Below are 57,047 nucleotides of genomic sequence, written 5' to 3'. Positions count from 1 at the left end.
GTCGCGCTCACGACCTCGTCGGTGAACGCGGCCGAGCAGCCGGAAGCCGATGCTGCCATCGGAGCCGCGGCCCGGGCCGCGGTGGAGGCGCTCGTCGACGACCGTTACTTGTCAGGACAATTTGACAAGCGCTAGCGTGGGCGGTCCGCTCAACGAGAGGCTTCGTTCATGACCGTGTTCCATGGTCGCGCTCCGCGCTCCGCGGTCCTGAACTCCGCAGCTTCTCGCTCGTTCATCGCGTTCCGGACGCCGGAAAAGAGTGCCGTCCGGAGACGCTCTTCCACTCACGAAAGGCTTCGTTCATGACCGTGCGCATCGGCGTCATCGGAACCGGCAACATGGGAGCGGACCACATCCGCAACCTGCAGCGCTTCGTGGCCGGGGCGGCGGTGACGGTGGTCGCCGACTACGACCGGGCGACGGCCGAGGCGGTCGCCGCCGCGTCCGGGGCCCGGGTGGCCTCCGACGGCGACGCCCTGATCGCTGACCCCGAGGTCGACGCGGTGATCATCGCCTCGCACGACTCCACCCACTACGCGTACGCACTGGCCGCCGTGGCCGCCGGGAAGCCCACGCTGTGTGAGAAGCCGCTGGCGCCGACGCTGGCCGAGTGCGAGGAGATCGTCGCCGCCGAGGCGGCGGCCGGCGGGAACCTGCTGTCGCTGGGCTTCATGCGGCGCTTCGACCCGGCACACACCGAGCTCAAGGCGGCCATCGACGCCGGCGTGATCGGCCCGGTGCTGCGGGTGACCGGCGCGAGCCGCAACGTGGTCAGCTATCCCGGCACCACCTCGGAGTCGATCATCACGAACTCCGTCATCCACGAGCTGGACTCGATACCGTGGCTGCTCGGCTCGCCGGTCAGCTCGGTGGCCTGGCTCGCCGGACGCGCGACCAGCACGGTGCCCGCCGGCCTGGCCGACCCCTCGCTCACGCTGCTGCGGACGGCCGACGGCGTGCTCACCTCGGTCGACATGTACGTGAACGCCGAGTACGGCTACGACCTCCGCACCGAGGTGCTGGGCGAAAAGGGCGCACTGTCGCTCACCGACCCGGCCCTGGTTGCGGTCGACCTGGGCCGGAACCGGTCCACCGGCTACCCGCTGGACTGGCGGCCCCGGTTCGCCGACGCCTACCGGCTCGAGCTGGGCGCCTGGGTCGCCTCGGTGGCCGCCGGCGCGCCGAGCCCGCTGGCCAGTGCGGCCGACGGCCTGGCCGCCAGCCGGGTGGCGGTCGCCGTGATCACGTCGATGCACGAGGGTGGCCGCTGGGTCGAGGTCGCCCGGTGACCAACGCGTCGACGCTCCCCGTCGCGTGGACGCCGGACACCGGACAGCGCCGACCCCGCGGTGGGGGACCGTCGGTACCGAGGCGACCCTGGTGATCGACGGACCGTTGTAGCAGCCCGGTGGCTTCACGTTGTCGCCCCGCGACGGAGGCCGGAGTCCGCGCTACGACCAGGAACCGGTCGCTCAGGAAGCCCAGCATCTTCAGGCGTCCGAGGTGGCCCGGCGAACGGCGAGGAAGGCCATGCCGACGGCGGTCAGTCCCCAGGCCACCAGATCGAGCACGGGTTGAGCGGTGATCACCGAGACCAGGTGCAAGGGCTGGGAGATGATCAAGGCGACGGCGACGACCGTGGGCATCAGCCGGGCCCGAAGGCACGCCACCCCGAGCAGCACGGTGCCGACGATGTGACCCACCACGAAGATCAACAGGGTGACCAGGCCGGGCCCCGCGCTCTCGGCCGCCAGTCCGAGGGCCTCGACCTGCGCCAGGGTGAGGCCGGCCGCCGGGGCCGCAGCCCACAGCGTGTCGAAGAAGCCGAGAGTCATCATGGCCAGGTAGCCCGGCAACAGGAAAGCGCCGGTCCACAGGTACAGCCGCGGCGTCGGGTGACGCAGCAGCCCCAGAGCTGCGTAGGCGCCCGGGATCAGGGTGAAGGTGGCGACGAAACCCAACCACAGCACCGCTTCCATGGTGGCGGGTTGGGTGATCGCGGTGGCCGCGTCCGGCGGGTAGATCAGGCGGATGACGGCGACGGCCGCCGGTCCGATCGGCATCAGGACGGCCGTCAGCAGACGGAGTCCGCCGGGCTTCGTGGTCGGCGCGTCGGTCGCGACCGCCGGGCTGGTGGACTGGGAGGTGGTCATGACCTCAGTGTTCGGCGCTCCGCCGGCCTGCGCCTGAGGTCAGCGACCCCTTCGCCTCGGGTCCGACCGGGAGGATCTCCCGACCCGGTACGGGGGCTGGCCCCCAGGCGCACCGCAGCCCTGCCGCCGATAATGACGCCATGTCCCCCATCGACCTCAAGGGATCCGTCGACCCGGAGCGATCCGTCGACGACCGCGTACGGGTGCTGGTCGCCGATGACCACCCCATCGTCCGGGGTGGGCTGATCGCCTTGTTGGACACCCTCGACGGGCTGGACGTCGTCGGGCAGGTCGGGACCGGCCGGGAAGCGGTCGAGGCCGCGGTCGCGCACCGACCGGACGTGGTCGTGATGGACCTGCGGATGCCGGATCTGGACGGTGTGGAAGCGACCCGGCAGATCCGGGAGCGGGCTCCCGGCGTGGCGGTCCTGGTGCTGACCATGTTCGACGAGGACGCCCTCGTCGAGGGCGCCCTGGCGGCCGGTGCGCGCGGCTACCTGTTGAAGGGGGCCGAGAGCAGCGAGATCGAGCGAGCCATCCGTACGGTCGCCTCCGGCGACACCGTGCTCAGCCGCTCGATCGCCGAGCACGTGCTGGGCCGCGTCACCTCGGTTCCGGTCGTCGCGTCACTGGGGCTCACCCCGCGGGAGCGGGAGGTGCTCGAGCTGATCGCTCGCGGGCTCGGCAACGCCACCATCGCCGCCCGGCTGCAGCTGTCGCCCAAGACGGTCGGCAACCACATCTCGGCGATCTTCACCAAGCTCGGGGTCGTCACGCGAGCGGAGGCCATCGTCCGGGCCCGCGAGGCCGGTCTGGGCGCCGGGGGAGCGCGGTGAGTGCGGCCCCCGGCGGCCGGGCGGTCAGTCTGACGATCGCGGCGGTCGGGCTGCTGCTGCTCGCCGTCGGGCTCTTCCTGACCGGGCTCGCCCACGCCACCGGGCTCCCGCTCACGGCGTACTCGTTGACGAACCCGGTGATCGGCATCGGCTTCCTGGCGCCGGCCGTGGTGATCGCCTGGCACCGACCGCGCAACCTGCTGGTGCTGCTCCTGGCCCTCGGTGGGGTGGGACACCTGCTCGCGGGGATCGGACTCGCCGGGTACACGTGGGGTCCGGTCGCGGGCTGGCCGGAGTGGGCGATCGCCCTGTGTCTGCAGCTGATGGGGCTCGCCTGGAAGCTGGGTCTGGGACCCCCGTTCGCCCTGCTCCTGCTGCTCTTCCCGGACGGCCGGTTGCCGTCGAGGCGCTGGTGGTGGCTGGTCTGGGCGGTCGGGGTGGCGCTGGCCCTGGCGGTGGCCGGCTGGTTCCTGGCTCCCGACTCCGTGGCTGCCAACGTGATCGTCCAGGTGGCCGATCTGATCGTGACCGTGGCGGCCGTCGTGTCACTGGTGCTGCGCTACCGCCGGGGGAGTGAGCAGGTTCGCGGCCAGATCCTCTGGCTGGTGCTGGCCGTGCTGGTGATCTTGGTGCTGAACCTGGAACGGGCGATCACCGGGCGCGGTCCGGAGCTGCTGCTGCTCAGCTTCGTCTGCGTGCCCGTCGCCATCGCCCTCGCGATCGTGCGCCACCAGCTGCTCGACATCCGGCTGGTCGTCTCCCGGGCTCTGCTCTACGGGCTGCTGATCGCCGCCGTCCTGCTGGCGTACGTGGGTCTGGTGGCGCTGGCGGCAGCCGTGCTGCCCGCGGACCTGGCGACCTGGGGACCGGTCACCTCGGCCATCGTCGTGGCGTTGGCCCTCAACCCTGTCCGGACGGGACTGCAGCGACTGATCACCCGGTTGTTCTACGGACGTCGAGCCGAGCCAGCCGCCGCCGCCGCTCTCATCGGCCGTGGTCTCGACCAGGTCGACGACCTCGATCAGGTCCTGGAGACGGCCCGGTCGGCGCTGCGTCTGCCGGCCCTCGCCGTCCATGACGTCGATGGCAGCCCGATCGCCCGGACCGGGTCGGTGACCGATGCCGACTGGCCGTCGTCGACCATCCCGCTGCGCAGCCGCGACCGGCTGCTGGGTCGACTCGACGTGGCGCTGCGGGCGGGCGAGTCCCGGCTGCACCGGGCCGACGCCGACGCGCTGGCGCTGTTGGTCGGACCCCTCGCCCTGCTGCTGCGGGAGCGGGGGCTGGTCCAGGCGCTGCGCGATTCCCGGACGCAGGTGGTGCAGGCCCGCGAGAGTGAGCGTTCCGTGCTGCACCGGGACCTGCATGACGGACTGGGACCCACACTGACCAACGCAGCCTTCCGGGCCGATGCGGCCGCCAACCGACTCGCTTCGGACCCGGTGGCGGCCGCCGAGCTGCTGGCCGAGGCGCGGGTCGGGATCCGGGATGCGCTGGCCGACGTGCGGCGAGTGGTCTACGGACTGCGCCCGCTCGCGCTGGAGGAGCTGGGACTCGTCGGGGCGGTCCGGGAGCAGGCAGCGCGAGCAGGTCGACTCCCGGTGAAGGTGACGACGTCCGACGAGCTCGGTCCGCTCAGCCCGGCCGTCGAGCTGGCCGTCTACCGGATCGCCACGGAGGCGATCACCAACGCGCAGCGACACTCGCTCGGCACGGGAGTCGCGGTCTGGCTGGCCTCAGACTCGGGCGAGTTCCACCTGGTGGTGCAGGACGACGGTGCCCCGCCGCCGACGTACCTCGCCGGGGTCGGGCTGCGGTCCATCCAGGAGCGGGCCGAGGAGCTCGGTGGCCGCACCGAGATCCATCCCGGTGCGGACGGCTGGCGGGTCAGCGCCTGGATCCCGGCGTCCTGACGGTCAGACCACCCGCCGTCACCGCCGTCGCAGACCCACCACCACCGGGTCGTGGTCGGAGGACCGGCGGGCGTCGGGGGCGTAGTAGTCGTCGGCCGTCGTCTTGTAGGTCGAGTACTCCAGGGCCGGCGACTCGCCCGCGTTGATGTTCCAGATGTCCGCCCGGGTGAGCCGGTCGCGCGCCGCGGGGTTGAGCAGCACGTGGTCCAGCGACCCGGCCAGACCGCTGAACGAGTAGGACCACTCGTCGGCGGGCGCGGCGTTGTCGTAGCCGGCCGCGTAAAGCACCTGCAGGGGGTCCTCGGCGCCGTAGGAGTTGAAGTCGCCGACCAGCGCCACCGACTGCACGTCCTCGGACCGCTGCACCTGCGGGACCCAGTCCCGCAGCGCCTGGGCCTGCCGGACCCGGTCGCCGTTGTAGGCGCCCTGACCGTCGCCGCTGTCGGCGTTGTCGCCGGTGGCGCCGTCGGCGCCCTTGGACTTCAGGTGGTTGACCACCACGAGCACCGGGTCGCCGCCGGACCACGGGGTGAAGGAGGCGGCGATCGGGGTCCGCGCGTTGGCGAAGGCCCCGTCGGCTCCGGCGGCGGCACCGAGCGCCCGGGCCGGACCGTCCAGGCGCACCCAGCGCGGCTGGTAGATCAGTGCGTTGGTGATCACGTCCTGGTCGGCCGTCGCCGGCAGCTCGGTCGACGACGGGACGTTGGCCCACTTCCGGAAGCCGGCCGCCCGGTTGAGGGCACCGACCAGGGAGGCCAGCGCCTCGTCCGGCTGCTCACCGAGGACCACCGAGTTCTCGATCTCCATCAGGCCGACCACGTCGGCGTCGAGGGTGTTCAGGGCGGTCACGATCTTGGTCTGCTGCCGCTGCAGGTCGGCCGGGTCCCAGGCCCCCCGGACGTCGCAGTCGAAGGTCACGTTGAAGGTGTCGTCGGTGGCCAGGTTGCCACCCGTGCAGCTGTTGCGGCCGGAGCCGGTGGTGGTGAAGTAGTTGAGCACGTTGAACGACGCCACTGACAGGGCACCGCCGACCCGGGGGGCGCGGTCGTCGGCCACGGCACGGATGCTGGCCGGCTCAGACCCCGGCGCCGTCGGCGTGGTCGGGTTGAACTTCCAGGCGCTGTTCCGGTAGTCCACGATGACCGGCTCGGTCAACCGCAGCCGGTCGCCGACGGCCACGTCGACGCCCACCGAGAGGTAGGGCAGTGGCCGGGCCGCCAGGGTCGCCGTCCGGGTGTAGCCGCGGTTGGAGCCGTCGTCCAGGTTGACCCGGACGGCCAGGTTGCGGGCCGCCTGGGCCGCGGCCTCGGGAGTTCCGGGGCGGGCCACCTCGGTCGGCTGCAGCGGCAGCTCGGCGCTGCTCAGGCCCAGCTCACCAAAGCGGAGCAGCGGGAAGGTGTCGCTGACCGTGAAGCGCTCGTCGCTGGCGTAGAGCATGGACTCGAGGTTCTCGCGCTGGGTGACCGTGGAGGCCCACGACAGCCCGGTCAACGGGCGGACGGCCGGGACGGTCCCGGTCAGCCGGGTGATGGTGACCGTGCCGGCGAGCTGGGTCAGCCCGGAGAACTCGCCGACTGTGCCGGTCACGCTGACCGCGTCGCCGACCTGGACCGAGAACGGCGTGTTGTTCATGAACACGAACACGGCGTCCGAGGCGCGGCTGAGGTCGCGGCCCGGACCGCCGGTGCCGGCGGTCTGGATGACGAAACCGCGAAGCTCCGCGGTCGATCCCTGACCATAGACCGCTGTCACCCTCGAGGGCGTCGTGGTGACGACCTGGCCGGCACGAGGCGTTGTTGCTCCCGTCCCCTGGATCTCCGCGATCGGGATCGGGTCGGCGGCGTGCGCCTGCTGCGGGACGGCCACCAGCCCCGCGATCAGCAGGCCGAACCCCACGGCGTACGCACTCAGGCGTCGAAGCGTCATCGCAGCAGCATCGCCGACGCCGCTGACATCAGGGAAGGGCTCAGGTGAAAAGCGGCTGAAGACCGAACGACTCCTCGAGGGACCGCATGGCCTGCTCGTCAGGCCGACCGGACACCTTGGCCGCCGCGGCCAGCACCGACGGCAGGATGGTCACGTCGCCGACGGTGTTCAGGAACAAGCCCTCGCGGCCGAGCACCCAGGCGACCGCGGTGTCGATCGCGTCGGAGTCGGTCAGCGGCTCGTACCAGGTGCTGGCCGTCTGCTCCCGGTCACCCCAGGGCGCGCGGGTGATCGACTTGATCGTCTGCACCGCGACCTGCCGCTCCGCGCACACCGCCACCAGCTGCTCGAAGTCGTCCAGGTAGGCGGTGTTGTTGGACATGGCGAAGTTGTAGGGCAACAGCACCGAGTCGAACGGGTACTGCTCGAGCGACCGCAGGTGCTGCGCGGCCACGGTCACCCCGTGACCGGTCACGCCGATGTGGGAGACCAGCCCCTGCTCCTTGGCCTCGACCACGGCCTCCAGAGCGCCGCCCGGGGCGAAGGCCGTCTCCCACTCGTCGGCCTCGACCAGGTTGTGCAGCTGGATCAGGTCGAGGTGATCGGTCCGGAGCCGCTCCAGCGACTCCCCGATCTCGCGGGTCGCCCCCTCCCGGGTCCGCTCCCCGGTCTTGGTGGCCAGGAAGAACTGGTCCCGGTGGGTCTCCATCCACGGTCCGAGCCGCAGCTCGGCGTCGCCGTAGGAACGGGCGGTGTCGATGTGGTTGATGCCGTAGGAGATGACCAGCTCCATCGTCTGGTCGGCCTGCTCCTGGGTCACGTCGCCCAGGGCGGCTGCGCCGAACAGGACACGGGTGCTCTCGTGGCCGGTGCGGCCGAAGGACAGGGTGGGGATGGCGGGGGTCATGCCGCCATTCTGCACCCAGGGCTGCACCACCTGCGGGCTGCCGTGATGAGCGCCGCCGGCGTGCGTCGTCCGACCACGGTCGGTGGTCGCGCGACTCCCTCACCAGGAGGAGGCCGCTATCGCACGGGGCTGCCGATGGTGATCATCGAAAGCGGGCCTTCACCCGGTGCTGTGTCGCTGTCGTAGGCGCAGCGGATCCCCTGGTTGCCGGACGAGCTGTCGGGGTCGTTGCGGGTACGGGCGGCGACGCGATAGCGGTTGCAGTAGGAGGCGTGGCACAGGTACGACCCGCCCCTCATCACCTTCGCCGTGCCTGCCTTCGGCCCGGCGGGGTTCGACGTCGGGTGGCCCTGATGGTCGGTGGACCACCAGTCCGCCGTCCATTCCCACACGTTCCCGGCGACTTCGTAGAGGCCGAACCCGTTGGCCGGGAAGCTGCGCACCGGCGCGGTGCCGTGGTGTCCGTCGTCGGCGGTGTTCTTGACCGGGAACTGCCCTTGCCAGATGTTGCACAGGTGCTGTCCGTCCGGGGTGAGGTCGTCACCCCACGGGTACCGCGCTCCGTCGATGCCGCCGCGAGCGGCGTACTCCCACTCGGCTTCGGTGGGCAGCCGACCGCCCGCCCAGGCGCAGTAGGCGGCTGCGTCGGACCAGGAGACGTGCACGACCGGATGGTCCTCGCGGTCGGCGAGGTCGGTGCCCGGTCCTTCGGGATGTCGCCACTCCGCCTGCTGCACGGCGCACCACCAGGGGGTGGTCGGCGGCCGGGGTGAGATCTTGCGGATGGCGGCCGGGAGGAACTTGGCGAAGACGTAGGACCATCCCCAGGCCTCCGCCTCGGTGCGGTAGCCGGTCGCCTCGACGAAGGCGCTGAAGCTGGAGTTGGTGACGGCGGTGGCGTCGATGGCGAAGGAACGCACGTCGACCTGACGGACGGGGCCCTCGCCGTCGTCGGGGAAGCCTTCTCGATCGTCGGTGCCCATCAGGAACGTTCCGCCCGGAAGGTGGATCCACTGAGGTGCAGGGGCCGCCGCCTGCGCCGCCGCCGGGACAGCCGTGGCCGAGTGGTCGGCGGCACCGCGGTTGCCTGCGGGTGCGCAGCAGGATGAGGTCGTTCCGTTGGGGCCGGTCATTGCTGTGAGGGTAGTGGCCACCGCTGCGAGAGCACCCTCCGCGGTCAGGTCAGAAGGCGGCTTCCGGCAGGTCCATCACGGCCAGGTCGGTGGCTTCGGCGATCTGCACCTCGGCGGCCAGCTTCGGCAGCACGGTCCGCGCGAACCAGCGGGCCGAGGCCACCTTGCCCTCGTAGAACGCCTGGTCTGCGGCTGACAGCTCGCCGCCCAGCCGGGTCAGCGCGACCTCGGCACCGCGCAGCAGCAGCCAGGCGCACACCACGTCACCGATCGCCATCAGCAACCTGGTCGTGTTCAGGCCCACCTTGTAGACGTTGCGCACATCGCCCTCGGGGGCGCCGGGGGCCGAGGACCGCAGCGTCATGATCATCGAGGCGACGATCTCGCCGACGTTCTCCAGACCTCGTTCCAGCAGGTCGCGCTCCTCCTTCAGCTGGCCGTTGCCGGCCTCCGCCTCGATCAGGGCGCTGATCTGGGTGGACAGGTCGGTCAGTGCCCGCCCCTGGTCCTTGACGATCTTGCGGAAGAACAGGTCCTGCCCCTGGATGGCGGTGGTGCCCTCGTACAGGGTGTCGATCTTGGCGTCGCGGACGTACTGCTCCAACGGGTAGTCGGTGAGGAAACCGGACCCACCGAAGGTCTGCAGGGACTCCGTGCCCAGCAGCACCCAGGAGCGTTCCGAGCCGTAGCCCTTGACCACGGGCAGCAGCAGGTCGTTCAGCCGCTCGGCGTCAGCGTCGGTGCGGCCCTCGGCGGCGGCCATCGCCACCCGGTCCTGCACGCTGGCCGTGTACAGGACCAGCGAGCGAAGGCCTTCGGCGTACGCCTTCTGCGTCATCAGGGAGCGCCGGACGTCGGGGTGGTGGGTGATCGTCACCCGGGGTGCGGTCCGGTCGCCGGCGGCGGCCAGGTCGGCGCCCTGCACCCGCGACTTCGCGTAGTCCAGCGCGTTCAGGTAGCCGGTGGACAGCATGGCGATCGCCTTGGTGCCGACCAGCATCCGGGCGTGCTCGATCACCTGGAACATCTGGGCGATGCCGTCGTGCACCTCGCCCAGCAGCCACCCCTGGGCAGGCGCACCGTCACCGAAGGTCAGCTCGCAGGTGGTGGACACCTTGATGCCCATCTTCTTCTCCACGTTGGTGGCGAAGACACCGTTGCGCTCGCCGGTCAGCTCGCCGGTCTCGTGGTCGAAGTGCCACTTCGGCACGATGAACAGCGACAGGCCCTTCGTGCCGGGACCGCCGGCGCCCTCCACCCCCACCGGGCGGGCGAGCACCAGGTGCACGATGTTCTCGGTCATGTCCTGCTCGCCGGAGGTGATGAACCGCTTGACGCCCTCCAGGTGCCAGGAGCCGTCGGGCTGGGGGATCGCCCGGGTCCGACCCGCGCCGACGTCGGAGCCGGCATCCGGCTCGGTCAGCACCATCGTGGCGCCCCACTGGCGGTCGATCATGATCTGCGCGATCCGCCGGTCCCGCTCGGTCCCGTTCTGCCACAGCACGGTGGCGAACTTCGGGCCCGCGGAGTACATGAACAGGGCGGGGTTGGCGCCGAGGTTCAGCTCGTTGACCGCCCACTGCAACGACGGCGGACTCGGCTGGCCGCCCAGCTCCGCGGGCAGCTCCAGGTTGTAGAAGCCCGCGTCCATCATCGTGGCGTACGACCTCTTGAACGACTCCGGCAGCGCGACGGACTTCGTCTCGGGGTCGTAGACGGGCGGGTGGCGGTCGCCGTCGGCGTAGGTGGTGGCCAGCTTGGTGGTCGCGAGGTGCTCGATCTCGGTCAGCACGGCCACGGCGGTGTCGTGGTCCATGTCCTCGTACGGGCCGTGGCCCAGCACCTCGTCACGGCCCAGGACCTCGAAGAGGTTGAAGAAGATGTCGCGCAGATTCGACTTGTAGTGGCTCATCGAGGCTCCCGGAGACGCAAGTTACTGGTCAGTAACTTGATTATGCTACTCGTCGGTAACGTCGACAAGCGATCGACGAATGTGACGCAAGTGACAACTGTGTCTCTCAGGGTCTTGTTTGAGTTCTCTCAGGAGGACATAATCCGGCGTGGACGGCCGCTTCCCCCATCGCCGCCCGAGGAGGCTCCGATGACGCGTCTCGACGTCAACCTGTTCGACTACGGCTTGCTCTTCGTCTACTTCGGCCTGGTGGTCACGATCGGCGTGCTGGCCCGCCGGGCCATCGCGACGTCGGAGGACTTCCTCCTCTCGGGACGGTCCCTACCGGCCTGGGTGACGGGCATCGCCTTCATCTCGGCCAACCTGGGCGCCATCGAGATCCTCGGCATGGCGGCCAACGGGGCGCAGTACGGCACCTCGACGGTGCACTTCTACTGGATCGGCGCCGTGCCGGCCATGGTGTTCCTCGGCCTGGTGATGATGCCGTTCTACTACGGCTCCAAGGTCCGCAGCGTGCCGGAGTACCTGCGCCGCCGTTTCAACCGGCCGACCCACCTGTGGAACGCCCTGAGCTTCGCCGCGGCGAGCGTCCTCACCGCCGGCGTCAACCTGTACGCCCTCTCGCTGGTCATCCAGGCCCTGCTCGGCTGGCCCCAGTGGCTGTCCATCCTGCTGTCCGCCGTGTTCGTGCTGGCCTACATCACCCTCGGTGGCCTGTCCGGCGCCATCTACAACGAGGTGCTGCAGTTCTTCGTGATCATCGCCGGCCTGATCCCGCTGGTGATCATCGGCCTCAAGGACGTCGGCGGCTGGTCGGGGCTGGAGGCCAAGGTCTCCGCCCAGGCCGGGACGGAGAACTTCTTCTCTCCGTGGGGCGGCTCCGGGGTGGGGAGCTGGACCAACCCGCTGGGTGACTGGATCGGCATCGTGATGGGCCTCGGCTTCGTCCTGTCCTTCGGCTACTGGACCACGAACTTCACCGAGGTCCAGCGGGCCCTGTCGGCCAAGAACCTGTCAGCCGCCGAGCGGACCCCGCTGATCGGCGCCTTCCCGAAGATCTTCATCCCGGCGCTGACCATCATCCCCGGCCTGATCGTGATCGCGATCTTCCCCGGCTTCGGCAAGGAGGGGTCGGGCACCACCTACAACGACGCGATCCCGGCCCTGATGAACCACTACCTGCCGAACGGCACCCTGGGCATCGCGGTGGCCGGTCTGCTGGCCGCCTTCATGGCCGGCATGGCGGCCAACGTCAGCTCGTTCAACACGGTCTTCACCTACGACATCTGGCAGACCTACGTCAAGAAGAACAAGCCGGACCACTACTACCTCAACGTCGGGCGGATCGTCACCGTCGTCGGCATCGTGGTGGGCATCGGCACCGCCTTCATCGCGTCGCAGTTCAGCAACATCATGAACTACATCCAGACGCTGTTCTCCTTCTTCAACGCCCCGGTCTTCGCCACCTTCATCATCGGCATGTTCTGGAAGCGCACGACCCCCTGGGCCGGCTTCTTCGGCCTGGTCTCGGGCTTCGTCGCCGCGGTCACCTTCCAGTACCTGATCGGTCCGAAGATCGCGTACTTCTACGCCGGCCAGTCCTTGGACGGCGAGATCAACGCCCAGATGCTCAACTTCTACGGCGCCATCGTCGCCTTCGTGGTGGACGCCGTGGTGACCGTGGTGGTCACCCTGTTCACCACCTCCAAGCCGGTCCACGAGCTCAGGGGCCTGGTCTGGGGTGTGCCCGATCCGGACGCGGGTGACCCGCACGAGGGCTACGTCCGCAAGTGGTACGAGTCGCCCAAGCTCCTCGGCTTCACCGCCCTGGGTATCGTCGCCGTCCTGTCGATCATCTTCATCTGAGGGAGGGAAAGCACATGGCCAAGCACGAACCGACCTCCGAAGAGCTCGCAGCCGACGACGCACCCAAGTCCGCGGCCTCGAAGCTGTTCGACCTGCGCATCCTGATCGGCGCGCTATTCACCTTCTACGGCGTGGCGCTGACCATCTACGGTCTGTTCACCTCGCCGGAGGAGATCGCCAAGTCCGCCGGCATCCACATCAACCTGCTGCTCGGCATCGGCATGCTGGTGCTCGGGCTGCTGTTCCTGCTCTGGGCCCGGCTGGCGCCGGTGGTGCACGACCCGACGGCCGTCGCCTCCGACCGTCCTCCCGCGCACTGATTCCGAGGCCCGCTCGCCACGCCCGAGGGCCCGGTGATCAGGCCGGCGCCACCGAGATGCCGAGGTGGGCGGCCAGGGCGCCGGACAGGTCGGTGAGCTGGTCGGGGCTGATGGTGCAGCCGCCCAGCCCCGCGAGCCCGCTGATCTCGCGCAGCTGGGTGGTGCGCAGGTCGACGTCGGTGCAGCGGGCTCCGGTCAGCTCGAGCGAGCGGACCTGACAGTCCTCGAACCGGACCCGGGTCAGCTTGGCGCCCACGAGGTCGAGCTCGTCGATCACGCAGCGTTGCAGCAGCACGTCCTTCCAGGTGCCCGACCGGGTGTTCAGGAAGGAGATCTCGGTGTCGGCGACCACCAGACCGTCCAGGCTGCCCTCGTAGGCCACCACGGCGCCGAGCCGCGAGCGCCGGATGGCGGTGTGCCGCCACAGGCTGCGCGGGGCGGTCAGGTGGGCGGCCTCCACCTCGGTCAGCTCGGACTCGACCAGGTGGGCACCGGTCAGGTCCGCGCCGGTCAGCACGGTGCCGGCGAAGCTGCACTCGGAGAACGTGGAGTGCCGGAGGTCGCGGTCGCTCAGGTCGACCCGGTCGTAGCGCTCGCCGGTGTAGCTGTCGCCGTCCAGCAGCGACGCACCGTCGCTGTCCGTACGCGCCGGCGGACGCCGGTTCGGGATCTTCGGCGGGCGGGGCGCTGTGGGGTTCGGCACCCGGACGACAGTAGACGTACGGTGACGGGAGTCGTCGTCGATGAAGGAGACAGCCGTGAGCAAGCGTGACCGCCGCGCGATCGGATCCGACGACGACCTGCGCGTGCGTCCGCCCGACGACCACGCCGCCGGGGTCAAGGCGGTGGCCGTCTCGATGCAGCGCTCCCTGACCCAGATGGGTCCGCGGCGGACCGCGGCCACCCTGCTCCGGCTCAACCAGGCCGAGGGCTTCGACTGCCCGAGCTGCGCCTGGCCGGATCCGGAGGTCGGTCACCGGCACACGGCTGAGTTCTGCGAGAACGGGGCCAAGGCGGTCTCGGAGGAGGCCACCACTGCGCGGGCCACGCCCGAGTTCTTCGCCCGGCACAGCATCGCCGAGCTCGACGCCCAGACCGAGCACTGGCTCGGACAGCAGGGCCGGATCACCGAGCCGATGGTCAAGCGGCCGGGGGCCGAGCACTACGCGCCGGTGTCCTGGGACGCCGCCTTCAGCCTCATCGCGGACCACCTGAACGCCCTTGGCAGCCCGGACGAGGCCGTCTTCTACACCTCCGGTCGCGCGTCGAACGAAGCGGCCTTCGCGTACCAGCTGTTCATCCGGGCGTACGGCACGAACAACCTGCCGGACTGCTCCAACATGTGCCACGAGTCGACCTCGGTCGCGCTGGCCGAGACGATCGGCATCGGCAAGGCCAGCGTCAGCCTGGAGGACGTGCACGCCGCCTCGCTGCTGGTGCTGGCCGGGCAGAACCCGGGCACCAACCACCCGCGGATGCTGTCGGCGCTGGAGGAGGCCAAGGACCGGGGCGCCAAGATCATCGCCATCAACCCGCTGCGGGAGGCGGGGCTGGTCAACTTCCGCAATCCGCAGCGCCCCCGCGGGATCGTCGGCAAGGGCACCGCGCTGGCCGACCTGCACCTGCCGGTCAAGATCAACGGCGACCTCGCCCTGTTCCAGGCGATCGGGTCGCTGCTGGTCGAGTGGGACGCCATCGACCACGACTTCGTCGCGGCGTACGCGCACGGTTACGAGGCCTGGCGCGACCACGTCGGCGCGTTGGACTGGGCTCAGGTCGAGGCGGCCACCGGTCTGTCCAAGGAGCTGATCACCCAGGCGGCCCGGATGATCGCCGACTCCCCGGCCACCGTCTACTGCTGGGCGATGGGGCTGACCCAGCACCGCAACTCGGTGGCCACCATCAAGGAGATCGCCAACCTCGCCTTCGCCCGCGGCGACATCGGCAAGCCGGGGGCGGGACTGCTGCCGGTGCGTGGGCACTCCAACGTGCAGGGCGACCGCACCATGGGCATCTGGGAACGCCCGCCCCAGCACTTCCTGGACCGGCTGCAGGCCGAGTTCGGGTTCGACCCCCCGCGCGAGCACGGCTACGACACCGTCGACTCGATCCGGGCCCTGCGGGACGGCAAGGCCCACGTCTTCGTCGGTCTGGGCGGCAACTTCGTCCAGGCGGCACCCGACACCGAGGTGACCGCCGACGCCCTCCGGCGGGCCCGGCTGACGGTGCACGTCTCGACCAAGATCAACCGGTCGCACCTGGTCTGCGGTGAGACCGCGCTGATCCTGCCGACGCTGGGCCGGACCGAGAAGGACGTCCAGGCGAGCGGGGAGCAGTTCGTCTCGGTGGAGGACTCGACCTGCTCGGTGCACGCGTCCCGCGGACCGCTGGCACCGGCCAGCCCGCACCTGCGTTCGGAGGTGGCCATCGTCACCGGCATCGCCGAGCGGACGCTGGGGGACCGCTACGGCCTCGACTGGGCCGGTATGCGGGACGACTACCGCCGGATCCGCACCCACATCTCCCGGGTGGTGCCCGGCTGCGAGACGTACGAGGTGTCGGTCGACCGCGCCGGCGGCTTCGTGCTGCCCCACCCGCCGCGGGACAGCCGGACGTTCCCGACGGCGTCGGGCCGGGCGGAGTTCACCGCGTCGCCGATCGAGCTGCTCCAGGTCGGCGAGGGTCAGCTGGTGCTCCAGACCCTGCGCAGCCATGATCAGTTCAACACCACGATCTACGGCCTGGACGACCGCTACCGCGGCATCCTGGGCGGGCGCCGCGTGGTCTTCGTGAACGCCGACGACCTGGCGATGCTCGGACTGGAGAACAACCAGCTGGTCGACCTGATCGGCCACTGGGACGACGACGACGTGGAACGTCGGGCGAACGGCTTCCGGGTCGTCGCCTACGACACGCCCCGGGGCTGCGCGGCGGCCTACTACCCGGAGACCAACCCGCTGGTGCCGCTGGACTCCACCGCCGAGGGCAGCAACACCCCGACCTCGAAGTCGGTGATCATCTCCCTGGTGCCGGCCGGCACTGCTGTGCCCGCCGGGACCGGCTCGTCGACCCGGTCGGACGCGATGGACGCCACCGGCGACGACGACGGCCACAAGAGCCGGCCCGAACCCACACACCTGTCCTAGTGGTGCTGATCGCCGAGGCCCGCGCGGTGGCGCGGGACTGGGTCCGCGGGCAGACCGGTCCGGATCTGGTGGGCGCGTTCCTGGCCGGGTCGTCCGCCGTGGGTCCGGGCGGCGACGAGCTGGCGACCACCTCCGACGTCGACCTGGTCCTGGTCACCTCCGGAGTCGCCCCGGCCAAGGTCGGCAAGCTCTGGCACGACGGGGTGCTGCTGGACGTGAGCAGCCTGTCGGCGGCCGAGCTCGAGCCCCGGACGATCGCCGGGACCTCCTACCTGGCGCCGTTCTTCACCGACGCCATGATCATCCACGATCCCGCCGGGGCGCTCGCCGCGTTGCACGACCAGGTCCGGGGGCTGGTCGACCAGCCGGTCTGGGTGCGACGGCGGGTGACCGAGGTGCGGACCAAGATCACCACCGGTCTGGCCGCGGCCGACCCGACGGCGCCGCTGGCCCAGCAGGTGATCGGCTGGGTGTTCCCCGCCAGCCTGCCCACCGTGCAGCTGCTGGTGGCGGCGGGTCGGCCCCCGACCGTGCGGAAGCGCTACCTGCGCTGTCAGCAGCTGCTGGCCGGGACCCCCGACGCACCCCCCGACCTCTACGAGCGGCTGCTGGCGGCCCTCGGCTGTGCCGACGTGACGTCCGACCAGGTCCGGCGCCACCTGGACGGTCTGGCCGACACGCTGCGGGTCACCGCCACCCACGCGCGCACGCCGTTCCCGTTCTCCTCCGACCTGCGCCCCGACACCTGGCACATCGCGCTGGACGGCTCGGTGGAGCTGGTCGACGCCGGCTGGCCGCGGGAGGCGGTCTGGTGGCTGCTGGCCACGGCGGCGCGGTGCGCGACAGTGCTCGCCGCCGACGCCCCGGCCGGGGTGGCGGCCCGGCACGAGGAGCGACTGGCCGCCGCCGCGGCCGACCTCCTCGGCTTCGGTCCGGGCGACGGTCCGCGGAGGGCCGCCGACGTGCTGGACGTGCTGCCCGACGTGGACGCTCTGGTCGAGCGACTCGTCGTCGGCGCGGCCGAGTAGCCTCACCCCGGTGAGTGACATCGATGCCGCCAAGGGCCTGCTGGCCGACGGTTTCGGCCGGATCCGCGAGGGCGTGACCCAGCTGACCACCGGTCTGACCGACGAGACCGGAGGGTGGCGGCCCGATCCGGAAGCCAACTCCGTCACCTGGCTGCTGTGGCACCTGAGCCGGGTCCAGGACGACCACGTGGCCGGGCTGGCCGGGGTCGACCAGGTCTGGCCGCGCTACCGCGACGAAGCCGGTCTCCCGCTCGATCCCGACGACACCGGCTACGGGCACACCCCCGGGGACGTGGCCGCGGTGCGGGTGCCGGCCGCCCTGCTGGACCGCTACCAGGCGGAGGTGCACGCCGCGACGCTGACCTACCTGGACGGCCTCACCAGCGCCGAGCTGGCCCGGGTGGTCGACGAGCAGTGGGACCCACCGGTGACCGCCGCCGTGCGGTTGGTCAGCGTGATCGACGACTGCGCCAAGCACCTCGGCCAGGCCGACTACGTCCTGGGTCTGGCCGACCGCCGGGACACGACCGACGGCACGGAGGTGGCGAGCCGATGAGCAGCCCGGCCCAGCCCGAGTTCCACGCCGAGCACCGCTTCTACGGCGAGCTCGCGCCCTGGTGGCCGCTGATCTCGCCGCCGGAGGAGTACGCCGAGGAGGCGGCCTTCGCGGCCGGTCTGCTGGCCGCCGACGGCGCCACCACGACGGTGCTCGAGCTGGGCAGCGGTGGAGGGCACGTGGCCAGTCACCTGGCCGACCGGTTCCGGCTCACCCTGGTGGACCTGTCCGAGCCGATGCTGCAGGTGTCGCGCGCGCTCAACCCGACGGCCGACCACCACCAGGGCGACATGCGCACCGTCCGGTTGGACACGCAGTTCGATGCGGTCCTGATCCACGACGCGATCGACTACATGACCACCGAAGACGATCTGCGGGCCGCCATCGAGACCGCGTACGCCCACGTCCGGCCCGGCGGCATCGCCGTGCTGGTCCCCGACGACGTGACCGAGGGCTTCGAGCAGCGCACCGACCACGGGGGCTCGGACGCCACCGACGGCCGCGCCGCCCGGTATCTGGAGTGGTCCTGGGACCCGGATCCGGCTGACACCTGGACGATCACCAGCTACACCTTCGTGCTGCGCGACGCGAACGGGTCGGTCGAGACCGCCCACGAGACCCACCGGCTCGGCCTGTTCCCGCGGGACGTCTGGCTGCGGCTGCTCACCGAGGCGGGCTTCGCCGCCAGCGCCCACAACGAGCTGCCCACCGGCGACGACCACCCCCGGACCTGGTTCGTCGGTCGCCGGGCGGAGTAGCCACGCCTACGGTGCGTACGGCTGGTAGCGGAACGCGACCTTGACCAGGCCGTGGTCGGTGGTCCCCGAAGCCCGGTGGTCCTCGTCGTTGAGGTGGTCGTTGTAGATCGTCAGCCCGTCGAACAACCACACGCGGCGGAGGCTGTTGTCGTAGTGCTGTTCGCTGACCAGCACGTGGTCGAGGGACTCCCTCAGGTCGTTGTGCACGTGGGTGTAGTAGACGTCGCGGCTGTCGCGGTACTCCTGCAGCGTCTGGGCGGTGTAGAGCCCGTTGTCCGCTCCGCCGCGTGACTCGCCGACCAGATAGCGAGGCTGCTCGGTGAGGATGTTGACGGTGTTGCTGCTCTGACCGTCGTTGACGTCACCGAGCACGATCACCGGGGTGTCGCTGTCCTTCATGACCGAGGTGAGCAGCACCCGGAGACCGGTGGCCTCGGCCGTCCGCCGGATGGTGGAGAGGGCGGCCCCGAGTGCGGTGGTGTGGGGCTTGTACAGACCGGGATCGCGGCGGTACCAGCCCTCGTTGTAGACAGCCGTCGGCAGCTTCGACTTGAGATGGGTGACGAACACCTCCGTCGGGGGCCGGTCGTCGCGCAGCTCGACCTGGAAGTTCAGCACCGGGCGGGAGAACCCGGGGATCGTGATGGCGATGGCGGGCGCCTGCGGGTCCTCGCCCGAGGTCGACTCGAGGCGTACGCCGTCGGGGAACCGGTCCACCCAGCGCGGCGTCCCGTGCAGCAGGCCGCGCCGGACCAGGGCCGCGCAGACGATCCGGTCGCCGTTGGCCGGGTCGGCCAGCACGTCGTAGGTGTCGGTCAGGCCGGCGGCCTGCAGCACCGCGACGAGGGCGTCGCGGTGCCACAGCTCCTGCAGGCCGACGACGTCGGCGTCCAGCGTGCTCAGCTGAGCGGCCAGCCAGGCGATCTTGGCGTCGAACTCGGCCACGGTCCACGGCTGCTGGTTCGGGTTCAGCGCGGCGCCGGGCAGCTGCAGGTTGTAGAGGTTGATGGTGGCGACGCTGAACTGCCTGAGTCTCATGTCGGCCTCTCCGGGGTCTGGGCCGTCCGCACCGGAACACCGGGGGACCTCGGGTCCAGTGTGGTGCTGTGCGCTGTCGTCGGTCGAGCGCCCCGCTCAACCCGCCAGGACGTCGGCGAGGTCACGCACGGACAGCACCGCCGCGCCCTCGGAGCCGCTGACCAGGTAGAGCCGGGTGCCGACCAGCACGGCCGCCCGGACCACGCCGTCCGGGGCGGTGAACAGCCGCCAGCCGCCGTCGTGGCCGACCAGCAGGCGGCCCCGGCCGTCGGTGCTGACCGCGACGACGAGCCGGTCGGCCCGCCGGACGAGCACACCGACGTCGACGTCTGCCACCGTCACCGCAGGCAGGTCGGCCCGCCCGTCGCCGGTCCAGACCGCCACCGTGCCGTCGCGGGAGCCGACGGTCGCGCAGTCGGGTCCCTGACCTTCGCAGCTCGTCGACCAGGCCTCGCTCCGCCGGCCCGGATCGGGCAGCTCCGACAGCAGCCAGTCGCCCCCCGATCCCCGCCAGACCGCCGCCACCTGGTGCACGCCGTCACGCAGATCGATCACCGAGCCCTCGATCGCGACCGACCCGTCCGGCTGACCGGTCGCCGTGCGGGGGGCCATCTGGCGGTCGACGGAGTTGACCAGCGACGGCGGCGTCGGCTGCCGCACCCAGCGGTGGCCCTCCGCCCGCCAGATCGCCCCGTCGAGACCGTGAGCGCCCTGCCAGGTGCCGATGATGAGCGGCCCGCGACGGTCCTGCGCGACGGCCAGCAGCGTGCCGGCTTCCTGGCCGCCGAAGGTCTCGAAGGTCTGCGGGCGGTCCGCCACGCCGGTCGGGGTGCCGGTCCACACGGTCCACCGGAAGTTGGCGTGCGCCCCACCGTGGGCAGCGCCGAGAGCGGTCATCGAGCGGCCGGCACCGGCCAGCGACACCAGGGACGCGACCCTGCCGTACGGGGTGGACGGCTGCAGGGGCACCGGCACCCATTCGGGGGAGGCGTCGTCGGCCGACCCACGCGCCAGGGCGGGCGCGCGCACGTCACCGGAGTCGACGAACCCGCCGACCACGAGGTCGTTCCCGACGGCTGCCACGGTCGCCGGGATGAGGTCGCGCGGGAGATCGACGGTCACCCAGCCCGACAGCACCACCGGCTCGACGGACCGGGCGGGTCGCGGGGGAGCCGGGGTGCACGCCGCGAGAGCCAGCGCGAGGGTGGTGACGCTGGCGGCGACGAACCTGCCGGTGCCGAGCACTCCGCCACCGTAATCCGGCTCGTACGCCGTCTCGTACCCCCCGTGGAGACCTGCGGCATCCGGGCGGGCTTCGAACGATTGCCCGCCGGGCCGGGCTGCGGTCGCAACCACTAGCGTTGACCGGGTGAATGAGCGAGTCGAGAAGCCCGAGCCGTCGACCGACGCCGACGAGGCGACGACCCACGAACCGAGCGAGGTCAGCTACGACGAGCAGTTCTACCCGGCCCGTCCGCGCCGGCTCCGCCCCCGCGCCAGGCTGCGGCTGTTCGCCCGGCGACCCAAGGAGCAGATCGGCCGGCCGAGCGGGGACAACGAGCACTACGTGTCCTGGCTCGTCGACCAGTCGATGCTGGCCGACGCCACCGAGTTCGCCCGCAAGCTGTCCGGTCAGGGCAGCATGTGGCAGAACCCGTTCGCCAACCCGGACGCGCGGGCGGCCATCGACAAGACGTCGGTCTGGTTCACCGCCTACCCGATCTCGATGATCACCAAACCGGGCAGCTCGTTCCTGGGCACGCTCGGCGACCCGGACCTGTGGGAGGCGTTCCAGGCGATCGGCATCGACGGTCTGCACACCGGCCCGGTCAAGAAGGCCGGCGGGTTGGACGGCTGGGACGCCACCCCCAGCATCGACGGCCACTTCGACCGGATCAGCACCCAGATCGACGTCGAGTTCGGCACCGAGGACGAGTTCCGGGCCATGTGCGAGGTGGCCACCGCCCACGACGGCACCGTGATCGACGACATCGTCCCCGGCCACACCGGCAAGGGGGCCGACTTCCGCCTGGCCGAGATGAAGGTCGGCGACTACCCGGGCATCTTCCACATGATCGAGATCCCCGAGGACGACTGGCACCTGCTGCCGCGGGTCCCCCGCGGACGCGACTCCGTGAACCTGGACGCCGAGGCCGAGAACCAGCTGCAGAAGGCGGGCTACATCATCGGCCGGCTGCAGCGGGTCATCTTCTACGAGCCCGGTCTCAAGGACACCAACTGGAGCGCCACCGCTCCGGTGCTGGGGCCGGACGGTGTCGAACGGCGCTGGGTCTACCTGCACTACTTCAAGGAGGGTCAGCCCTCCATCAACTGGCTGGATCCGTCCTTCGCCGGCATGCGGTTGGTGATCGGCGACGCCCTCCACTCCCTGGGCGACCTGGGCAGCGGAGCACTGCGCTTGGACGCCAACGGCTTCCTCGGTGTCGAGCGCAACACCGACGACTCCCCGGCCTGGTCGGAGGGGCACCCGCTGTCCGAGGCCTCCAACCAGTTCATCGCCAGCATGGTGCGCAAGGTCGGCGGCTTCACCTTCCAGGAGCTCAACCTCTCCATCACCGACATCGCCCGCAGCTCGGCCCGCGGTGCCGACCTGTCGTACGACTTCGTCACCCGCCCCGCCTACCACCACGCCATGGCCACGGCGGACACCGAGTTCCTGCGGCTCACCCTGCACGTCGCCGCCGAGCTGGGGGTCGAACCGGTGCAGCTGGTGCACGCGCTGCAGAACCACGACGAGATGACGTACGAGCTGGTGCACTTCGCCGCCGTGCACAAGGACGAGGTCTTCGACTTCCGCGGCGAGCAGGTGCTCGGCGGCGACCTGGCCGTGCTGATCCGCGGGGAGCTGACGGACCGGCTCACCGGCGAGGCCGGTCCCTACAACTCGACCTTCACCCAGAACGGCATCGCCTCGACCACGGCGACGATCATCGCGGCCTCCCTCGGGTTCACCGACATCGACAACCTGTCGACCGACCAGGTCGACGAGATCCAGAACGCGCACCTGCTGCTGGCCATGTTCAACGCCTGGCAGCCTGGGGTGTTCGCGCTGTCCGGCTGGGACCTGGTCGGCGCCCTCACGCTGGAACGGAAGCAGGTGGCGGCGCTGGTCGCCTCCGGCGACACCCGCTGGATCCACCGCTCGGCGTACGACCTGATGGACTACCAGCCCGCCGCGACCGAGTCGACGTCCAAGATGCCCCGCGGTCGGAGCCTGTACGGCACCCTGCCCGACCAGCTGGTCGACCCGCGGTCGTTCGCCTCCCGCCTGGCCGCGATCCTCCGGGTCCGCAACCAGTTCGGGCTGGCCACCGGAACCCAGCTGGACGTCCCGCAGGTGTCCAACCGCGCGATGCTGGTCATGGTCCACCAGCTCGACATCGGTCGCCAGATCACGGTGCTCAACTTCGCCGCCCAGCCCATCTCCGGCACCGTACGGTCAGAGCACCTGCCGCCCCGCTCGGTGGTGGTGGACATGACCACCGGCATCCAGGTGGGCGAGGTGGACGACCTGCACAGCTTCGCCATCTCACTGGAGCCGCACGAGGGGCTCACCCTGCTCGTCGGTGAGCCGCAGGACGACTGAGCGCTGCCGACCAGACGCGCCCCACGGCCGGTCCCGGACTGCGCCGCCCGGGGACGCTGGTGCCCCGCTGACCTGGGCTCGTGGTTCACCGCACCAGGCAGGGTCGGCGGGGGTCGAACGTCCACCCGGGGACCAGGCCCTGCATGGCGGCGGCGTCGTCGCGACCGCCCAGTCCCTGCTCCAGGTACAGCTCGTGGGCAGCCTCGATCCGGTCGACGTCGAGCTCGACACCCAGACCCGGGCGGTCGGGCAGCCTGATCTCGCCGCCGACGATCGGCAGCGGCTCGGTGGTCAGCCGCTCGGTGCCCTCCTGCCAGATCCAGTGCGTGTCGAGCGGCGTGTACGCACCGACCGCCGCCGCGCCCACCTGGGTGATCATCGCGAGCGAGACGTCGAAGTGGTTGTTGGAGTGCGAGCCCCAGACGAGGCCACGGTCGGCGCACACCTGCGAGACCCGGACCGAGCCCTGCATCGTCCAGAAGTGCGGGTCGGCCAGCGGGATGTCCACGCTGTGCAGCGCGAGGGCGTGGCCCAGCTGCCGCCAGTCGGTGGCGACCATGTTGGTGGCCGTGGGCATCCCGGTCGCCCGCCGGAACTCGGCCAGGATCTCCCGACCGGAGAAGCCGTCCTCCGCTCCGCACGGGTCCTCGGCGTAGGTGAGCACGTCCCGCAGACCGTCAGCCACCTCGATCGCCTCGGCCAGCGACCAGGCCCCGTTGGGATCCAGGGTGATCCGTGCCTCGGGGAACCGGTGCTTCAGTGAGGTGACGGCCCTGGCTTCCTCGGCGCTCGCGAGCACGCCGCCCTTCAGCTTGAAGTCCTGGAAGCCGTACCGGTCGTGGGCTGCTTCGGCCAGTGCCACGATCTTCTCCGGGGTGAGCGCCTCCTCGTCCCGCAGCCGGTACCAGTCGTCGGCCGCCTCGGGGTCGGAGCGGTAGTCGAGATCGGTCCGGGTGCGGTCCCCGAGGTAGAACAGGTAGCCCAGCATCCTGACCGTGTCGCGCTGCTGTCCGGCGGGGCCGAGCACCGCGGCGACCGGCAGGTCGAGGTGCTGACCCAGCAGGTCGAGCAGGGCCGCCTCGATCGCGGTCACCGCGTGGATCGTGGTGCGCAGGTCGTAGGTCTGCCGACCTCGACCGCCGGCATCCCGGTCCGCGAACGTGGACGAGACCTGGTGCAGGGTCGCGCGGTAGTCCGGCACCCGGGAGCCGACCACCAGCGCCTCGCTGTCCCGCAGGGTCGTGGTGATGTTCTCCCCGCCCGGCACCTCACCGGCCCCGACCCGGCCCGCCGAGTCCTCGAGCACGAGCAGGTTGCGGGTGAAGTACGGCCCGTGCGCACCGCTCAGGTTGAGCTCCATGCTGTCGTGCCCGGCCACCGGGTAGACGGTCATCCTCACCACGCGGGGAACGGTCATGACCGGGTCAGGGCCGCCGGCCGAACTCCGCGGTGCCCACGGTCCAGGCGGCGGCCTGCTCGCTGAGGGTGAAGCCGAGTCCGGGGCGGTCGGACACCCACATCCGGCCGTCGCGGGTCTCCAGGTGCTCGTTGAACAACGGATCCAGCCAGTCGAAGTGCTCGACCCAGGGCTCGATCGGGTACGCGGCCGCGAGGTGGCAGTGGATCTCCATGGCGAAGTGCGGGGCGATCTCCAGCTGCTTGGACTCGGCCAGCGCGGCCAGCTTGAGGAACTGGGTGATGCCGCCGATGCGGGGGGCGTCGGGCTGCACGATGTCGGCCGCCCCCACCTCGATCAGCCGGGCGTGCTCGGCCACGCTGGCCAGCATCTCGCCGGTGGCGATGGAGGTGTCCAGCGAACGGGCCAGCTGGGCGTGGCCCTCGGCGTCGTACGCGTCCAGCGGCTCCTCGATCCAGACCAGACCGAACTCCTCGAAGATCCGGCCCATCCGCATCGCCGACGCCCGGTCCCACTGCTGGTTGGCGTCCACCATCAGGGGCACGTCGTCGTCCAGGTGCTCCCGCACCGCGGTCACCCGGGCCACATCCGTCCGCCAGTCCGGCTGACCGACCTTCAGCTTGATGCCGCCGATGCCGCTCTCCAACGCGGCTGCCGAGTTCTCGAGCACCTGCTCGATCGGGGTGTGCAGGAACCCGCCGGAGGTGTTGTAGGTCCGGACCGAGTCGCGGTAGCTGCCGAGCAGCTTGCTCAGCGGCAGCGAGGCCCGCTTTGCCTTGAGATCCCACAGGGCCACGTCGAACGCGGCGATGGCCTGGGTGGCCAGCCCGCTGCGACCGACCGAGGCGCCGGCCCAGCAGAGCTTGACCCACAGCTTGCCGATGTCGCTCGGGTCCTCACCGATCAGCACATCCGCGATCTCCTTGGCGTGCGCGAACTGCCCCGGGCCGCCGGCGCGCTTGGAGTAGGAGAAGCCGATCCCGCTGTGACCGTTCTGGGTGGTCACCTCCACGAACAGGAACGCCACCTCGGTCATCGGCTTCTGCCGTCCGGTGAGCACCTTGGCGTCGCTGATCGGAGTGGTCAGCGGCAGGGTGATCGAGGAGAGCTTCAGGTGGGCGATCCGGTCCACGGTCGAGATACCGGGGGCGGCGGCGAGCAGGGTGGCGTTCGGAGCCGACAGTGCACTTGCTGGGGAGGGGGCGCTGACCGGGGCGGGGGCGGCGGTCGTGATGGCGGTCATGATGAGGGGTTCCTCTCGGGACGTTCGCGGGCGGGGGAGGTGATCAGGACCGGCGGACGCCGTCGACCAGGGCGGGCACGTCCGCGGCGCGGTGCAGCTCGGGCGGCAGCAGGTCCTCGGGCACGTCCTGGTAGACGACCGGGCGCAGGAACCGCTCGATGGCCCGGGTGCCGACCGAGGTCGTCGCCGGCGCGGAGGTGGCCGGGAACGGTCCGCCGTGCACCATCGCGTGGCCGACCTCGACGCCGGTCGGCCACCCGTTCACCAGGATCCGGCCGGCGACGAGCTCGAGCTCGCCGATCAGCTCGGCGGCCAGGTCGTGGTCGGACTCGGCCAGGTGCACGGTGGCGGTCAGCTGACCCTCGAGACCGCCGACGATCTGCCGGAGCTGGTCGACGTCGCGCACCCGCACCACCAGGGAGGTGGGACCGAACACCTCGCCGGCCAGCGCGGGGGTGGTCAGGAACGTGTCGCCGTCGGTGACGAACAGCCGGGGCAGCCCGGGGAACGCGAGCTCCGGGTCGACCGTCCCCTGACCGACGGTGTCCACGCCGGCGGTGGCGGCCATGGCGTCGGCGCCGCGGTCGAGCGCCCCGGCGATGCCGGACGTCAGCATCGGGCCGGCGGTCACCTCGGCCACGGCTGCCGACGCGGCGGTCACGAAGGCGTCGGTGTCCGGGCCGTCCAGCGCGAAGACCAGACCGGGTTGGGTGCACAGCTGGCCGGCCGAGCCCGTCACCGAGGTGGCGTAGGTCGCTGCCGTCGCCGGCCCCCGGGCGGCCAGCGCCCCGGGCAGCAGGAAGACCGGGTTGACCGAGGACATCTCCGCGTAGACGGGGATGGGTGCGGGGCGTCGCTGTGCGGCCGCGACCAGGGCCAGCCCGCCACCACGCGAGCCGGTGAACCCGACCGCCTGGATCCGGGGGTCGGCGACCAGGGCGGTGCCCAGCTCGTGGGTGGTGCCGTGCAGCAGCGAGAAGGTGCCCTCGGGCAGGCCGTGGTCGACCACGGCCGCCCGGATGGCCCGACCGACCAGCTCCGACGTCCCCGGGTGCGCCGGGTGGCCTTTGACCACGACGGGGCAGCCCGCCGCCAGGGCCGAGGCGGTGTCGCCACCGGCCACCGAGAACGCGAGCGGGAAGTTGCTGGCCCCGAACACCGCCACCGGTCCCACCGGCACGGAACGCTGGCGCAGATCCGGGCGGGGGAGCGGACTGCGGTCGGGCAACGGGGTGTCGACGCGGACACCGTGCCAGCCGCCGTCGCGCAGCACGGTGGCGAAGAGTCGGAGCTGACCGACGGTGCGGGCCAGCTCGCCGGCCACCCGGGCCGCCGGCAGACCCGTCTCGGCGGTCACCCGCTCGGTGAGTGCGCTGCCGAGGGCCTCGACGTGGGCGGCCACGGACTCCAGGAACGCGGCCCGCTGGTCACCGGTGGTCCGGCGGTAGACGGGGAAGGCAGCGGCGGCCAGGACGGTCGCGCGCTCCACCTCGGCCGGCCCCGCCTCCCCGTACACCGGTTCGAGCTCGGTCCCGCTGACCGGGTCGACGGCGTGGAAGCCGACACCGGCCGGGAGCACGTCAGCGGCACCGATCAGCGAGCTGCCGGTAAGCGCCGGGGCGCCGGGAGCGGTGGACACGATCAGGAGATCCGGGCCACGAGGGCGGCCAGCTCGGCCACCTCGGCCTCGGTCAGGTCGGTCAACGGCGGTCGGACGGGTCCGGCGGGGCGCCCGATGACCCGCATGCCGGCCTTGACGATGCTCACGGCGTAGCCGGCGGTCCGGTTGCGCAGATCGCAGTAGGGGATGACGAAGTCGTTCAGGGCGGCGAACACGTGGGCGTCGTCACCACCGCGGACGGCGGCGTAGAAGTCCAGCGCCCACTGCGGCAGGAAGTTGAAGATCGCCGACGAGTAGGTGGTCAGACCGAGCTTCAGGTACGGCAGCGCGTACAGCTCGGCGGTGGGCAGCCCGCCGACGTAGAGCAGCCGGTCGCCCAGCCGGGAGTAGATCCGGGTCATCTGCTCGATGTCGCCGACGCCGTCCTTGAAGCCGATCAGGTTCGGGCAGTCGGCCGCCAGGCGCTCGACGGTGTCGGCGTCGTAGCGGGCGTTCGCGCGGTTGTAGATGATCACGCCCAGCTCGGTGGAGCGGCAGACCGCTCGCACGTGGTCCTCCAGACCGCGCTGACCGGCCTCGGAGAGGTAGTGCGGCAGCAGCAGGATCCCGTCCGCGCCGGAACGCTCGGCGGACCGGGCGAGCTCGACGGCCATCGCGGTGCCGTAGCCGGCCGGGGCGATCACGGGCAGCTCGGCCGGGGTCTCCTTGACCGCGGCCGTCACGACCTGCTCGACCTCGCCGAGCGTCAGCGAGAAGAACTCGCCGGTGCCGCCGGCGGCGAACAGCCCGGACGCGTCGTAGCCGGACAGCCAGCCGATGTTCTCCCGGTAGGCCGTCTCGTCGAACGCGAGCTCCGCGGTCAGGTGGGTGACCGGGAAGGACAGCAGGCCGGAGCCGAGCTGCTGGGCGACGTCGGTGGGGCTGAAGGCGGTCACGGTGCTCCTGAGAATCGTTCGGCGGATGACCTGAGCCTACGGAGACCGGTGATTCACGTCCAACACTTCTTCTGGATCGATTGATACCTTGAGAGCATCATGTTCACCCTTGATCAGCTCCGTGGGTTCGTCGCCGTCGCCGAGGAGCTGCACTTCGGCCGCGCCGCCGAGCGGTTGCGGATGACGCAGCCGCCACTCAGTCGCCAGATCCAGAAGCTGGAGCGGTCGGTGGGGGTCCAGCTGCTCGAACGGGACAACCGGACGGTCGAGCTCACCACGGCGGGGGCGGCGTTCCTGACCGAGGCGCGCCGGCTCCTCGGTCTCGCCGACGGGGCTCTCGACCACGTCCGACGGATCCACGCCGGCTCGGCCGGCACCGTGCGGATCGGGTTCACCGCCACGGCGGCGTTCGGGGTGCTGCCGTCGCTGCTCAACCGCGTGGGAGCGGCCCACCCGGAGATCGACCTGGACCTGCACGAGCTGGTCACCCGGGACCAGATCGACGGACTGCTCACCGGTGACCTGGATCTCGGGTTGGCTCGGCCGCCGTTCGACACCACGACGTTCGCCTCCCGGGTGCTGCAGCGCGAGGCCCTGCTGCTGGCCGTGCCGACGACGCACCGGCTGGCCACCTCGAGGTCGGTGAGCGCCGAGGACCTCGCCCACGAGCCGCTGATCATGCACGCGCCGACCCGGGCGCGCTACTTCTACGACCTGGTCGTGCGGCTGATCCCGATCGCCGAGCAGAACGTGGTGCACTCGGTCAGCCAGGTCCTCACCATGCTCTGGTTGGTGGCCGCCGGACGCGGGGTCGCATTCGTGCCGGAGTCCGCCGTCCGGCTCGGGATCGAGGGCGTGACCCACCGGCGGATCGCGGGGCTGCCGCCGGCGCCGGTCGAGCTCCACCTGCTCTGGCTGCGCGAGGCGAGCAATCCGGCGCTGCGGATGCTGCTGGACGACGTGTTGGTCGCCGACCGCTGAGTGCTCGTGGCAGGGTTGTCGGCATGCACACCTCGTGGGGCCTCACGATCGACGCGGCGGATCCCCCCAGACTCGCGGCGTTCTGGGCCGACGCCCTCGGCTACGTCGAGGCGGACCCGCCGGACGGGTTCGAGACCTGGAACGCCTGGCTCAAGGACATCGGGGTGCCGAAGAAGGAGTGGAACGACGCGGCCTACCTGTCCGACCCGGCCGGTCAGGGACCCACGCTGTCGTTCCTCAAGGTGCCCGAGGCCAAGACCGTGAAGAACCGGGTGCACCTCGACCTCAAGGTCGGCGGCGGCCGCCACCAGTCACCCAAGAAGCGCCGCTCCCGGATCGAGAAGGTGGTGGAGAAGCTCACCGTCGCCGGAGCGTCGGTGCAGCGGGAGGTCGAGCAGGACGGCGCCCTCGACCACGTGATCATGACCGATCCCGAGGGCAACGAGTTCTGCGTGGTCTAGCCGGCAGGCTCCGCTGAGCCGCTGACGGCGTCGAGCAGCCGGTGGCCGTCGGCGAGGAAGAACGGGTCGTCGGTGAACTCCGTGACCCGTTCCGCGGCGCGACCGCGGGCCAGATCGCCCGAGGCCGCGAGCCACTGCCGGGCCGCCAGCTCGACGAGGTGGTGGAGCACGGCGATCGGCATCGTGAAGTCACCGATCCCGGTCAGCCGCGCCGGCCCGCCGCCGTCGACGTAGGCGTCGTGGAGCTGTCGGGCCCGGGCCGTGGACGTGCCGAACTCGACCAGCACCATGGCCAGCTCCCCGGCCGCGGACGCCGGTCCGCAGTTGTCCCAGTCGATCACCACCGGGTCGGGGGTGGTTCTCCCGGGATCGCCGGGGGCCACGGCCCGGACGTTGTCCGCCCACAGGTCGCGGTGGCAGACGATGACGTCGCGGGGCGGCTGCATGATCGCCTCGCTCGCCGCCAGCTCGTCGGTGACCGCGGCCAGCGCCCCCGCGAACGGAGCCTCGGCCAGCGTCAGCTCGGCCAGCAGCTCCCGCCAGTGGTCCCGACCGACCGGGTCGACGAACCACGGGTCCACCGGGGCGCCCGCCGGTCCGCCCGCGCGGTGGAGGGCCGCCAGTGACCGGCCCAGGGCGCCCGGGTCCAGCTCCCGGTCCGGGGCGGCCAGCTCGACCCAGTCGAAGACCCGCAGGGTCTCCCCGTCGACGTACGCGGCCGGCTCACCGTCCCGCGTCAGCAGCTGCCGCGGGGCGCGGACCCCGGCCGCCTCGGCCCGCAGCTGCAACGCGTACGCCGCCCCGACCTGCGCGGGGTCGATGGGGACCAGCGCCTCCTTGACCGCGTACGCACGACCGCTGCAGGTCAGCCGCCACACCTGGCCCTGCAACCCGCGGTCGACCGGCCCCTCGAGCGTGGCCGGTCGCGGCAGCCCGAACCGGTCGGCGAACCAGTCGCCCGATCTCATCGGTCGCCGCCGGCGGCGGTCAGCATCGCCCACAGCTCGGCCTTGGCCTCGAACGAGTCCAGGTCCAGCCGGATCAGGGTGCCGGCCCGACGTACCTGGGCCTTGAGCGTGTGCCGGTGCATCCCCAGCTCCCGCGCCGCCGGGTCCCACGCCGCGTTCTGTCGCAACCAGGTCTCGAGCACGCGCCGCAGATCCGGCCCGTCCGGAGCGGCCAGCAGCGGGGCCAGACGCTCGCGGGCCAGGCTCTCGATGTCGTCGCGGGACAGCAGGCCGAGGATCGCGCTGGTCTCCAGCTCGATCACGCCGGCGCCCCGGGGAGCTGAGTCGAGCGCGTCCCTGGTCTCGTGCAGGGCGGACACGAGGTCGGCCCACCCCACCGGACGCGACAGGACCACCGGGGTCTGCCGGGCGGCGATCACGTCGGCGGCCGCCCGGGCGGCGCCGGTCCCGACCACGGCGGCGAAGCGGTGCTGCCAGCGGGTGGCCAGCACCCACTGCTGCGACCTCGCCGTCCGGACGGTCAACGCGTGCTCCAGCTCACCGGCGTCGCGGTCCCCGGAGAGCTCGGTCAGCAGCAGGCGGACCGGAGCCTCGGGCAGCTCCCGGCCGGCGGCCACCAGCACGTCCCGGACCGCGTCGACGTGCCCCACCAGGGCTAGCTGGAAGAGCTGGGCGTTCAGGGCCAGGGTGGACTCCTCCCGCCGGGCGGCGTCCTCGACGGCGAACTCGGCCAGCGCCACCGCGCTGGTGATCACCGCGGTGGCCGACGTGTCCGGCCGCTCGGCCACCGCGACCGCGAGCACCCCGCGGAGCTCGTCACGGCGACCGAGGGTCTGCATGGTGACCGTGCGACCGTGGCCGTCCGACCCGGCGCCGTCCTGCCCGACCCCGGCGAGATCGGGCAGCTCCAGGGCGGACCCGGACCGCAGCCGGCGGTGCAGCAGCCGGCGGGCCTCGGTCTGCACGGCGTCGAGCTGAGCCCGGTCGAGCGCCGGGCGACCGTGCTCGGACAGGACCTCCCCGTGGGCGTCGAGCAGCACCACGGTCGCCGCCAGCCGGCGGCTGAGCTCCTCGAGCACCCCGGCGATCCGTTCCGCTGACAGAGCGGCCAGGGACAGCGCCCGCTGGGCGTCCAGGGCCCACAGGTCGCGCGCGTGGTCCTGCGCGGCCCGGGCGTCGGCGATCCGTCGGGCCAGAGCCAGGAACGGGGTCCGGTAGGGGACCTCCAGCAGCGGCAGGCCCTGCGTGACGCAGGCGCCGACCAGCGGTTCGGGGGTGACCCGGACGACCTCGGTGCCGAAGCCGAGCGCCCCGACCCCGACGGCGACCAGACGGGCCACGTAGGCCTCGTACTCACCGGCGGGCGCGTCGGCGGCGAACTGCGTGCCGGTGGTGAGCAGCAGGTTGTCGAGCTCGAGGAAGGGTGTCGGGTCCAGCAGGTCGGAGCTGTGGGCCCAGCCGACCTCGGTGGCGTCGTCTCCCGCCAGCAGTCGCAGACCCAGCGGCCGATCGGCGATCAGGGTGGCGAGACGGGTGGTCACAGCGGCAGCCTAGCCCTCGCGGCCTGCCAAACTGGCAGTCGCTTGGTCTAACTGGCAATGCCTCGCGGGCATACCGTCGGGATCGAGCGACGAGACCCGAAGGAGCTGCTCATGACCGTCACACCCGAGATCCTCACCGGTGGACCCACCCTGCCCCAGGAGCGTCGGCTGGTGACCGCCCTGCCGGGCCCGCGGACCGCCGAGCTGCAGGCGCGCAAGTCCGCCGCCGTCGCCACGGGTGTCGGTGTGACCATGCCCGTCTACGCCGCCGCGGCCGGCGGCGGGGTCGTGGTCGACGTCGACGGCAACTCGTTGATCGATCTCGGGTCCGGCATCGCCGTCACCACGCTCGGCAACGCCGACCCGGCGGTGGCGGCCGCCGTGGCCGACCAGGTCGCCCGCTTCACCCACACCTGCTTCATGATCACCGGCTACGAGGGCTACGTGGAGGTCGCCGAGCGGCTCAACCGGCTGACCCCCGGTGAACACGACAAGCGCACCGCGCTGTTCAACTCCGGGGCCGAGGCCGTCGAGAACGCCATCAAGATCGCCCGGGTGGCCACCAAGAAGCAGGCAGTGGTGGCCTTCGACCACGCCTACCACGGTCGCACCAACCTGACCATGAGCCTGACGGCGAAGTCGATGCCGTACAAGAGCGGTTTCGGTCCGTTCGCCGGCGAGGTCTACCGCGCGCCGATGTCCTACCCCTACCGGGACGGCTTGTCTGGTCCGGAGGCCGCCAAGGCGGCGCTTCTGCAGATCGAGAAGCAGGTCGGCGCCGACAACCTGGCCGCGATCATCATCGAGCCGATCCAGGGCGAGGGCGGCTTCATCGTCCCCGCTCCCGGCTTCCTGGCCGAGCTCAGTGCCTGGTGCACGGCCAACGGCGTCGTCTTCATCGCCGACGAGATCCAGACCGGCTTCGCCCGCACCGGCGCGATGTTCGCCTGCGAGCACGACGGGGTGGTGCCCGACCTGATCACCACGGCCAAGGGCATCGCGGGTGGACTGCCGCTGGCAGCGGTCACCGGTCGCGCCGAGATCATGGACGCCACGCACGTCGGCGGGCTCGGTGGCACCTACGGTGGCAACCCGGTCGCCTGCGCGGCCGCTCTGGCCGCCCTCGACGCCTTCGAGCACGGCGGCCTGATCGAGCGGGCTCGTCAGATCGAGACGATCGCCGTCGAGCGGCTGACCGCGGCGAAGGCGGCGGACCCCCGGATCGGGGAGGTCCGCGGTCGCGGCGCCATGATCGCCATCGAGCTGGTCGACCCGACCACCGGCGAACCGGACGCGAAGCTCACCGCCGCGGTGGCCAAGGCCGCCCACGCCGAGGGTGTGATCATCTTGACCTGCGGCACCTACGGCAACGTGATCCGGCTGCTGCCCCCGCTGTCGATCCCCGACCACCTGCTCGTCGAGGGCCTCGACGTGCTGCTCGCCGGCCTCGCCCGCCACTGACGAACTCTCGAACGACAAGCCCACCAGCGAACGGAAAGGGAGCACCGATGACCGACACGGGACTGCCGCAGGACCTGCCCACCGGCGTGCTGATCAACGGGGAGTGGTCGGGTGCCGCGGACGGCCGTACCGTCGCGGTGATCAACCCGGCGACCGGTGACGAGCTCACCAGCATCGCCGATGCCGCGCCCGCCGACGCCCGGGCAGCGCTGGACGCCGCCGCGGCCGCCGGCCCGGGCTGGGCCTCCACCCCGCCCCGGCAGCGGGCCGAGATCCTCCGCAGGGCCTTCGACGAGGTGACGCGCCGCAAGGACGAGTTCGCCCGGCTGATGACCCTGGAGATGGGCAAGCCGCTGGCCGAGGCGTACGGCGAGGTGACCTACGGCTCGGAGTTCCTGCGCTGGTTCAGTGAGGAGGCGGTCCGCATCGGCGGACGCTACGGGCTCAACCCCGAGGGCACGGGCCGGATCGTGGTGTCCCAGCGGCCGGTCGGTCCGGCCTACCTGATCACGCCCTGGAACTTCCCGCTGGCCATGGCCACCCGCAAGATCGCCCCGGCGCTGGCGGCCGGCTGTCCGGTGATCATCAAGCCCGCCGCCAACACCCCCCTGACCACGCTGCTGTTCGCCCAGCTGCTGTCCGAGGTCGGTGTGCCCGCCGGTGTGGTGAACGTGATCGCCTCCTCCCGGGCGGCCGAGGTCACCGAGCCGCTGCTGTCGGATCCACGGCTGCGCAAGCTGTCCTTCACCGGCTCGACGCCGGTGGGGCGCACCCTGCTGGCCCAGGCCGCGCAGAACGTGCTGCGCACCTCGATGGAGCTGGGCGGCAACGCGCCGTTCCTGATCTTCGCCGACGCCGACCTGGACGCCGCCGTGGACGGCGCCATGACGGCCAAGTTCCGCAACATCGGCCAGGCCTGCACCGCCGCCAACCGCTTCATCGTGCACGCCTCGGTGGCGGACGAGTTCGTCGCCCGGGTCACCGCCCGGGTGGAGAAGATGACCGTCGGCTCGGGCCTGACCGAGGGCGTCACCATCGGGCCCCTGATCGACGCCAAGGCGGTCGACAGCACCGACGCGATGGTGGCCGACGCTCTTGACCATGGTGCCCGTCTCACCACCGGCGGGGAGCGGATCGCCGGGCCGGGCTACTTCTACGAGCCGACCGTGCTCCGCGACGTCCAGCCGGGGAGCCGGCTGCTGCGCGAGGAGATCTTCGGTCCGGTGCTCGGGGTGACCACCTTCGAGACCGACGACGAGGCCGTCGCTGCCGCCAACGACACCGAGTACGGCCTGGTGTCGTACGCGTACACCACCGACCTGGCCCGGGCGCACCGGCTGATCGAACGGCTGGAGACCGGGATGATGGGACTGAACACCGGACTGGTCTCCAACGCCGCCGCCCCCTTCGGTGGGGTGAAGGCCTCGGGGCTGGGCCGGGAGGGTGGACAGGAGGGGATCGCGGAGTACCTGGAGTCCAAGTACACGCTGATCCCGGCCACGTGATCGGGCTGGAGGCGACCGTCGAGCTGCGGACGTTCCGCTACTTCGTCGCGGTGGCCGATGCGGGATCGGTCAACGCCGCCGCCCAGGCGCTGCACCTGACCCAGCCGTCGTTGGCGCGGCAGCTGCACCGGCTGGAGCGACGACTCGGGCTGCCGCTGCTGGAGCTGCGGGGCGGCCGCACGGTGCTGACCGAGGTCGGCCACCAGTTCCTGCCGTACGCCCGGGCCCTGCTGGCCACCGCGGACGCCACCCAGGTGGCCGCCCGGCTGCTGGCCGCGAACCTGCGGGCCGAGGAGCAGCTGACGCCCGAGGACGAGACCGCCGCCTGACCTGCTCAGTCCAGCAGCCGGTCGAGGGCCTGATCGAGCAGCCGCCGCGCCCGGTCCGGGGGCATCCGACCGGGCTCGACCAGGGCTGAGGTGGCGAGGCCGTCGACGAGGGCGAGCAGCGAGCCGGCGTGATCGCTCGCCCAGGCCTCCCCCCGGTCGGGGTGGACGGCCACGACCAGGGCCAGCAGCAGGCTCTCGACGTCCTGCCACTCACGGGCGTGCTGCGCCGCGGTGCCGGGATCGACTGCCGCCCGCGCCAGCCGCACCACCCACAGCACGCTGATGGACCGCGCCTCGTCACCCAGGCCGAGCAGCTCCCGGGCCACCACCCGCAGGGCGGCCCCGGGCGGGGTGTTCGGCGGGATCTCGCGGGAGAGCCGTTCCTGGAACCGCCGGGACGCGAGGTCCATGGCCGCCTGCAGCATGGCGTCCTTGGTGCGGAAGTGGTGCTGCACCGCGCCGATCGACACCTCTGCTGCGGTCGCCACCTTGCGGACGCTGACGCCCTCGAACCCGTCGCTGACCAGGAGGTCGACGACCACCTGGAGCAACCGGTCCGACGGCGAGACGCTCACCCGGTCATCTTTCCACCGATCACGGGACGGCAGACCATACGATCGTATTGTCCATCTGCTACGGTCCTGGGATGTCGACCGGCACCCTGCGCCCGACCCGCTACGCCGCCCTGGACGTCCTGCGCGGGACAGCCATCCTCGGCACGCTGGCCACCAACATCTGGATCTTCACCGATCCGGAGGGCCTGATCGGCTACATCAACGGCACCGGCGGAGACGGCACGCCAGCACCGTGGGCGCTCACCGAGGACGTCCTGCAGCAGCTCGCGCAAGGGAAGTTCCTGGGGTTGCTGACGCTGATGTTCGGCATCGGTCTGGAGATCCAGCGGCGGTCCGCGGTGCGCGCGGGCCGACCCTGGCCCGGTCGCTACCCCTGGCGGGCCTCGCTGCTGTTCCTCGACGGACTGCTCAACTTCCTGCTGGTGATCGAGTTCGACGTGCTGATGGGCTACGCCCTGACCGGGTTCGTGGTGGCCTACGTGCTGGCCACCAGCGAGCGGGCCCAGCGACGGGTCTGCGTCCTCGCCGGCGCCGTGCACCTGCTGGTGCTCACCATGATCACCGTGGCGTTCCAGCTCAGCCCGGTGCCGGCCTCGGCCCCGCCCGCGCTCGACCCGAACCCGTACGCCGAGGGCTCGTGGTGGGACCTGGTGCTGTTCCGGATCGACAACGTCGTGCTGTTCCGGCTGGAGACGGTGTTCATCCTGCCGATGTCGGTCGCGCTGTTCCTGCTCGGCGCCCGGCTGCTGCGGTCGGGGGTGCTGGAGCCACGCGGCGAGCGACTGCGACGACGACTGCTGGTGCTGGGGTCGGTGGCCGTGGTCGCCGACCTCACTCTCGGGCTCGCCCTGGAGCCGGCCGGCATCATCGCGGCACGGTACGGAACGGCCCCGCTCGTGGCTCTGGGGCTGTTGGCGCTGGTGGTGGAGATCGTCCGACGGCGCCCCGACGCGGGACCCGTCCGCAACCGGCTCGCCGACGTGGGGCGGATGGCCCTCAGCTGCTACGTGCTGCAGAACCTGGTGGCCGGCGCGATCTGCTACGGCTGGGGACTCGGCCTCGCCGCCGCGATGTCACCCGGTGCCAGGGTCCCGGGCACCCTCGCGCTCTACCTGGTCGTGGTCGTGATCATCAGCGCGTTCGCCCGGCTGTGGTTGCGCCGCTTCAGCCGTGGTCCGCTGGAGCTGGCCTGGTTGTGGTGCTTCCAGCAGATCGACCGGCGACTGCCGGCCCGCGCCCGCTGAGAGCGGCTGCTTCCCGGGGACGGTGCGGTGCGGTGTACTGCGGTGATGCACCGCATCCTCCTGCGTGAGGTCGTGATCGACACGCCGACCGCCACCTTCGCCGCCACCCGGCAGTTCTGGGCCGCCGCCCTGCTCACCGAAGCTGTCCAGGTCGTCGATCATCCCGAGTTCACGACGCTTCGGAACCCGGCGGCGTCGTCCTGGGTCGGGTTGCAGGACGTGGGCGGCGCGGACGCGCGCTACCACCTCGACATCGAGACCGACGACGTCGACGCGGAGGTGGCTCGACTGACTGCCCTCGGAGCGGTCAAGGTCGCGGACGGGCGGACGTGGGTGGTCATGCGCGATCCCTCCGGCCACCTCTTCGACGTCGTGCCCCACGCGTCGCCGATGTTCTCGGTCCGATCGAAGCAGGTGCCTGAGGAGCGCCGCAGCACTCGGCCGCTGCGACTCCCTCGTCAGACGGTGTCCGCGGCAGGTGGCTCGGCCCGGGACTGGCCGGTCCCCCGGATGTTGCGGCTGACCGTCAGCCCGACCAGCCGGGAGACGAAGAGCGCCACGTAGCCCACCCCGGCGAGCTGCTCGATCATCACCACCGATCGGGCGTGTGCAGTCACCGGGAGGATGTCGGACAACCCGGTGCTGGTCAGGTTGGTGAAGGACAGGAAGAGGAGCTCGACCCACGTCCGCTGAGCGAGGGGGTCGACGGCTGCGGTGAAGCAGCCGGGCTGCACCAGCTGGAGGGCGGCGAAGACGTACGCGAACGCCCAGGCCACCAGGGTGAAGGTGGCGCCCACCGCGAACAGCTCGTCCACGGTCACGTCGTGGTCGGCGAGCATGTAGACCATCAGGTTGCCGGCCGCCCAGAAGTAGAAGAGCGCGTGCAGGAGCGCCGACGGCAGGGCCAGGCCCCAGGACCCCTGGATCGCGTCGGCGATCGACAGGCCGGAGGCGGCGATGCCGAGCGCGATCGACACGAGGACCTGGCCGCGGCCGGCGGTGTGCCGGACCGACCAGATGGCCAACGCCAGCACGAGCGCCCCGAACACCTCGAGCAGGACGCGACCCTCGCCGCTGGCCGGCACGAAGGGGTAGAGGAGCACGCCGATGAGCTGGGCGGCCAGCAGCACCGCCGAAGGGTGCCGGAGAAGCAGGCGGGCACTGCGCGGAGCCTTCGCATCGGTCACCGGCGCGAGGGTACCGGTCATCGTCGAAAACGGCGTCGGTTTGGCGGCCCGTCCAGCGGCCAGGCGGGGTCAGGCGGGGCGACCGTCGCGTCACTCGTCGTCCGACAGGTGCTCGCCCAGCCGCTGCTCGAGATCGTCCAGCACCTTCGCGGCGTACCCCTGCCAGAGCCGGGCGAACGTGGGCAGCAGCCAGCGCGTCGCCGCCCGGCCGGTGACCCGCCAGGACCAGGTCACGCGAGTCCCACCGGGCACCGGGGCGAAGGCCCACCGACCTTCGACCCCGGCCACCAGCGCCCGCATCGGCCCGTGGACCCCGTCGAGCCGGTAGTCGAAGTGGTGCGGCGGCTCCACCACGAGCAGGGTCTCGTGCATCCAGCCGGGGCCCACCAGGTTCACCCGGCGCCGTTGACCGGCGGTCTGCCACGGCTCCGGTCCCTCTGTCGACCGGATGGGCGGCAGCGGGCCGTGCCAGCGGGTGAAGATCGTCGGCAGGGGCATCGGCAGCACCCGCGCGAACGTCCCCGCCACCTCACCCGGCACGGTCCTGGACGCGGACATCTCCTCGGTCATGTCCCGAGGGTCGCCGGTGCAGGCCTGTGCGTCAACGACCTGTGGTGCGAGGTCTTGCGTCGAACTCAGCTCGACCTGCCGCGAAGCGGCGCGACACGCCGCTCCGGGCGCCGGTCGAGCTGAGGTCGACGCAGTCGGCCGACCGAGCCGCAGCTACTTGACCGTGCTGTTGGCCGTCGACGTGGGTGGCTTGACGTCCCGCAGCGGGACCCCGGTGAACCGGTCGCGGATCGCGGTGATCAGGTGCTTGGCCCGGATGGTCAACGAGTAGGGGCCGTTCCCGATCGCGTGCTGCATCCGGCCCTTGGCCACGATGACGCCCATGTCGGCGCCCTTCCAGCGGTAGTCCCCGGCTCCGTAGATCCGCAGGAAGAACGCCTCGTCCTCGTTCTGCAGCTGGTGCCAGTCGAGCGCGGCGCGCTTGAAGACCAGCGAGCCCGACCGGTCGACGGTGTACTGCCCGGTCGGTGCGGACTCGGTGAGCAGCTCGACGACCGGCGACGTCTCCTTGACGATCATGTGGCTCCACAGGTCGACGGCGGCCAGCTCCCGCCACCGCTCGTTGATCTCGTCGATGTCGAGGTCGAAGTCCACGTCGGAGAACTCGAGCAGGTGGAAGGCGAACAACGGCACGTCGGCGTACGCGCCGGCGGTCACGTTGGTGATGGCCGAGGCGCCGCTGATCCGCGGGTTCAGCTCGCCCAGGTAGCACTCGTTGTCATCCACGTCGACCAGCACGTCGACCTCGAAGAAGCCGCGGTAGCCCTCCTGGCCGAGCCGGTCACCGAGCCGGCGGACCAGGTCCCCGGCCCGCCGCCGGAGGTCGTCATCCAGCACGTCGGGGAACATCTCGTTCCCGCACCAGCCGCCCCGGTACGGGGTGAGCTCGGGGTGACCGGTCAGCTCGGTCATGAACGGGCCGACGATGGTGCCGTTGCGGGTCAGCACCGCCTCCACGGCGATGGGGCGGTTGTTGATCCGCTTCATCACCTTGACCTCCTGGCCGACGATGTCCTCGGCGTTCTTCTTCCAACCCGCCTCGTCGTCGATGAAGAAGGTGGTCTTGCCCGAGTCGCCGTACGCGGACTGCACCACCAGGTCCGAGCCCAGCCCCGCTTCGGTCGACTGCCTGACCAGGTCCTCGTAGTCGGTCACGGTGGTGAGGATGTTGGGCACGCTGGGCGCGCCGACGTCGTTGCCGAGCCGGGTGGTGACCAGCTTGGAGTCCAGGTGCTCGCGCAGCTCCGCCGAGGGCAGGATGAGGTCGTAGCCGAGCTCCTCGCAGATGCTCTCGGTCTCGGCGTCGAAGAACACCATCACGATCTTGGGCCGGACACCCGGTGGCCGGCGGCTGGCGATGAAGGCCAGCACCTCGGCGTTGGAGAGCAGCCAGTTGTTGATCTCCTCGCCCGACTCGAACTCGATGTAGGGCTTGCGCTTCGGGGTGAACACCCGAGGGTGTGCCCCGTCCCAGCCGTCGTAGTAGGCGATGTAGGTGAAGTTCCGCACCCAGCGGTCGAGTCCGAGCAGGTTGAACGGCGTGGCGCCGACGAAGTAGATCGGCACCTCGTTGGTCCGGAAGTAGTGCCGGACCTCGGACATGTTGCGTAGCGGTCGGTGTTGGGGGCTGTCGCCGGGTCCGTACGCAGCGTCGTTGCTGAGCGGCACCTCGGCCGTCACGGCCTCGATCTCGGGATCGGTGGTCATGGTGTCTCTTCCTGGTCGGGGTACAGGCTTCGGGGGGTTCGGAGGGTAGGGGGTCAATGGTGGTGGTGACCGTGGATCTCGCCCCGGGGGATCGGGGCGTTCCGCTCGCTGAGCAGCGGCAGGGCGGGATCCCAGTGGGTGCCGTCCCGTTCGTCGCGGCGCTTGCGGGCGATGGCCGACAGGGCCTCCAGCACGACCCGGTTGGCCAGGGCGGCGGTGATGTCGGCGTGGTCGTACGGCGGGGAGACCTCGACCACGTCCATCCCGACCACCGGCAGCTCCAGGCAGATCCGGCGGACGGCGTCCAGCAGCTGGCGGGAGGACAGGCCGCCGGGCTCGGGGGTCCCGGTGCCCGGCGCGGCGCCGGGGTCGACCACGTCGATGTCGACGGACAGGAAGACACCGTCGCACTCGTCGGTCGCGATCGCGAACGCCTCGGTCAGGCACGCGGTGAGCCCGCGGTGCCCGATCTCGGTCATCTCGTACGAGCGCATGTTCTGGGCCGCCATCCAGTCCAGCGTCTCCGGCGGCGGCCAGTAGCCGCGCAGCCCGATCTGCAGGAACCGGTCGCCGCGCAGCGCTCCGGACTCGATCAGCCGGCGCATCGGCTGACCGTGCCCCCAGAGCGAGCCGAACTCGATGTCCCCGGTGTCGGCGTGCGCGTCGAAGTGGATCATCGACACCCGACCCTGCCCCAGCACGTTGGCGCAGCCCTTGGCGTCGGGGAACGCGATCGAGTGGTCGCCCCCGAGGGAGACCGGGATCGCACCGGCCTCGACCACCTTCTGCACGGCGGCCTCGAGAGCCGGTAGGGCCACCTCGATGTTGCCGGAGTACATCTCCACGTCGCCGGCGTCGTAGACGTTCAGGTCGGTCAACCCGTCCGCCCGCAGCGCCAGGGAGGGCCGTGAGCCGTCGTGCGGGAGGTAGTCGGTGCTGCGGATGGCCTGAGGTCCGAAGCGGGTGCCGGACCGGTACGAGGTCCCTCCGTCGAAGGGGGCCCCGAGGATGACCACGTCGGCGTCGGCGTAGGACCCCGGATCGTCGAGGTCGCAGCGCCGGACACCGAGGAAGGTGATGTCCGGGCCGAACTGGGGTCCGCGACCCCCGTGCGGGGACATGATCAGAACTCCAGGTGCTCGTGCTGCTTCATGGCGTGAGCGGGCTCGTGCTTGAGCGTCTCGCCCCGGAAGAAGGCCGGCTGCCGGCCCCGCATCACCAGCATCACCACGATGCCGATCAGGATCAGCCCGAGACCGAGCACCAGCACCAACCCGATGCCGAAGAGGCTGGCGCCGCTGCCGTAGTCCGGGCTGGCGCTGTCCCTCAGGGTGATGATCAGCACGAAGAACAGACCGAGGCCGCCGAGGAGCGGGAACGCGAACTTGAACACCACGTTGAAGGCGTTGTCGAACAGGGTCCGGCGGAAGAACCAGAGGCAACCGAAGGCGACCAGACCGTAGTAGAAGCAGATCATGATCCCGAGCGACAGGATCGTGTCGGTCAGCACCCGCTCGCTGAGGATCGTCATCGCCGTGTAGAAGACGGCGGCGGCGGCGCCGGCGGCGATGGTGGCCGTGCTCGGCGACTTGAAGCGCGGGTGGACGGTGGCGAACCGCTTCGGCATGGCGCCGTAGGCGGCCATGGCCAGCAGGGTCCGGGTGGTCGGCAGGAACGTGGTGATCAGGCTCGCCGCCGAGGACGCCAGCACCGCGAGGTAGAGACCGAGCGCGAGCGGCATGCCCAGGATCGGCTCGGCGAGGTTGCCGAAGACGTTGTCGGAGACCTCCTCGTTGCGCAGTCCCAGACCTGTCTCGCCGAGACCGGCGAACATCTGCATGGCGACGGTGACCATCAGGTAGGTGATCAGGATGGACACCACGCAGAGCAGGGCCGCGAGCCCGGGGCCGCGGTCGGAGTCCTTGGACTCCTCGTTGACCGTGAGGGCGGTGTCCCAGCCCCAGAAGCCGAAGATGGATCCGGACAGACCGACGATGAAGGCGGACAGCCCGATCCCGGCGGGGGAGAACCAGGCCCAGCTGAAGTCGGCGCCGACCCCGGACACCTCGTGCTTGGCGAAGGCCATGATCGCGAAGATGACGAGCATGATCATCTGGAACGAGACCAGGACGATCTGCACCTTCTCGGTGGCGTCGATGCCGCGGTAGGCGACCCAGGTGGCGACGGCCAGGAAGGCCAGACAGGTGAGGACGTTGATCGGCTTGTTCTCCCACAGCGCGCTGATCGACTCCGAGCCGACCGCCGCGCCGATGAACTGGTAGAGGAACTGGACGGCGACGCCGGCGAGGTTGGAGAGCACGATGATCGTGGCGATCACCGCGGTCCAGCCACCCAGCCAGCCCACGTACGGGCCGAACGCCTTGCTCGTCCAGGTGAACGAGGTGCCGCTGTCGGGCATCACCTTGTTGAACTCGCGATAGGCGTACGCCGCGAAGAACATCGGCAGGAAGCCCGCGATGATCACCACCGGCGTCTGCGCCCCCACGGCCATGGCCAGGATGCCCACTGTCGCCGTGAGCACGTACGCCGGTGCCACCGACGAGATGCCCAGCAGCGTGCCGCCCAACAGCCCGACGGCATTGCTCTTCAGACCCTTGTCTGCCATCTCCCGTTTCCCCCTTCGCAGGTGGGGCGAGCTGTCAACCCCCGCCGGTCAGCTCTGGAACCGCGGCTACCCCTCGAAGCCGTGGTACTGCATGACGTGCTTGATCCGCGTGTACTCCTCCAGGCTGTACGAGGACAGGTCCTTGCCGTAGCCGGAGTGCTTGTAGCCACCGTGCGGCATCTCCGCCTGGAGCGGGATGTGGCAGTTGATCCAGACGCAGCCGAAGTCGAGCCGAGCCGACATCCGCACCGCCGTGGTGGCGTTCGCCGACCAGACCGAGGACGCCAGCGCGTACTCGCTGTCGTTGGCCTTGACCACCGCGTCGTCCTCGTCGGTGAACCTCTGCACCGTGATCACCGGGCCGAAGACCTCGGTCTGGATCAGCTCGTCGGACTGGTCGAGGTCGGCGATCACCGTGGGGGCGTAGAAGTAGCCCCGGTCGCCGACCCGCTGCCCGCCCGCCACCACCCGGGCGTGGTCGGGAGCCCGCTCGACCAACCCGGCCACGTGGCTCAGCTGGTTGGCGTTGTTGATCGGCCCGTAGAGCAGGTCGTCGTCGTCGGGGTCGAAGCCGGTCCGCGTCCCCTGCGCGGCCTTGGCCAGCTCGGCCACGAACTCGTCGTACACCCCGGCCTGACACAGCACCCGGGTGGCCGCCGTGCAGTCCTGACCACCGTTGAAGAAGCCGCCGACCGAGATCCCCTCGACCGCGGCGGCCAGGTCGGCGTCGTCGAAGACCACCACCGGTGCCTTGCCGCCGAGCTCCAGGTGAGCCACCTTCAGGTCGGCCGCAGCGGCGGTCGCCACGGCGATGCCGGCGCGGGTGGAGCCGGTGATGGAGACCATCTGCGGGATCTTGTGCCGGGTCAGCGCGGCCCCGGTGTCGCGGTCGCCGCAGACCAGGTTGGCCACGCCGGCGGGGAAGATGTCCTGCATCTTCTTGACCATCCACACCGACGACGCCGGGGTGGTGTCGGAGGGCTTGAGGACCACGGTGTTGCCGGCGGCCAGGGCCGGGGCGAACTTCCAGACCGCCATCATCATCGGGTAGTTCCACGGCGCGACCTGAGCGACCGGCCCCCGCGGCTCGCGGCGCACGTAGGAGGTGAAGCCCCGCATGTACTCGCCACCGGACTTGCCCTCCAGCACCCGGGCGGCACCGGCGAAGAACCGGATCTGGTCGACCATCGGCGGGATCTCCTCCGACATGGTCAGCCCGAAGGGCTTGCCGGTGTTCTCGCACTCGATCCGCGCGAGCTCCTCGGCGTTGTCCTCGATCACGTCGGCCAGCTTCAGCAGGTACTTCTGTCGCTCACCCGGAGTGGACCAGCGGTACTTCTCGAACGCGCGACCCGCGGCCTGGAAGGCGTCGTCGACGTCGGCCTCACCGGAGTTCGGTGACGTGGCGTAGACCTCACCGGTGGAGGGGTTGATCACCTCCAGCACGTCGCCGGAGGACGCCGGCCGCTCCTCGCCGTCGATGATGTTGCTCAGGACCTGCTGGTCGGACGCGTCGCCTGCGGTCATGGGGCGTTCCTCACTCGTGGTGGCAGCTGGCTGCCGGTGTGCAGTGGGCGCTGGTCGTCGCCGGGGCGTCCAGCGACGGGTTCGCGTCGAAGAAGCCGAACGGCTTGAGCCAGAAGGAGATGGTGTCGGCGGGCATGATCGGCCAGTCCTCGACCCGGGTGACGTGGTGGATGCCGAAGACGTACCAGAGCACGACGTCTGCGCCCTCCAGCGGGGCGTCGTCGGCGATCCACCGGCGGATGCCCTGGGCGTGCGGCTCAGCCCCGGCGGTCAGGTCGGACTCCGACTGGGTCGGGTAGTCGCCGGCCGGCCAGCGCTCCTTGTCGTCGTGCGCCGTCACCCAGAGCGTGTGTCCGATCACCGAGGCCCGCTGGAACACGGGGGAGGACTCGTCGATCATGGCCGGGATGGCGGCGCCCGGAACGATCTTGTACGCGGTGTTGGTGCCGTGCCGGTTCTTCTTCGTCGGGTTGAGCACCTTCCACGCCCGCTGGGTCTCCCACTTGTAGTCGCGGCCCGACTGGCTCTCCGAGGTGATGGTGGTGGACCGCGTCGTGAGGGCGAGGCCGTACGGGTTGGTGGCGTCGATCGGGGCGGCGACCGAGTCGACCTCCACCACGGTGTTCTCCTCGCCGTCCACGTCGAGGTCGAGCTTGGCCACCAGGAAGTGCTGGTGGTACGGCGCGTACGTCCGGGTGTCCACGGTGGTCCCCCAGGGCGAGGAGTCGCCCTCGGCCGCCATCGGGGTGGTCACCATCAACCCGGTGGCCCGCACCTCGCACTCGATGTTGCCGTCGGCGTAGAAACGCCAGTAGATCAGGTACTCGTAGTTGGCCACGGTGGCGTGCGCGGAGACGACCATCCGGCGCATCCGTCGGACCTGAGCGCCGGTCTCGGGATCGACGTGCTTCCACAGCACGGCGTTGTCCTCCTCGTGCAGGCAGAGGGCCTGCTTGATCACCTGCGGCTCGCCGGCCGAGTCGGGGACGACGGCGTCGGCGTAGACGATCTCGCCCAGGCAGTCACAGCCCAGCTCCAGCGAGGTGGTCATGTAACCGAGGCCCCACTCGCCGATGTCGAAGGCGGTGCGCCGGTAGTGGTCGTAGCCGGAGTCGCGGTACGGGACGACCATCTCGGCGAACGACATCCGGTAGGCCACGTCGCGCTTCTCCCCGGTGAACGGGTCGTCGAAGGCGACCTGGTGGATCACCGGGCCCTCGCGGTAGTTGAAGCCCAGCCGCATGGTCCAGTTCTGCCAGCGCAGCTCGTTGTCGTCCAGGGTGAAGGAGACACCCTCGGGCTGGGTGATCTCCAACGACTTGACGTCGGTGCGCGCCGGCACCCCGGTCACGGCGGGGTCGTACTCACCCTGCACCTCGGGCAGTCCGTGGTCGTGGTGGTCCTCGATCTCGAGCACCTCGTTGGTGTTCATGTCGACGATGATCTTGAGACCGGACACCGGGTGCGCGTACGGGTTGCCGGTGGGGGTGGCCCGCAGCCAGATGTCGCACCACCCGAGGCGACGATCACGCCACTGCTCGGGCATCACCTGCCGGCCGTAGGTCCAGACGTCGAACAGGACCAGGGACAGGTCGGTGATGCCACGTCCGGCGAGAACCGCCCGCACCTCGGGGTGCTCGTGCAGCACGTGGTCGATGTCGTGGTACTCGTCGACGGTGAAGTTGGGGCACACGCCGGGGACGTGGGTCCAGGACTCGACCCGGTCCCCGGTGAGGTCGACCACTGCCTCGTAGACGTCGTTGGTCGCCTTCTCCCACAGCACCGCGAGGGAGCGGCGGGTGATCGGGTCACCGCTCGACCACGCCTTGACCTCGGCCTTGGCCGGCTCGGCCAGCTCGATCGAGGCGAAGCGCCAGGCCGGTGACACACCCTTGTCCCGACGCAGGATGACCGCAGTGCTGCGGAACTCATCCTCCGAGAGCGGATCGAGCGGGTGTGCGGACATGTCGGAGCGCCTCCTCATCGGCTGAGAGTAGGGCTCATGGTGTCAACGGCGGTGCCGGGGGTCAATGGCCCGCGGTGGCGGTGATCATGCCTGTCAGGCTTACCCGGTCCGGCTCCGGTGCGGCCGGCGGGCTCCGGCTCAGGCGCCGGCGACGTCGGCGCTGATCGCGTCGAAGGCCGCCACGGTGGAGAACAGCTTCCAGGCGTTCTGCGGTGTCGGCCAGCTGGAGAGCTTCGCCGCGACGACCCCGGCCCCGGCGTTGACGTAGATCATCTGGCCGTGGATCCCGAGGCAGAGGAGCACGGGTCGGCGGGCGTCGGGGATCCAGAACTGGTTGCGGTAGAAGCCGCCGGGCATCCGGTTGTCGCCGGGGGAGTCGGCGAACGCCTGCACCGAGTCCGGCCCGCCGGCGAAGCTGTCCTCGATCCACCACGACGGCACCACCTGCTCCCCGGTGAGCGAGGTCCCGTGGCGCAAGATCATCAGCCCGAACCGGGCCAGGTCGCCCAGGGTCGCGGACATGCCGCCGTCGAACATGCCGCTGCCGGCGGAGTCGACGCCGATGTTGGCGTCGAACTCGGCCCCGATCCGCGACCACACCAGCTCGGACACCACCTCGACGAACGGGCGACCGGTGGCCGCCTCCACCACCCAGCCCAGCACGTCGGACTCGCAGCTGCGGTAGTCGAACGGGCCGCCGTGCGGACCGTCCTGGACCAGGCTGACCAGGAAGTCGCGGAGGGTGCCGGGCACGTCGGGAGTGAGCTTCGGGGCCCAGCCGAACGCCTGCTCCAGCACCCGCACCTCCGCCGTCGGGTCCAGGTAGTCCTCGGAGAAGCGGATACCGGAGCGCATGTCGAGCAGGTGGCGGACGGTCGCACCGGCGTAGCCGGAGTCGTAGAGCGCCGGGACGTAGTGGGTGGCCGCGGCCTCGGTGTCGATCACGCCCTGGCCGACGAGGGCGCCGATGGTGATCCCGACGACCGACTTGGTCACCGACATCATCAGGTGCTGGGTGGACGGGGTCATCTCCCCCGCGTAGCGCTCGACGAGGACCTGGGGGCCCCAGGTCGGGTGATCAAGGATCACCAGCCAGCCGTCGGTGTCGGTGCCCGCCATCACGGCGTGCAGCGAAGCGGTCTCACCGTCGTGGGTGCGCACCGGCAGCGCGTCCGGCTCGTACGCGATCCGGGGCAGTCCCGGGGCCGCGGTGCCCCGGGAGATCAGGGCGGTCGGGAAGATCTCCGCCATGTGCTGGAAGGTCCAGTTGAGCTGACCAGCGGACTGCCAGTTGTCCAGGGTGACCGGGAACGGCGGGCGCCCCGACCCTGATCCGATCATCGACCTGCTCCTGGTTGCCGGGGACTCACGAGGGCTGAGGTTACCTCCGATGACCGGTGGCTGTTGTCACAGCCGTGGTCCACGATGGTGAGATGGACGTCACGCGTGAGCAGGTGATCGGGCACCGGATCGCGGCTCAGCAGCTGGATCGCGCCTCCTCGATGGGGCGGGCGGTGACGGAGGCGGCGATCCTCGATCTCGGAGTCCAGGACACCGGACGCGACGGAGCGAGCTGGGCGCTGGCCAACCGCGGTGTGCCGTTGGCGTCGCCGTCGGCCCTGGTCACCTCCGATGATCTCGCCCTGGTCTGGAGCCTGCGGGTCTCGCCGCACTACTACCGACGGACCGAGCTGGTCGACGTGATGACCGCCGTCTCCCCGTTCGACGAGAGTGACGCCACCCGGCGGCTGGTGGGCGCGGCCGATCCGGTCGCCGCGATCGGGGTGGGGGTGCCCGCGGCGATCGCGACGGTGGCCCGGGCCCAGCGGGCCCTGGTGTCCGAGCCGATGGTCAAGGGTGAGCTCTCGACCCGGCTCACCGCCGAGCTGCCCGAGGCGTACGGCTCCTGGTGCAAAGGGTGCGGGGTCACCCACGTCCCCGAGTCGCTGTTCCGGTTGGCCGCGCTGTTCGGGGGGTTGGAGCTCGAGCCGGCCAGCTCGCCGCCGGTGCTGCGCCGGATCCCCGGCTGGCCCCGGCGCCCGGCCGGTGTCGCCTCCGACCCCGCCGCCGCACCGGCGCACCTGCAGGTGGTCCGCGGCTACCTCCGTCTGCTCGGTCCGGCCACGCCGGCCGAGGTCGCGGGGTTCCTGGACACCACGACGGCGGTGATCAAGGAGCACTGGCCCGAGGACGCGGTCGAGGTGCGGGTCGAGGGCAGGAAGAAGTGGTTGCTGGGTGAGCTGCAGGAGCCGCAGCCGGTGGTCCGGCTGCTCGGCCCCTACGACCTGCTGGCCCAGGGCAAGGACCGCGACCTGCTGGTGCCGGACCCCGCCCGTCGCAAGCAGCTGTGGCCGACCCTCGGCCGGCCGGGCGCGTTGCTGGCCGACGGCGAGATCGTGGGGTGGTGGCGGCCGCGGGCCAAGGCCCGCACCCTGCAGCTCGAGATCGAGCGGTGGCAGCCCCGAGCGGTGTCCACCGACGCGATCGAGGAGCAGGCCGAGCGGCTCGCCGCCCACCGCGGGCTCACGCTGGGGTCGATCAGCTCTCCCAGCTGACGTCGGCGGGCGTCTTGTCGGCCCGCAGCCCCTTCCACACCGGGTGCCGCAGCCGCCCCGGTCCGGTGAGCTCGGTGTAGGTCACCTCGCCGACCAGTGTCGGCTCCACCCAGTGCGCGTCCCGCGCGTCCTCCCGCGGGACGTCGGCGAACGGGCTGGTGGACCGGCCCAGGTCGGCCAGCAGCCGGTCCATCACCCCCAGGGCACGCCCACTGAACCCGGAGCCGACCCGGCCGACGTAGCGCAGACCGCCGGCCTCGGGCACTCCCACCAGCACCGAGCCCATCGAGCCGTCCCGGCGACCCTGACCGGGACGCCAGCCGCCGACCACCACCTCCTGGCTGGCCAGCAGCTTGATCTTGCGCCAGGTGTGCGCGCGCCGGCCCGGCTGGTAGACCGAGCCGTGGCGCTTGGCCACGACGCCCTCGAGCTGCAGCGCCCGGCTCGTCGCGAGGGCCGCCTCCAGGTCGCCGTCGAAGATCGGGGGGACCTGCACCCGTCCGCCCACCGGGGCGGGGAGGAGCGCGTCCAGCAGCTCCCGCCGACGCTCGTACGGTTCCCCCACCAGCGATCGTCCGTCGTGCTCCAGCAGGTCGAACACCATCAGCTGGGCCGGCCAGGTGGCCGCCGCGCGAGCGATGTCGCCCGGCCGGGTGAGGTTGATCCGGTTCTGCAGCAGCCCGAAGGTGGGACGTCCGCTCTCGTCGGTGACCACGATCTCGGCGTCCAGCACAGCTGTCTGCACCTTGACGCCGGCCAGCGCGGCCACCAGGTCCGGGTAGGCAGCGGTGTCGTCCCGCCCGCTGCGGCTGACCAGCCGGACCTGACGGCCCGCCAGGTAGACGACCGAGCGGATCCCGTCCCACTTCATCTCGTACGCGTAGTCGTCCTGGCTGCCCTCGATCTCGGCCGGGGTGGCCGGGGTCGCCAGCATCGGCGCCACCTCGTCGGGGAACGGGACGACCTGTCCGCCGTACGCCGGCTTCTCCGTCATCAGGTGCAGCAGCCAGTTCTTCTCCGCCTGGCCGCTGCCGCTCCCGGTGTGGATCAGCGCGTACGACCGTTGCTGTCCGCCGAGACCCCCGGCCGGCTGGCCGTGCAGGGTGACGATGACCTCCTTGCCGTCGCGCCACTTGTGCAGCTCGTACGTGCCGGAGTCCCAGATGGCGACGTCCCCGCCGCCGTACTCGCCCTTCGGGATGGAGCCGGCGAAGGTGGCGTACTCCAGCGGGTGGTCCTCGGTCTGGACCGCGAGCCGGTTGTCCCCGGTGTCGGTCGGCGGTCCCTTGGGGACCGCCCAGCTGACCAGGACCCCGTCGTGCTCCAGCCGGAAGTCGTAGTGCAGTCGTCGGGCGTGGTGCTCCTGGATGACGAAGGTGTCACCGGCTCCGCCGGCGGGGGGTGTGGCGGGCACCGGCTCGGGCGTCCTGGCCGGGTCGCGCATGCTCCGGTAGGTGGTCAGCCGGTCCACCGTGGCGGTGTGCTCCGCCCCGGAGGTCGGGGTCGGGGTCGGGGTCGGGCCGGCCATCGCCGCCAGCGGATCGGGTTCCGCTGCGACCCGGCGCAGGACCTCGGCGTACTCGAGCTGGCCGAGGTCGGGAGCCGCCAGCTCGGCCCAGGTGCGCGGGGCGGCGACGGTGGGCCGCAGCCGGCCCCGCAGCGAGTAGGGCGCCACCGTGGTCTTGGCCCCGTTGTTCTGGCTCCAGTCGAGAAAGACCTTGCCCGCCCGCACCGCCCGCTTCATGGTGGCGGTGACCAGGTCGGGGTGATCGGCCTCCAGGGCGCGGGCGAGCTCGCGGGCCACCTCGGTGGCCTGGTCGGAGTCGAGGCTGCCGTCCAGCGGGGCGTACAGGTGGATGCCCTTGCTGCCGCTGGTCACCGGCACCGGAGCGTGACCGATGTCGGTCAGGATCTCCTGCGCCCACCGCGCGACCTCGGCGCACTCGGCCAGCCCGACGCCCTCCCCGGGGTCGAGGTCGAGCACGAGACGGTCGGGGGGCAGGACCTGTCCCTCGCGGCCGAAGCGCCACTGCGGCACGTGGATCTCCAGGGCCGCGAGCTGACCGAGCCAGGTCAGCGTGGCCAGGTCGTCGACGACCGGGTAGAAGTTGTCGTGATCACGGTGCGCGATCTTGAAGCGGGTGACCCAGTCGGGGGTGCCCTTGGCCAGGTCCTTGTTGAAGAACACGGTCGGCTCGTGGCTGCCGTCACCCACCCCGTCCGGCCAGCGCTTCCGGGTCGCCGCGCGGTCGACCAGGTGCGGCAGCATGACCGCGGCGATCTCGGCGTAGTAGCCGATCACGTCGGCCTTGGTGGTGCCGGTGCTGGGATACAGGACCTTGTCGAGATTGGTCAGCTTGATCACGTGACCGTCGACGGTCACGCTCTGCTCGCTGCCCGAGGAGGCCATGTCCCGACCCTAGATCAGCTTCGGTGGCCGTGCTGTGGGATCGCGAGTGCCTTCTCGATCATCACGCGCTGGTTGCTCAGCACGTGCTCGGTGGTCGTACGCAGGTCGTCCAGACTCCACCAGCGGTAGCCGAGCGTGGTGGCGACCTCCACCTCCTCGAGGTGGGCGAAGCTGATGGGGGTGTCCTCGGCGGTGCGCTCGTCGCTGTCCGGGATGTCGATCACGTAGTAGGACTGGGCCTGCTCGATCACGAACGGCGGCCAGGTGAATTCGACGGTCTCGGCGCCGATGGGGCCGCGGAGCTCTGCGGCCTCGGCGCGGAGACCGGTCTCCTCCCACAGCTCCCTCACACCGGCCTGCTCGACGCTCTCGTCGTGCTCGATCCCTCCGCCGATGGTGACCCAGAACGGCGCGTCAGGTGCGTCGGGCTTCACGCACTGCAGCAGCAGAACCCGGCCTGCGGAGCTGACGGGCAGGACGCGTACGGCTCGCCGGTTCAGCCGCTCGGGTCCGTCGTCATCGGTCACGAGGGGTTCCGCGGTCGGGCTCGGGTACCGGCGCGGTCCTCTGCCGGAGGGCATCACCCGCGGGCCGGCGGGATGGTCTTGCGCATCACGGTCTTTCGCAGGCCGAGGTGTCGCTCGAAGGTGAAGCCGGCTTTCTCGAACATGGCTCTGGTGCCGTTGTGGAGGAACGAGGACGAGGTCTTCTTGCCCGGGACGAGCTCGTTGGGGAACGAGACCACCTCGCCGCCGCCGGCCAGCGCGATCAGCTCCAGGGCTCCGTCCAGCGCCTCCCGCGCCACACCTGAACGTCGGTGGTCGCGATCGACGAAGAAGCAGGTGATGCGCCACGGTGCCGGCCTGGTCTCGCCCGCGTCGTACTGCTTGCGGTGGTAGATCCCCGGCAGCTCGGCAGGACTGCCGTACTCACACCACGCGATCGCGTGGTCGCCGTCGAAGACGAGCGCCGCGTGTGCGACGCCCTCGTCGACGAGTCTCTTCTTGAACGTCGGGCCGTCGTAGTCCCGCTTGACGGTGGCTTCGGTGTCGCCGTGGAAGTACGAGCAGTAACAGCCACCCCACACTCCGTTGTGCTTCTGGGCGAGCGCCAGCCAGGCAGGAAAGGTCTCCGGCGTCAGCGGCTTGATCGAGTGCGGGGCCGTCACTCCACCCTCGCCCGCCCCACCGACCATCGGGTCATCATGCCAGCGGAGGGCGCTGGTGTCACCGCTCCTACCGGTCCACTGCCGGCTGGCCGCTCCACCTGCTGGCGACCTGTCGGAGCGACTCCCTCGACGACGTGCTCTCAAGTCGACGCCGGAGTCACGTCGAGTCAGGCGTAGCTCTTGACGGCGCACTTGCATTTTGCAAGTGTGTCCGCATGAGCCTCTTCATCACCTGCCCGGTCGAGAGCGTCGAACGCGCGACCGCCTTCTACACCGCCCTCGGCTGGGCGCTGAACCCCGAGATGTCCGACCACAACGTCTCCTGCTTCGCCATCGCGCCCGAGCAGTACGTCATGCTCGGCAGCCGGGAGATGTACGCCGGTGTCGGGGGAGTCGAGGAGCTGATCGGCGGAAGCCGGACGCCCTCGAAGGTCACGGTCTCGTTCGATCTGGGGAGCCGCGAGGCGGTCGACGACCTCGTCGACCGCGCCGGCGCCGCCGGCGGGCGGATCGGTGACACCGACGACTACCCCTTCATGTACCAGCGTCAGTTCGACGACCCGGACGGCTACCACTACTCACCGTTCTGGATGAAAGAGGACGCCGCACCGAGCGCGTGAGCGACCTCGCCGCTGCGCTCGACGTCGTCGGAGCACGGTGGGCCCTGCTCATCGTGGAACGGCTGCTCGACGGGCCACAACGCTACGGCGATCTGCAGCGCGACCTCGGCGTGCCGACGAACATGCTCGCGACCCGTCTGCGCGAGCTCGAAGCCGCCGGCGTGCTGCTACGCCTCCCCCTTCGACACAACACCCGGGCCTACGCGCTGACCGATCGCGGGTTCGCCCTCCGCGAGGCGATCGTCGCACTCGGCACCTGGGGCGGCAAGGACACCTAGGGCGACGCGGCCTGCCAGCCGACCCCTCGTGCCGAGCACCTGCAGCGACCGACCGGCTTGCGCGCTCCCCCCTCGGTCACGGCTCAGCGTCGCAGTGGGGCCCAACCACCGTCGTCCTGAGTTGCGCGCACGTCGAGGGTCTCGCCCTGGAAGCCGGATAGCCACAAGTGGTCCAGCTGCGACCAACACAACTGACGTGACGGAGGCAGGGCCAGTCCTCGCGGCTCACCATTCGTGGTACGAACGGCGAGCATCCTGGCGCCGCAGCGACGACGAGGATGGTGAGCAGGCCGAGACCGGCGATCAGCCGAACAGCTCACGGCCCGGGTCACGTCGCCAGACCAAGGGGAGCCGCCGACGAGCAGCACGGGCCCCCTGCGGCAGGATCCCCAGGGAGAAGACGGTGGCCAGCGCGATCGATGCGACACACCACCAGCGGGCGGCCTCACGGCGGGTGCGCACCCAACCCGGGACAGTCTCACTGCGTTGCTTTCGACGGCGCTGATCGCGCCCGTTGCTGTCAGTGGAGATATGTGTCGGTCGCGGTGAAGTGGGTATGACGTCGGCACAGGACGAGCGCGAGGAGGCGCCATGAGCACCAAGGTCGAAAAGTCGATTGAAGTCAACCTGCCGGTTTCCACGGTCTACAACCAGTGGACCCAGTTCGAGGACTTCCCCCGGTTCATGAGTGGAATCTCCAGCGTGACACAGCTGGGTGACGACCGGTTGGAGTGGGTGGCCGAGATCGCCGGCGTCCGGCGCCGCTGGGAGGCGAAGATCCTGGAGCAGGTTCCCGAGCGCAAGATCGCCTGGGCGGCGACTGAGGGTGCCACGAACGCGGGTGCGGTGACGTTCCAGGATCTGGGCGGTCGCACCCTGGTGCATCTGTCGTTGGAGTACGAGCCCGAAGGCATGGTGGAGAAGGTCGGTGACAAGTTGAACGTCGTCGAGAACCGAGCCGAGGGCGACTTGGAGAAGTTCAAGACCTTTGTGGAGTCGGAGGGGTACGCAACTGGTGCGTGGCGCGGCTCTGTCGATGCCGGCGGCACTGGCGGAACGGCGCGCATTGAAGACGCCGACGCTTCCCGGGGCGACCAGGGGAAAGCCGGAGTGTCGGGTAAGGCTGTCGCCGCAGGGCTGGGTGTTGCGGCCGCCGCGGCTGCGGGGCTTGCCGCGGCCAGCAAGAGCAGCGACTCGACGACGCCGGTCGAGCGGGTCGATCCCGTCGACGTCGCACCGGCCGAGGTCCCGCCCTCGGAGCCCGCTCGCGTCACTGGTGAGTCCACCCCGGCACGAGTCATCTCCTACGAGGAAGCGAGCGAGATCGTCGAGAACGCTCAAAACCTGCCACCCAACGAGAACGACAACACATAGGCCCACCAGTAGGGCCGGCTGATCGACCCCCACCACGCCAGCCTGGGCAGCAAACCGGGTGCCGGCACCGAGGGGGCGGTTACGCCTCGCGCAGCCGACCCCCGTTCGGCGGGCGGCCCTGACATCCGCCCGCCGAAGCCGAGGAGTCGGAAGAGGCGAACAAGGCCTCAACTTCTCCTGTTCCAGATCCCACTCGATGGATGACGGCGAAGCATCACCTGAATGCAATGAATTCGCGCGCTCGGTCCTCTCAGCGCGCGCTCGATGCATGGGCGCTCCTCGGGGATGCGAGCCGCCGAGCCATCATTGAGCGTCAGTCCCAGAGTCCCTGCAGTGTGGCGGAACTGGCCGACGACATGCCGATCAGCCGGCCGGCGGTGAGCCAGCACCCCACGCTGCTGCGCGAGGCCGGGATGGTGCGCGATGACCCCACGGGCGGCAGATCAACCACTACCTCGTGGCACGCTCAGTCGTTGTGCCCGAGAGGTCTGCCGTCGGGATTCAAGGGTGGAATCGCGCTGACCGACGCCACCATTCACCACCAAGACATCAGACGAGCCCTCGGCCTGCCGCGAACCATCCCCGCACACCGACTCGTCCCGGTCCTCACCTCCTCCCTGAGGGCCCCACGTTGCCCTCCCAAGGCAGCGTGAAGGGACTGCGACTCGTGGCCACCGACGTCGACTGGACCGCCGGCAAGGGACCGGAGGTGACCGGACCGGCGATGCACTCCCGATGGCTGCCGCCGGCCGCGGCGAGGCCTTGGACGATCTCAGCGGAGACGGCCTACCCACCCTGCACAATCGGGTGCGCCGGCGCTAGGGGGATGCGATAGCGAGTGCGGCCTCAGCGGTGGAGGCGAGGTTCGGCAGGCCGAGGTGATGTCCCGTCTGGCGAGTCTGTGGTTTCCGTCACCCGAATTGGGTATCGTCCGACCCTCAACCGATAGGGCGTCCAGATCGAGCCACCCACCGAGGTTTTCCACGCTCACGAGGCGCCGGGGAGGCCGCCCACCACTCCACGGGAGCCAGCATGCCGGACGACAGCGGCCGCACGGTTGGTCGGGCGCGGACCCGCGCCGAGGCGCGGCTGCGCGCGGCGACCAAGCGGGCGAAAGTGCGTTGGACCCCCCCCGCGCTCGGGTGGCGTTCGGTCCACGGTGAAGTACGCGATCTCCAGGGTGCTGCGCCCGTACGATCGGCACGTCCACGAGGTGCTCGCCGGCGTGGTCACCGACGTGCGCAAGGCCACCCTCGCTGTCGCGGATGAGGTCGACGCCTTGCACGACGAGAAGGCGGCATTCGATTCGTTCGTCAGCCCGGACATGGACAAGGCGGGCTTGGAGCTGCACGCCAAGCGCTCGCGCTTCTGCAGCTACCTGGGCGACCATCTGGCGGTCTGTCGTGTGCTGGGCAACATGAAGATGTTCGTCGACACCCGCGACCACGTCCTCGCCCCGCATCTGATGACCGACGGTTACTGGGAGTCCTGGATCACGTTGGCCATGTTGCGGACCCTGAAGCCCGGGATGGTCGCGATCGACGTCGGCGCGAACTACGGCTACTACACGATCCTGATGGGGCGCAGCGTCGGGCGTACGGGCAAGGTCATCGCCTTCGAGCCGAACCCGCACCTGGCCAACCTGATGCGGAAGTCGCTGTGGATCAGTGGGATCCGAG

50 protein-coding genes (1 of these 50 running past the window's edge) are annotated in these 57,047 nt (G+C 70.8%); 24 read left to right on the top strand and 26 right to left on the bottom strand.

Annotated elements, in window-relative coordinates; all coding sequences use genetic code 11:
* A protein-coding gene (locus tag ABD714_RS08445) for a serine hydrolase (protein WP_344811872.1) crosses the window boundary here: on the top strand, positions 1–135 show its end. It extends 822 nt beyond the left edge of the window; 135 of the gene's 957 nt are visible here — the last part of the coding sequence; its start codon lies beyond the left edge, outside the window; the stop codon is at positions 133–135.
* Positions 136–302: 167 nt separating this feature from the next.
* Entirely contained in the window at positions 303–1,289 is a 987-nt protein-coding gene (locus ABD714_RS08440; RefSeq protein WP_344811871.1) for a Gfo/Idh/MocA family protein, read from the top strand.
* 201 nt (positions 1,290–1,490) lie between these two features.
* On the opposite strand, the gene ABD714_RS08435 is transcribed toward ABD714_RS08440, so the two are convergent.
* Positions 1,491–2,153: a hypothetical protein gene (locus ABD714_RS08435; protein WP_344811870.1), complete on the bottom strand. Its 663-nt coding sequence runs from the start codon at positions 2,151–2,153 to the stop codon at positions 1,491–1,493.
* A gap of 140 nt (positions 2,154–2,293) precedes the next feature.
* Here ABD714_RS08435 and ABD714_RS08430 point away from each other — a divergent pair, with 140 nt between their 5' ends.
* Both ABD714_RS08430 and ABD714_RS08425 read left to right on the top strand, forming a co-directional pair.
* Positions 2,294–2,989 (top strand): response regulator transcription factor, encoded by a 696-nt coding sequence (locus tag ABD714_RS08430; protein WP_344811869.1) that lies wholly within the window; start codon positions 2,294–2,296, stop codon positions 2,987–2,989.
* Positions 2,986–4,902, top strand: coding sequence for a sensor histidine kinase (locus ABD714_RS08425; RefSeq protein WP_344811868.1), 1,917 nt, complete (start codon positions 2,986–2,988; stop codon positions 4,900–4,902). Before ABD714_RS08430 ends, ABD714_RS08425 begins: the two co-directional genes overlap by 4 nt.
* An 18-nt stretch (positions 4,903–4,920) precedes the next feature.
* Here ABD714_RS08425 and ABD714_RS08420 read toward each other — a convergent pair whose 3' ends face one another.
* From ABD714_RS08420 to ABD714_RS08405, 4 genes are all read right to left on the bottom strand, one after another.
* Positions 4,921–6,828, bottom strand: coding sequence for an ExeM/NucH family extracellular endonuclease (locus tag ABD714_RS08420; RefSeq protein WP_344811867.1), 1,908 nt, complete (start codon positions 6,826–6,828; stop codon positions 4,921–4,923).
* A 40-nt stretch (positions 6,829–6,868) separates the two neighbouring features.
* Complete coding sequence (locus tag ABD714_RS08415) at positions 6,869–7,735, bottom strand: aldo/keto reductase (protein WP_344811866.1); 867 nt, start codon at positions 7,733–7,735, stop codon at positions 6,869–6,871.
* A gap of 116 nt (positions 7,736–7,851) precedes the next feature.
* Complete coding sequence (locus ABD714_RS08410) at positions 7,852–8,868, bottom strand: formylglycine-generating enzyme family protein (protein WP_425562360.1); 1,017 nt, start codon at positions 8,866–8,868, stop codon at positions 7,852–7,854.
* Between the two features lie 49 nt (positions 8,869–8,917).
* Positions 8,918–10,780 carry an acyl-CoA dehydrogenase gene (locus ABD714_RS08405; protein WP_344811865.1) on the bottom strand — a complete coding sequence of 621 codons (1,863 nt, stop codon included), beginning with the start codon at positions 10,778–10,780 and terminating at the stop codon, positions 8,918–8,920.
* A 189-nt stretch (positions 10,781–10,969) separates the two neighbouring features.
* Here ABD714_RS08405 and ABD714_RS08400 point away from each other — a divergent pair, with 189 nt between their 5' ends.
* Together ABD714_RS08400 and ABD714_RS08395 are read left to right on the top strand one after the other, a co-directional pair.
* The gene (locus ABD714_RS08400) at positions 10,970–12,646 is read left to right on the top strand and encodes a sodium:solute symporter family protein (RefSeq protein ID WP_344811864.1); all 1,677 of its coding nucleotides are present in this window, start codon (positions 10,970–10,972) and stop codon (positions 12,644–12,646) included.
* A gap of 14 nt (positions 12,647–12,660) precedes the next feature.
* On the top strand, positions 12,661–12,966 hold the full coding sequence (locus ABD714_RS08395; RefSeq protein WP_344811863.1) for a hypothetical protein: 306 nt from the start codon (positions 12,661–12,663) through the stop codon (positions 12,964–12,966).
* Between the two features lie 37 nt (positions 12,967–13,003).
* On the opposite strand, the gene ABD714_RS08390 is transcribed toward ABD714_RS08395, so the two are convergent.
* Complete coding sequence (locus ABD714_RS08390) at positions 13,004–13,669, bottom strand: pentapeptide repeat-containing protein (protein WP_344811862.1); 666 nt, start codon at positions 13,667–13,669, stop codon at positions 13,004–13,006.
* A 55-nt stretch (positions 13,670–13,724) separates the two neighbouring features.
* Here ABD714_RS08390 and ABD714_RS08385 point away from each other — a divergent pair, with 55 nt between their 5' ends.
* The 4 genes from ABD714_RS08385 to ABD714_RS08370 are packed head-to-tail and all read left to right on the top strand — an operon-like array spanning position 13,725 to position 18,454.
* Positions 13,725–16,112, top strand: coding sequence for an FdhF/YdeP family oxidoreductase (locus ABD714_RS08385; protein WP_344811861.1), 2,388 nt, complete (start codon positions 13,725–13,727; stop codon positions 16,110–16,112).
* Positions 16,112–17,140 carry a hypothetical protein gene (locus ABD714_RS08380; RefSeq protein WP_344811860.1) on the top strand — a complete coding sequence of 343 codons (1,029 nt, stop codon included), beginning with the start codon at positions 16,112–16,114 and terminating at the stop codon, positions 17,138–17,140. The genes ABD714_RS08385 and ABD714_RS08380 overlap by 1 nt, the downstream gene beginning before the upstream one ends.
* 10 nt (positions 17,141–17,150) lie before the next feature.
* On the top strand, positions 17,151–17,696 hold the full coding sequence (locus ABD714_RS08375; RefSeq protein WP_344811859.1) for a mycothiol transferase: 546 nt from the start codon (positions 17,151–17,153) through the stop codon (positions 17,694–17,696).
* Positions 17,693–18,454, top strand: a complete 762-nt coding sequence (locus ABD714_RS08370; protein WP_344811858.1) for a class I SAM-dependent methyltransferase — start codon at positions 17,693–17,695, stop codon at positions 18,452–18,454. Before ABD714_RS08375 ends, ABD714_RS08370 begins: the two co-directional genes overlap by 4 nt.
* A 6-nt stretch (positions 18,455–18,460) precedes the next feature.
* Here ABD714_RS08370 and ABD714_RS08365 read toward each other — a convergent pair whose 3' ends face one another.
* Together ABD714_RS08365 and ABD714_RS08360 are read right to left on the bottom strand one after the other, a co-directional pair.
* Positions 18,461–19,492, bottom strand: coding sequence for an endonuclease/exonuclease/phosphatase family protein (locus ABD714_RS08365; RefSeq protein ID WP_344811857.1), 1,032 nt, complete (start codon positions 19,490–19,492; stop codon positions 18,461–18,463).
* 96 nt (positions 19,493–19,588) lie between these two features.
* Positions 19,589–20,737, bottom strand: coding sequence for a hypothetical protein (locus tag ABD714_RS08360; protein ID WP_344811856.1), 1,149 nt, complete (start codon positions 20,735–20,737; stop codon positions 19,589–19,591).
* Between the two features lie 124 nt (positions 20,738–20,861).
* On the opposite strand from ABD714_RS08360, the gene treS reads away from it, so the two are divergent.
* The gene (treS, locus tag ABD714_RS08355) at positions 20,862–23,099 is read left to right on the top strand and encodes a maltose alpha-D-glucosyltransferase (RefSeq protein ID WP_344811855.1); all 2,238 of its coding nucleotides are present in this window, start codon (positions 20,862–20,864) and stop codon (positions 23,097–23,099) included.
* 85 nt (positions 23,100–23,184) lie between these two features.
* On the opposite strand, the gene ABD714_RS08350 is transcribed toward treS, so the two are convergent.
* From ABD714_RS08350 to kdgD, 4 genes are read right to left on the bottom strand one after another with little or no spacing between them, the layout of a single operon-like run.
* Positions 23,185–24,492, bottom strand: coding sequence for an enolase C-terminal domain-like protein (locus tag ABD714_RS08350; RefSeq protein ID WP_344812253.1), 1,308 nt, complete (start codon positions 24,490–24,492; stop codon positions 23,185–23,187).
* A gap of 31 nt (positions 24,493–24,523) precedes the next feature.
* A complete protein-coding gene (locus tag ABD714_RS08345) occupies positions 24,524–25,759 on the bottom strand; it encodes an L-talarate/galactarate dehydratase (protein WP_344811854.1) in 1,236 nt (411 codons plus the stop codon).
* A gap of 43 nt (positions 25,760–25,802) precedes the next feature.
* Positions 25,803–27,398, bottom strand: coding sequence for an aldehyde dehydrogenase (NADP(+)) (locus tag ABD714_RS08340; protein WP_344811853.1), 1,596 nt, complete (start codon positions 27,396–27,398; stop codon positions 25,803–25,805).
* 2 nt (positions 27,399–27,400) lie between these two features.
* Positions 27,401–28,315, bottom strand: a complete 915-nt coding sequence (kdgD, locus tag ABD714_RS08335; RefSeq protein WP_344811852.1) for a 5-dehydro-4-deoxyglucarate dehydratase — start codon at positions 28,313–28,315, stop codon at positions 27,401–27,403.
* A 99-nt stretch (positions 28,316–28,414) separates the two neighbouring features.
* Here kdgD and ABD714_RS08330 point away from each other — a divergent pair, with 99 nt between their 5' ends.
* The gene (locus ABD714_RS08330; protein ID WP_344811851.1) at positions 28,415–29,296 is read left to right on the top strand and encodes a LysR family transcriptional regulator; all 882 of its coding nucleotides are present in this window, start codon (positions 28,415–28,417) and stop codon (positions 29,294–29,296) included.
* Between the two features lie 23 nt (positions 29,297–29,319).
* Positions 29,320–29,757, top strand: a complete 438-nt coding sequence (locus tag ABD714_RS08325; protein WP_344811850.1) for a VOC family protein — start codon at positions 29,320–29,322, stop codon at positions 29,755–29,757.
* Here the strand turns inward: ABD714_RS08325 and ABD714_RS08320 are convergent.
* Positions 29,754–30,725, bottom strand: coding sequence for a phosphotransferase enzyme family protein (locus ABD714_RS08320; protein WP_344811849.1), 972 nt, complete (start codon positions 30,723–30,725; stop codon positions 29,754–29,756). The two genes, ABD714_RS08325 and ABD714_RS08320, sit on opposite strands and share 4 nt — an antisense overlap.
* Positions 30,722–32,266 carry a PucR family transcriptional regulator ligand-binding domain-containing protein gene (locus tag ABD714_RS08315; protein ID WP_344811848.1) on the bottom strand — a complete coding sequence of 515 codons (1,545 nt, stop codon included), beginning with the start codon at positions 32,264–32,266 and terminating at the stop codon, positions 30,722–30,724. Before ABD714_RS08315 ends, ABD714_RS08320 begins: the two co-directional genes overlap by 4 nt.
* Before the next feature lie 111 nt (positions 32,267–32,377).
* Here ABD714_RS08315 and gabT point away from each other — a divergent pair, with 111 nt between their 5' ends.
* The 3 genes from gabT to ABD714_RS08300 are packed head-to-tail and all read left to right on the top strand — an operon-like array spanning position 32,378 to position 35,561.
* Complete coding sequence (gabT, locus tag ABD714_RS08310) at positions 32,378–33,727, top strand: 4-aminobutyrate--2-oxoglutarate transaminase (RefSeq protein ID WP_344811847.1); 1,350 nt, start codon at positions 32,378–32,380, stop codon at positions 33,725–33,727.
* A gap of 47 nt (positions 33,728–33,774) precedes the next feature.
* Entirely contained in the window at positions 33,775–35,232 is a 1,458-nt protein-coding gene (locus ABD714_RS08305; RefSeq protein WP_344811846.1) for an NAD-dependent succinate-semialdehyde dehydrogenase, read from the top strand.
* Complete coding sequence (locus tag ABD714_RS08300) at positions 35,229–35,561, top strand: LysR family transcriptional regulator (protein ID WP_344811845.1); 333 nt, start codon at positions 35,229–35,231, stop codon at positions 35,559–35,561. Before ABD714_RS08305 ends, ABD714_RS08300 begins: the two co-directional genes overlap by 4 nt.
* Positions 35,562–35,566: 5 nt before the next feature.
* Here the strand turns inward: ABD714_RS08300 and ABD714_RS08295 are convergent, their stop codons facing one another.
* Positions 35,567–36,136 (bottom strand): TetR/AcrR family transcriptional regulator, encoded by a 570-nt coding sequence (locus ABD714_RS08295; protein ID WP_344811844.1) that lies wholly within the window; start codon positions 36,134–36,136, stop codon positions 35,567–35,569.
* A gap of 71 nt (positions 36,137–36,207) precedes the next feature.
* Between ABD714_RS08295 and ABD714_RS08290 the strand changes: the two genes are divergently transcribed.
* Positions 36,208–37,380: a DUF418 domain-containing protein gene (locus tag ABD714_RS08290; RefSeq protein ID WP_344811843.1), complete on the top strand. Its 1,173-nt coding sequence runs from the start codon at positions 36,208–36,210 to the stop codon at positions 37,378–37,380.
* 45 nt (positions 37,381–37,425) lie between these two features.
* Positions 37,426–37,944: a VOC family protein gene (locus ABD714_RS08285; RefSeq protein WP_344811842.1), complete on the top strand. Its 519-nt coding sequence runs from the start codon at positions 37,426–37,428 to the stop codon at positions 37,942–37,944.
* Here the strand turns inward: ABD714_RS08285 and ABD714_RS08280 are convergent.
* The 8 genes from ABD714_RS08280 to ABD714_RS08245 all read right to left on the bottom strand — a co-directional run bounded on the left by ABD714_RS08280 (position 37,839) and on the right by ABD714_RS08245 (position 48,304).
* Positions 37,839–38,567 carry an ion channel gene (locus tag ABD714_RS08280; protein WP_344811841.1) on the bottom strand — a complete coding sequence of 243 codons (729 nt, stop codon included), beginning with the start codon at positions 38,565–38,567 and terminating at the stop codon, positions 37,839–37,841. The two genes, ABD714_RS08285 and ABD714_RS08280, sit on opposite strands and share 106 nt — an antisense overlap.
* Before the next feature lie 90 nt (positions 38,568–38,657).
* Positions 38,658–39,137, bottom strand: a complete 480-nt coding sequence (locus ABD714_RS08275; RefSeq protein ID WP_344811840.1) for an SRPBCC family protein — start codon at positions 39,135–39,137, stop codon at positions 38,658–38,660.
* Positions 39,138–39,290: 153 nt separating this feature from the next.
* Positions 39,291–40,844, bottom strand: a complete 1,554-nt coding sequence (locus tag ABD714_RS08270) for a biotin carboxylase (RefSeq protein WP_344811839.1) — start codon at positions 40,842–40,844, stop codon at positions 39,291–39,293.
* Between the two features lie 53 nt (positions 40,845–40,897).
* The gene (gene speB / locus ABD714_RS08265; RefSeq protein WP_344811838.1) at positions 40,898–41,965 is read right to left on the bottom strand and encodes an agmatinase; all 1,068 of its coding nucleotides are present in this window, start codon (positions 41,963–41,965) and stop codon (positions 40,898–40,900) included.
* Positions 41,966–41,967: 2 nt separating this feature from the next.
* The gene (locus tag ABD714_RS08260) at positions 41,968–43,470 is read right to left on the bottom strand and encodes an APC family permease (protein WP_344811837.1); all 1,503 of its coding nucleotides are present in this window, start codon (positions 43,468–43,470) and stop codon (positions 41,968–41,970) included.
* Between the two features lie 66 nt (positions 43,471–43,536).
* Positions 43,537–44,997, bottom strand: a complete 1,461-nt coding sequence (locus ABD714_RS08255; RefSeq protein WP_344811836.1) for a gamma-aminobutyraldehyde dehydrogenase — start codon at positions 44,995–44,997, stop codon at positions 43,537–43,539.
* 10 nt (positions 44,998–45,007) lie between these two features.
* A complete protein-coding gene (locus tag ABD714_RS08250; RefSeq protein ID WP_344811835.1) occupies positions 45,008–46,981 on the bottom strand; it encodes a primary-amine oxidase in 1,974 nt (657 codons plus the stop codon).
* Between the two features lie 120 nt (positions 46,982–47,101).
* Positions 47,102–48,304 carry a serine hydrolase domain-containing protein gene (locus tag ABD714_RS08245; RefSeq protein ID WP_344811834.1) on the bottom strand — a complete coding sequence of 401 codons (1,203 nt, stop codon included), beginning with the start codon at positions 48,302–48,304 and terminating at the stop codon, positions 47,102–47,104.
* A gap of 92 nt (positions 48,305–48,396) precedes the next feature.
* Here ABD714_RS08245 and ABD714_RS08240 point away from each other — a divergent pair, with 92 nt between their 5' ends.
* Positions 48,397–49,518 carry a DNA glycosylase AlkZ-like family protein gene (locus ABD714_RS08240; RefSeq protein WP_344811833.1) on the top strand — a complete coding sequence of 374 codons (1,122 nt, stop codon included), beginning with the start codon at positions 48,397–48,399 and terminating at the stop codon, positions 49,516–49,518.
* Here the strand turns inward: ABD714_RS08240 and ABD714_RS08235 are convergent.
* From ABD714_RS08235 to ABD714_RS08225, 3 genes are read right to left on the bottom strand one after another with little or no spacing between them, the layout of a single operon-like run.
* Positions 49,502–51,928: an ATP-dependent DNA ligase gene (locus tag ABD714_RS08235; protein ID WP_344811832.1), complete on the bottom strand. Its 2,427-nt coding sequence runs from the start codon at positions 51,926–51,928 to the stop codon at positions 49,502–49,504. The genes ABD714_RS08240 and ABD714_RS08235 overlap by 17 nt on opposite strands.
* A 14-nt stretch (positions 51,929–51,942) precedes the next feature.
* Positions 51,943–52,455, bottom strand: coding sequence for an NUDIX hydrolase (locus ABD714_RS08230; protein ID WP_344811831.1), 513 nt, complete (start codon positions 52,453–52,455; stop codon positions 51,943–51,945).
* A 53-nt stretch (positions 52,456–52,508) separates the two neighbouring features.
* Positions 52,509–53,123 (bottom strand): GNAT family N-acetyltransferase, encoded by a 615-nt coding sequence (locus ABD714_RS08225; RefSeq protein ID WP_344811830.1) that lies wholly within the window; start codon positions 53,121–53,123, stop codon positions 52,509–52,511.
* Between the two features lie 188 nt (positions 53,124–53,311).
* On the opposite strand from ABD714_RS08225, the gene ABD714_RS08220 reads away from it, so the two are divergent.
* From ABD714_RS08220 to ABD714_RS08205, 5 genes are all read left to right on the top strand, one after another.
* A complete protein-coding gene (locus tag ABD714_RS08220) occupies positions 53,312–53,716 on the top strand; it encodes a VOC family protein (protein ID WP_344811829.1) in 405 nt (134 codons plus the stop codon).
* Positions 53,713–53,994: a winged helix-turn-helix transcriptional regulator gene (locus ABD714_RS08215; protein WP_344811828.1), complete on the top strand. Its 282-nt coding sequence runs from the start codon at positions 53,713–53,715 to the stop codon at positions 53,992–53,994. Before ABD714_RS08220 ends, ABD714_RS08215 begins: the two co-directional genes overlap by 4 nt.
* Positions 53,995–54,585: 591 nt before the next feature.
* On the top strand, positions 54,586–55,368 hold the full coding sequence (locus ABD714_RS08210; protein WP_344811827.1) for an SRPBCC family protein: 783 nt from the start codon (positions 54,586–54,588) through the stop codon (positions 55,366–55,368).
* A gap of 200 nt (positions 55,369–55,568) precedes the next feature.
* Entirely contained in the window at positions 55,569–56,021 is a 453-nt protein-coding gene (locus ABD714_RS23045; protein WP_425562358.1) for an ArsR/SmtB family transcription factor, read from the top strand.
* Between the two features lie 506 nt (positions 56,022–56,527).
* A partial coding sequence (locus ABD714_RS08205; RefSeq protein WP_425562357.1) for a class I SAM-dependent methyltransferase occupies positions 56,528–57,047 on the top strand: 520 nt, incomplete at its 3' end.

This window comes from Microlunatus aurantiacus (genome assembly GCF_039536605.1).
GTDB classification, from domain to species: Bacteria; Actinomycetota; Actinomycetes; order Propionibacteriales; family Propionibacteriaceae; genus Microlunatus; species Microlunatus aurantiacus.
The sequence above is the reverse complement of the archived record's forward strand: the minus strand, read 5'-3'. Positions and strand labels throughout refer to the sequence as shown.

What these genes read in the sequence shown, in the direction of transcription:
- ABD714_RS08440 (WP_344811871.1), top strand. Translation starts at nt 303, where the DNA reads ATGACCGTGCGCATCGGCGTCATCGGAACCGGCAACATGGGAGCGGAC.
- ABD714_RS08435 (WP_344811870.1), bottom strand. Translation starts at nt 2,153, where the DNA reads ATGACCACCTCCCAGTCCACCAGCCCGGCGGTCGCGACCGACGCGCCG.
- ABD714_RS08430 (WP_344811869.1), top strand. Translation starts at nt 2,294, where the DNA reads ATGTCCCCCATCGACCTCAAGGGATCCGTCGACCCGGAGCGATCCGTC.
- ABD714_RS08420 (WP_344811867.1), bottom strand. Translation starts at nt 6,828, where the DNA reads ATGACGCTTCGACGCCTGAGTGCGTACGCCGTGGGGTTCGGCCTGCTG.
- ABD714_RS08415 (WP_344811866.1), bottom strand. Translation starts at nt 7,735, where the DNA reads ATGACCCCCGCCATCCCCACCCTGTCCTTCGGCCGCACCGGCCACGAG.
- ABD714_RS08410 (WP_425562360.1), bottom strand. Translation starts at nt 8,868, where the DNA reads ATGACCGGCCCCAACGGAACGACCTCATCCTGCTGCGCACCCGCAGGC.
- ABD714_RS08405 (WP_344811865.1), bottom strand. Translation starts at nt 10,780, where the DNA reads ATGAGCCACTACAAGTCGAATCTGCGCGACATCTTCTTCAACCTCTTC.
- ABD714_RS08400 (WP_344811864.1), top strand. Translation starts at nt 10,970, where the DNA reads ATGACGCGTCTCGACGTCAACCTGTTCGACTACGGCTTGCTCTTCGTC.
- ABD714_RS08395 (WP_344811863.1), top strand. Translation starts at nt 12,661, where the DNA reads ATGGCCAAGCACGAACCGACCTCCGAAGAGCTCGCAGCCGACGACGCA.
- ABD714_RS08370 (WP_344811858.1), top strand. Translation starts at nt 17,693, where the DNA reads ATGAGCAGCCCGGCCCAGCCCGAGTTCCACGCCGAGCACCGCTTCTAC.
- ABD714_RS08365 (WP_344811857.1), bottom strand. Translation starts at nt 19,492, where the DNA reads ATGAGACTCAGGCAGTTCAGCGTCGCCACCATCAACCTCTACAACCTG.
- ABD714_RS08350 (WP_344812253.1), bottom strand. Translation starts at nt 24,492, where the DNA reads ATGACCGTCTACCCGGTGGCCGGGCACGACAGCATGGAGCTCAACCTG.
- ABD714_RS08345 (WP_344811854.1), bottom strand. Translation starts at nt 25,759, where the DNA reads ATGACCGCCATCACGACCGCCGCCCCCGCCCCGGTCAGCGCCCCCTCC.
- ABD714_RS08330 (WP_344811851.1), top strand. Translation starts at nt 28,415, where the DNA reads ATGTTCACCCTTGATCAGCTCCGTGGGTTCGTCGCCGTCGCCGAGGAG.
- ABD714_RS08325 (WP_344811850.1), top strand. Translation starts at nt 29,320, where the DNA reads ATGCACACCTCGTGGGGCCTCACGATCGACGCGGCGGATCCCCCCAGA.
- ABD714_RS08320 (WP_344811849.1), bottom strand. Translation starts at nt 30,725, where the DNA reads ATGAGATCGGGCGACTGGTTCGCCGACCGGTTCGGGCTGCCGCGACCG.
- gabT (WP_344811847.1), top strand. Translation starts at nt 32,378, where the DNA reads ATGACCGTCACACCCGAGATCCTCACCGGTGGACCCACCCTGCCCCAG.
- ABD714_RS08305 (WP_344811846.1), top strand. Translation starts at nt 33,775, where the DNA reads ATGACCGACACGGGACTGCCGCAGGACCTGCCCACCGGCGTGCTGATC.
- ABD714_RS08290 (WP_344811843.1), top strand. Translation starts at nt 36,208, where the DNA reads ATGTCGACCGGCACCCTGCGCCCGACCCGCTACGCCGCCCTGGACGTC.
- ABD714_RS08285 (WP_344811842.1), top strand. Translation starts at nt 37,426, where the DNA reads ATGCACCGCATCCTCCTGCGTGAGGTCGTGATCGACACGCCGACCGCC.
- ABD714_RS08275 (WP_344811840.1), bottom strand. Translation starts at nt 39,137, where the DNA reads ATGACCGAGGAGATGTCCGCGTCCAGGACCGTGCCGGGTGAGGTGGCG.
- ABD714_RS08270 (WP_344811839.1), bottom strand. Translation starts at nt 40,844, where the DNA reads ATGACCACCGATCCCGAGATCGAGGCCGTGACGGCCGAGGTGCCGCTC.
- speB (WP_344811838.1), bottom strand. Translation starts at nt 41,965, where the DNA reads ATGTCCCCGCACGGGGGTCGCGGACCCCAGTTCGGCCCGGACATCACC.
- ABD714_RS08260 (WP_344811837.1), bottom strand. Translation starts at nt 43,470, where the DNA reads ATGGCAGACAAGGGTCTGAAGAGCAATGCCGTCGGGCTGTTGGGCGGC.
- ABD714_RS08255 (WP_344811836.1), bottom strand. Translation starts at nt 44,997, where the DNA reads ATGACCGCAGGCGACGCGTCCGACCAGCAGGTCCTGAGCAACATCATC.
- ABD714_RS08250 (WP_344811835.1), bottom strand. Translation starts at nt 46,981, where the DNA reads ATGAGGAGGCGCTCCGACATGTCCGCACACCCGCTCGATCCGCTCTCG.
- ABD714_RS08245 (WP_344811834.1), bottom strand. Translation starts at nt 48,304, where the DNA reads ATGATCGGATCAGGGTCGGGGCGCCCGCCGTTCCCGGTCACCCTGGAC.
- ABD714_RS08240 (WP_344811833.1), top strand. Translation starts at nt 48,397, where the DNA reads ATGGACGTCACGCGTGAGCAGGTGATCGGGCACCGGATCGCGGCTCAG.
- ABD714_RS08235 (WP_344811832.1), bottom strand. Translation starts at nt 51,928, where the DNA reads ATGGCCTCCTCGGGCAGCGAGCAGAGCGTGACCGTCGACGGTCACGTG.
- ABD714_RS08225 (WP_344811830.1), bottom strand. Translation starts at nt 53,123, where the DNA reads ATGGTCGGTGGGGCGGGCGAGGGTGGAGTGACGGCCCCGCACTCGATC.
- ABD714_RS08220 (WP_344811829.1), top strand. Translation starts at nt 53,312, where the DNA reads ATGAGCCTCTTCATCACCTGCCCGGTCGAGAGCGTCGAACGCGCGACC.
- ABD714_RS08210 (WP_344811827.1), top strand. Translation starts at nt 54,586, where the DNA reads ATGAGCACCAAGGTCGAAAAGTCGATTGAAGTCAACCTGCCGGTTTCC.
- ABD714_RS23045 (WP_425562358.1), top strand. Translation starts at nt 55,569, where the DNA reads ATGACGGCGAAGCATCACCTGAATGCAATGAATTCGCGCGCTCGGTCC.